At 43.3% G+C, this 57,671-nt stretch carries 50 protein-coding genes and 1 tRNA gene (1 of these 51 running past the window's edge); 34 read left to right on the plus strand and 17 right to left on the minus strand.

The genetic code is table 11. The features are described from left to right. A partial coding sequence (locus ACWQ4X_RS04050; protein ID WP_457902816.1) for a type I secretion C-terminal target domain-containing protein occupies positions 1–3,594 on the plus strand: 3,594 nt, incomplete at its 5' end. A 66-nt stretch (positions 3,595–3,660) separates the two neighbouring features. On the opposite strand, the gene ACWQ4X_RS04055 is transcribed toward ACWQ4X_RS04050, so the two are convergent. The 3 genes from ACWQ4X_RS04055 to ACWQ4X_RS04065 all read right to left on the minus strand — a co-directional run bounded on the left by ACWQ4X_RS04055 (position 3,661) and on the right by ACWQ4X_RS04065 (position 8,180). Then, positions 3,661–4,944, minus strand: a complete 1,284-nt coding sequence (locus tag ACWQ4X_RS04055; protein WP_457902817.1) for a ribonucleotide-diphosphate reductase subunit beta — start codon at positions 4,942–4,944, stop codon at positions 3,661–3,663. A 143-nt stretch (positions 4,945–5,087) separates the two neighbouring features. Continuing rightward, positions 5,088–5,216 (minus strand): preprotein translocase subunit YajC, encoded by a 129-nt coding sequence (locus tag ACWQ4X_RS04060; protein WP_457902818.1) that lies wholly within the window; start codon positions 5,214–5,216, stop codon positions 5,088–5,090. A 129-nt stretch (positions 5,217–5,345) separates the two neighbouring features. Then, a complete protein-coding gene (locus ACWQ4X_RS04065) occupies positions 5,346–8,180 on the minus strand; it encodes a ribonucleoside-diphosphate reductase subunit alpha (protein WP_457902819.1) in 2,835 nt (944 codons plus the stop codon). A gap of 587 nt (positions 8,181–8,767) precedes the next feature. On the opposite strand from ACWQ4X_RS04065, the gene bfmR reads away from it, so the two are divergent. Both bfmR and bfmS read left to right on the plus strand, forming a co-directional pair. Continuing rightward, complete coding sequence (gene bfmR, locus ACWQ4X_RS04070) at positions 8,768–9,484, plus strand: response regulator transcription factor BfmR (protein ID WP_016166031.1); 717 nt, start codon at positions 8,768–8,770, stop codon at positions 9,482–9,484. Positions 9,485–9,517: 33 nt separating this feature from the next. Beyond that, positions 9,518–11,179, plus strand: a complete 1,662-nt coding sequence (gene bfmS / locus ACWQ4X_RS04075) for a sensor histidine kinase BfmS (RefSeq protein ID WP_457902820.1) — start codon at positions 9,518–9,520, stop codon at positions 11,177–11,179. Positions 11,180–11,267: 88 nt separating this feature from the next. Here bfmS and ACWQ4X_RS04080 read toward each other — a convergent pair whose 3' ends face one another. After that, complete coding sequence (locus ACWQ4X_RS04080) at positions 11,268–11,624, minus strand: hypothetical protein (RefSeq protein WP_100242484.1); 357 nt, start codon at positions 11,622–11,624, stop codon at positions 11,268–11,270. A 529-nt stretch (positions 11,625–12,153) separates the two neighbouring features. On the opposite strand from ACWQ4X_RS04080, the gene ndhC reads away from it, so the two are divergent. From ndhC to ACWQ4X_RS04160, 16 genes are all read left to right on the plus strand, one after another. Then, on the plus strand, positions 12,154–12,702 hold the full coding sequence (gene ndhC, locus ACWQ4X_RS04085; RefSeq protein ID WP_142769358.1) for an NADH-quinone oxidoreductase subunit A: 549 nt from the start codon (positions 12,154–12,156) through the stop codon (positions 12,700–12,702). A 6-nt stretch (positions 12,703–12,708) separates the two neighbouring features. After that, positions 12,709–13,386 carry a NuoB/complex I 20 kDa subunit family protein gene (locus ACWQ4X_RS04090; RefSeq protein WP_016166027.1) on the plus strand — a complete coding sequence of 226 codons (678 nt, stop codon included), beginning with the start codon at positions 12,709–12,711 and terminating at the stop codon, positions 13,384–13,386. Positions 13,387–13,473: 87 nt separating this feature from the next. Further along, the gene (gene nuoC / locus ACWQ4X_RS04095) at positions 13,474–15,261 is read left to right on the plus strand and encodes an NADH-quinone oxidoreductase subunit C/D (RefSeq protein ID WP_100242486.1); all 1,788 of its coding nucleotides are present in this window, start codon (positions 13,474–13,476) and stop codon (positions 15,259–15,261) included. 13 nt (positions 15,262–15,274) lie between these two features. Then, positions 15,275–15,784, plus strand: a complete 510-nt coding sequence (nuoE, locus tag ACWQ4X_RS04100) for an NADH-quinone oxidoreductase subunit NuoE (RefSeq protein ID WP_016166025.1) — start codon at positions 15,275–15,277, stop codon at positions 15,782–15,784. Further along, positions 15,781–17,112 (plus strand): NADH-quinone oxidoreductase subunit NuoF, encoded by a 1,332-nt coding sequence (gene nuoF / locus ACWQ4X_RS04105; protein ID WP_016166024.1) that lies wholly within the window; start codon positions 15,781–15,783, stop codon positions 17,110–17,112. Before nuoE ends, nuoF begins: the two co-directional genes overlap by 4 nt. Before the next feature lie 11 nt (positions 17,113–17,123). Next, positions 17,124–19,802, plus strand: coding sequence for an NADH-quinone oxidoreductase subunit NuoG (gene nuoG / locus ACWQ4X_RS04110; RefSeq protein WP_457902821.1), 2,679 nt, complete (start codon positions 17,124–17,126; stop codon positions 19,800–19,802). 3 nt (positions 19,803–19,805) lie between these two features. Beyond that, positions 19,806–20,822: an NADH-quinone oxidoreductase subunit NuoH gene (nuoH, locus tag ACWQ4X_RS04115; protein WP_100242489.1), complete on the plus strand. Its 1,017-nt coding sequence runs from the start codon at positions 19,806–19,808 to the stop codon at positions 20,820–20,822. 18 nt (positions 20,823–20,840) lie between these two features. Continuing rightward, positions 20,841–21,383 carry an NADH-quinone oxidoreductase subunit NuoI gene (gene nuoI / locus ACWQ4X_RS04120; protein ID WP_100242490.1) on the plus strand — a complete coding sequence of 181 codons (543 nt, stop codon included), beginning with the start codon at positions 20,841–20,843 and terminating at the stop codon, positions 21,381–21,383. Then, positions 21,383–21,901, plus strand: coding sequence for an NADH-quinone oxidoreductase subunit J (gene nuoJ, locus ACWQ4X_RS04125; protein ID WP_171334098.1), 519 nt, complete (start codon positions 21,383–21,385; stop codon positions 21,899–21,901). The genes nuoI and nuoJ overlap by 1 nt, the downstream gene beginning before the upstream one ends. Beyond that, on the plus strand, positions 21,901–22,209 hold the full coding sequence (nuoK, locus tag ACWQ4X_RS04130) for an NADH-quinone oxidoreductase subunit NuoK (RefSeq protein WP_044740950.1): 309 nt from the start codon (positions 21,901–21,903) through the stop codon (positions 22,207–22,209). Before nuoJ ends, nuoK begins: the two co-directional genes overlap by 1 nt. Next, entirely contained in the window at positions 22,206–24,095 is a 1,890-nt protein-coding gene (gene nuoL, locus ACWQ4X_RS04135) for an NADH-quinone oxidoreductase subunit L (protein ID WP_161932654.1), read from the plus strand. Before nuoK ends, nuoL begins: the two co-directional genes overlap by 4 nt. A 7-nt stretch (positions 24,096–24,102) precedes the next feature. Further along, positions 24,103–25,710, plus strand: coding sequence for an NADH-quinone oxidoreductase subunit M (gene nuoM, locus ACWQ4X_RS04140; protein WP_171334099.1), 1,608 nt, complete (start codon positions 24,103–24,105; stop codon positions 25,708–25,710). Positions 25,711–25,713: 3 nt separating this feature from the next. Further along, complete coding sequence (nuoN, locus tag ACWQ4X_RS04145; RefSeq protein ID WP_100242494.1) at positions 25,714–27,207, plus strand: NADH-quinone oxidoreductase subunit NuoN; 1,494 nt, start codon at positions 25,714–25,716, stop codon at positions 27,205–27,207. 122 nt (positions 27,208–27,329) lie between these two features. Beyond that, a complete protein-coding gene (gene upp / locus ACWQ4X_RS04150) occupies positions 27,330–27,965 on the plus strand; it encodes a uracil phosphoribosyltransferase (protein WP_100242495.1) in 636 nt (211 codons plus the stop codon). 83 nt (positions 27,966–28,048) lie between these two features. After that, entirely contained in the window at positions 28,049–28,342 is a 294-nt protein-coding gene (locus ACWQ4X_RS04155) for a cold-shock protein (RefSeq protein WP_142769354.1), read from the plus strand. 103 nt (positions 28,343–28,445) lie between these two features. Further along, complete coding sequence (locus ACWQ4X_RS04160) at positions 28,446–29,204, plus strand: cold shock domain-containing protein (RefSeq protein ID WP_457902822.1); 759 nt, start codon at positions 28,446–28,448, stop codon at positions 29,202–29,204. Positions 29,205–29,254: 50 nt separating this feature from the next. Here ACWQ4X_RS04160 and gigC read toward each other — a convergent pair whose 3' ends face one another. Beyond that, positions 29,255–30,133 carry a LysR family transcriptional regulator GigC gene (gigC, locus tag ACWQ4X_RS04165; protein ID WP_100242498.1) on the minus strand — a complete coding sequence of 293 codons (879 nt, stop codon included), beginning with the start codon at positions 30,131–30,133 and terminating at the stop codon, positions 29,255–29,257. Between the two features lie 85 nt (positions 30,134–30,218). Between gigC and ACWQ4X_RS04170 the strand changes: the two genes are divergently transcribed. Next, positions 30,219–30,980 (plus strand): ferredoxin--NADP reductase, encoded by a 762-nt coding sequence (locus ACWQ4X_RS04170; RefSeq protein WP_457902823.1) that lies wholly within the window; start codon positions 30,219–30,221, stop codon positions 30,978–30,980. Between the two features lie 82 nt (positions 30,981–31,062). On the opposite strand, the gene ACWQ4X_RS04175 is transcribed toward ACWQ4X_RS04170, so the two are convergent. Beyond that, positions 31,063–31,485, minus strand: a complete 423-nt coding sequence (locus tag ACWQ4X_RS04175) for a hypothetical protein (protein ID WP_100242500.1) — start codon at positions 31,483–31,485, stop codon at positions 31,063–31,065. A gap of 250 nt (positions 31,486–31,735) precedes the next feature. Between ACWQ4X_RS04175 and eat the strand changes: the two genes are divergently transcribed. From eat to ACWQ4X_RS04205, 6 genes are all read left to right on the plus strand, one after another. Further along, the gene (eat, locus tag ACWQ4X_RS04180) at positions 31,736–33,181 is read left to right on the plus strand and encodes an ethanolamine permease (RefSeq protein ID WP_457902824.1); all 1,446 of its coding nucleotides are present in this window, start codon (positions 31,736–31,738) and stop codon (positions 33,179–33,181) included. A gap of 12 nt (positions 33,182–33,193) precedes the next feature. Further along, positions 33,194–34,579 carry an ethanolamine ammonia-lyase subunit EutB gene (locus tag ACWQ4X_RS04185; protein ID WP_457902825.1) on the plus strand — a complete coding sequence of 462 codons (1,386 nt, stop codon included), beginning with the start codon at positions 33,194–33,196 and terminating at the stop codon, positions 34,577–34,579. A gap of 15 nt (positions 34,580–34,594) precedes the next feature. Continuing rightward, positions 34,595–35,416, plus strand: coding sequence for an ethanolamine ammonia-lyase subunit EutC (gene eutC / locus ACWQ4X_RS04190; protein WP_457902826.1), 822 nt, complete (start codon positions 34,595–34,597; stop codon positions 35,414–35,416). Between the two features lie 615 nt (positions 35,417–36,031). Beyond that, entirely contained in the window at positions 36,032–37,714 is a 1,683-nt protein-coding gene (locus tag ACWQ4X_RS04195; RefSeq protein WP_457902827.1) for a mechanosensitive ion channel, read from the plus strand. Between the two features lie 65 nt (positions 37,715–37,779). Then, entirely contained in the window at positions 37,780–37,935 is a 156-nt protein-coding gene (locus tag ACWQ4X_RS04200; protein WP_457902828.1) for a hypothetical protein, read from the plus strand. Between the two features lie 146 nt (positions 37,936–38,081). Beyond that, positions 38,082–38,231 (plus strand): hypothetical protein, encoded by a 150-nt coding sequence (locus ACWQ4X_RS04205; RefSeq protein WP_171479141.1) that lies wholly within the window; start codon positions 38,082–38,084, stop codon positions 38,229–38,231. An 89-nt stretch (positions 38,232–38,320) separates the two neighbouring features. Here ACWQ4X_RS04205 and ACWQ4X_RS04210 read toward each other — a convergent pair whose 3' ends face one another. The 5 genes from ACWQ4X_RS04210 to ACWQ4X_RS04230 all read right to left on the minus strand — a co-directional run bounded on the left by ACWQ4X_RS04210 (position 38,321) and on the right by ACWQ4X_RS04230 (position 43,893). Beyond that, on the minus strand, positions 38,321–39,520 hold the full coding sequence (locus ACWQ4X_RS04210) for an NAD(P)/FAD-dependent oxidoreductase (RefSeq protein WP_457902829.1): 1,200 nt from the start codon (positions 39,518–39,520) through the stop codon (positions 38,321–38,323). A 64-nt stretch (positions 39,521–39,584) separates the two neighbouring features. Beyond that, positions 39,585–40,454 carry a 1-aminocyclopropane-1-carboxylate deaminase/D-cysteine desulfhydrase gene (locus ACWQ4X_RS04215; protein WP_457902830.1) on the minus strand — a complete coding sequence of 290 codons (870 nt, stop codon included), beginning with the start codon at positions 40,452–40,454 and terminating at the stop codon, positions 39,585–39,587. A gap of 63 nt (positions 40,455–40,517) precedes the next feature. Beyond that, the gene (locus ACWQ4X_RS04220; protein WP_457902831.1) at positions 40,518–41,651 is read right to left on the minus strand and encodes an HlyD family secretion protein; all 1,134 of its coding nucleotides are present in this window, start codon (positions 41,649–41,651) and stop codon (positions 40,518–40,520) included. A gap of 29 nt (positions 41,652–41,680) precedes the next feature. Continuing rightward, positions 41,681–43,330, minus strand: coding sequence for an MFS transporter (locus ACWQ4X_RS04225; RefSeq protein ID WP_142769345.1), 1,650 nt, complete (start codon positions 43,328–43,330; stop codon positions 41,681–41,683). A gap of 14 nt (positions 43,331–43,344) precedes the next feature. Then, positions 43,345–43,893, minus strand: a complete 549-nt coding sequence (locus ACWQ4X_RS04230; RefSeq protein WP_457902832.1) for a TetR/AcrR family transcriptional regulator — start codon at positions 43,891–43,893, stop codon at positions 43,345–43,347. A 279-nt stretch (positions 43,894–44,172) separates the two neighbouring features. Between ACWQ4X_RS04230 and ACWQ4X_RS04235 the strand changes: the two genes are divergently transcribed. Beyond that, complete coding sequence (locus ACWQ4X_RS04235) at positions 44,173–44,364, plus strand: NF038215 family lipoprotein (protein ID WP_374527931.1); 192 nt, start codon at positions 44,173–44,175, stop codon at positions 44,362–44,364. A gap of 109 nt (positions 44,365–44,473) precedes the next feature. Here the strand turns inward: ACWQ4X_RS04235 and ACWQ4X_RS04240 are convergent, their stop codons facing one another. Beyond that, entirely contained in the window at positions 44,474–46,087 is a 1,614-nt protein-coding gene (locus ACWQ4X_RS04240) for an oleate hydratase (protein WP_457902833.1), read from the minus strand. A gap of 466 nt (positions 46,088–46,553) precedes the next feature. Between ACWQ4X_RS04240 and ACWQ4X_RS04245 the strand changes: the two genes are divergently transcribed. From ACWQ4X_RS04245 to ACWQ4X_RS04260, 4 genes are all read left to right on the plus strand, one after another. Continuing rightward, positions 46,554–47,135 (plus strand): LysE family translocator, encoded by a 582-nt coding sequence (locus tag ACWQ4X_RS04245; protein ID WP_171479190.1) that lies wholly within the window; start codon positions 46,554–46,556, stop codon positions 47,133–47,135. A 98-nt stretch (positions 47,136–47,233) separates the two neighbouring features. Beyond that, positions 47,234–47,905: a CsgG/HfaB family protein gene (locus ACWQ4X_RS04250; protein WP_457902834.1), complete on the plus strand. Its 672-nt coding sequence runs from the start codon at positions 47,234–47,236 to the stop codon at positions 47,903–47,905. 13 nt (positions 47,906–47,918) lie between these two features. Continuing rightward, complete coding sequence (locus tag ACWQ4X_RS04255) at positions 47,919–48,296, plus strand: DUF4810 domain-containing protein (RefSeq protein WP_457902835.1); 378 nt, start codon at positions 47,919–47,921, stop codon at positions 48,294–48,296. Beyond that, positions 48,293–48,973, plus strand: coding sequence for a DUF799 domain-containing protein (locus ACWQ4X_RS04260; RefSeq protein WP_457902836.1), 681 nt, complete (start codon positions 48,293–48,295; stop codon positions 48,971–48,973). The genes ACWQ4X_RS04255 and ACWQ4X_RS04260 overlap by 4 nt, the downstream gene beginning before the upstream one ends. 152 nt (positions 48,974–49,125) lie before the next feature. Here ACWQ4X_RS04260 and ACWQ4X_RS04265 read toward each other — a convergent pair whose 3' ends face one another. The 3 genes from ACWQ4X_RS04265 to ACWQ4X_RS04275 form a co-directional block, all read right to left on the minus strand. Then, positions 49,126–50,094: an MBL fold metallo-hydrolase gene (locus ACWQ4X_RS04265; RefSeq protein WP_457902911.1), complete on the minus strand. Its 969-nt coding sequence runs from the start codon at positions 50,092–50,094 to the stop codon at positions 49,126–49,128. Between the two features lie 283 nt (positions 50,095–50,377). Further along, positions 50,378–50,450, minus strand: a tRNA-Arg gene (locus tag ACWQ4X_RS04270). An 84-nt stretch (positions 50,451–50,534) separates the two neighbouring features. Further along, complete coding sequence (locus tag ACWQ4X_RS04275; protein ID WP_457902837.1) at positions 50,535–51,890, minus strand: amino acid permease; 1,356 nt, start codon at positions 51,888–51,890, stop codon at positions 50,535–50,537. 316 nt (positions 51,891–52,206) lie between these two features. On the opposite strand from ACWQ4X_RS04275, the gene prpF reads away from it, so the two are divergent. The 3 genes from prpF (at position 52,207) to ACWQ4X_RS04290 (ending at position 55,720) form a co-directional block, all read left to right on the plus strand. Further along, on the plus strand, positions 52,207–53,397 hold the full coding sequence (gene prpF / locus ACWQ4X_RS04280) for a 2-methylaconitate cis-trans isomerase PrpF (protein WP_457902838.1): 1,191 nt from the start codon (positions 52,207–52,209) through the stop codon (positions 53,395–53,397). Between the two features lie 198 nt (positions 53,398–53,595). Beyond that, positions 53,596–54,567, plus strand: a complete 972-nt coding sequence (locus tag ACWQ4X_RS04285; RefSeq protein ID WP_457902839.1) for a diguanylate cyclase domain-containing protein — start codon at positions 53,596–53,598, stop codon at positions 54,565–54,567. Between the two features lie 244 nt (positions 54,568–54,811). Then, a complete protein-coding gene (locus ACWQ4X_RS04290) occupies positions 54,812–55,720 on the plus strand; it encodes a polyprenyl synthetase family protein (protein ID WP_100242515.1) in 909 nt (302 codons plus the stop codon). A gap of 110 nt (positions 55,721–55,830) precedes the next feature. Here ACWQ4X_RS04290 and putP read toward each other — a convergent pair whose 3' ends face one another. Both putP and ACWQ4X_RS04300 read right to left on the minus strand, forming a co-directional pair. Further along, positions 55,831–57,321 (minus strand): sodium/proline symporter PutP, encoded by a 1,491-nt coding sequence (gene putP, locus ACWQ4X_RS04295; protein WP_457902840.1) that lies wholly within the window; start codon positions 57,319–57,321, stop codon positions 55,831–55,833. 203 nt (positions 57,322–57,524) lie between these two features. Next, positions 57,525–57,671: the 3' end of an SPFH domain-containing protein gene (locus tag ACWQ4X_RS04300; RefSeq protein WP_100242517.1), read on the minus strand. The gene runs 708 nt beyond the window's last position; only the last 147 of its 855 coding nucleotides appear in the window; the start codon falls outside the window, past its right edge; it ends in the stop codon at positions 57,525–57,527.

The following is a 57,671-nucleotide window of genomic DNA, read 5'->3' on the forward strand; positions in this document are numbered from 1 at the left end:
ACGGATACAGCGGGCAATACCCAAAGCACGACCAGCCAAGATGTGGTGATTGACACCATTGCACCAATAGCCAGCATAGATATCAATCCAATTACCAGTGACAGCGTTATTACACTATCAGAGGCAGTTGGTACGATTAACGTCAGTGGTTCAGTGAGTGGTGAGTATCAAATTGGTGATGAGGTGACACTGACAATTAATAATCAAATCTATACCACACAAATCCAAAGTGGAGGAGTTTGGAGTGTCGCTGTGTCAGGGAGTGAACTTGTAGATGATGGTGATTTAACTATAGAGGCTAGTGCTATAGTTCACGATGCTGCAGGTAATCCATCAACAATAGATACAACAGAATCCTATACTTTAGACTTAACAACACTATCTGTAACTTTGGATGAGGCTTTATTAACTAGCCAAGGCTCGGCCGAGGTAACAAGTCAGTTAAGTGGAACATATACAGATTTAGCATTAGTGGTGCCTAATATTTCTTTATCCAGTCAAGGTAATCCAATCACTTGGACATTATCTGCGGATGGAAAAACCTTAACTGGTGCCACTACACAAAATGATGTGTTGAGGGTGACTTTAACTGGCTCATCAAATGCTTGGAGTTATCAGGTCGAGCTACTCGACAGTATTGATCATGCAGGGGATGTCGAAAGCTTAATCTTTACTTTGGAGGATGATGGTAGTCCTATTCTTGAGAAAATTAGCGTAGATATTATCGATGATGTACCAATTCTTGCGGAAAATGTGACTTATGATTTTGGAGATACACCATCCATTTACTTTGGTAACGCAGTAGATTCATTTGGTGCTGATGGTGGACATCTAACTACAGCGACAATTAATGGGGTTACTTATACCTACGATGCTTTGGCAGATTCAATTACTTATACAGGATCAACAACGCAATTTGACCCAGATAATTATAGTTTTGAAGATGGGGTTTTAAGCTTAACCACTAATTTTGGTGATTCAATACGAATCAACTTTCAAACAGGTGAGTATTCTGTAGAAAGTACAGGCGAAGGTATCGGGACAGAACCAGCTCAGGTGGCTCCGACAGCTATGATTGCCGATCAAGGTGGTTTGTTAGGCTCTGTTGGATTGAATGCACTTGATTTAATTGATTTAACTGCAAACCAGAAGTTTACGGTTGCAGATGCCAATAATGATATTACTTCATTGACTTTAAGTTTAACCACAAACTTAGGGGGGGCTGTAGTTAATGCGTTAAATCTAACAATTGGTCCTTTGACACTTCCTATAGGAAGTCTCATTGCTATTTTGGGTTTGAATACAGTACTAAATGCCATTGGTGGAGCACTTGGGGGGGTATTAAGTCAATTAGGTTTGGCATCTTATGGATTAACGGCATCTCAAGATTTAGCAACAGAACTGGGTATAACAATCACTATTGGTGACGAATCATTTATTTCAGATGGTTCTGGTGGTTATGTATATGGTCAAACAATCACGTTTACACTAACAAATTCTGATCCTGTTTCGACTCAGGCTTTTAATGAGTTATTAGCGTCAATTACTGTAGATGATGCATTCTTGGGCGATATTGCTGATCTAAGTTTAGCCCCAACTTATACACTTAATGTGGTGGACTCTTTGGCACAGTCCGATACAGAGGTGAGTATTGATGTTGCGAATGTTTCATTGCTGGGGAATTTATTAGGTTCAGATACCAGTGGATTCCTGACTGAAGGTACTGCTGGAGGCGAATCAATCGATAAATCAGCAGAAACGACTAGCCAGCGCATTTATGGCTATGCTGGAGACGATACGCTCACTGGTGGTTCGGGGAATGATTTAATTCGTGGTGGTAGTGGCGATGATACGATAGTTGCAGGCAATGGTAACGACCTGATTTATGGTGGAACTGGTAATGATGAATTAACAGGTAATGACGGCACAGATGTCTTTGTTTGGGAGCAAGGTGATGGGGGGTCAACAGCGGATCCAACAATAGATACCATTACAGATTTTAATACAGCCAGTGCCGCGATTGGCGGAGATGTTCTAGATTTATCTGGCTTGCTACAAGGCGAAGGCAAAATAGGAAATTTAGTTGGTAATCTCGCTGCATATATTCACTTTGAAACGGTAAACAATCAAACCGAAATTTGGATCAGTACTACAGGTGAGTTCACAGGTGGTTATGATGCATCTGAAAGTAGCAAAGTTGATCAGAAAATTATTTTGTCAGGTGTCGATTATGCTGCTGATACGCGAACGGATGCAGAGATAATTCAAGAGTTATTGTCTAAAGGAAAATTAATTGTTGATGATCTTTATGGCTCAGTAGGTTCGCAAGAGTCTTTGGAAATTGATTTTACAGCCATTGATAATGACTTAGATTTAGCAACTAAATTAAGTGATGGTTCATCTACAACGACTGTGAGTTTAGACAGCACAACGGTAGAGCCAGAAACGGATTTAGTAGATCCTTTAGTGAATGAAGACCCAGTAGCAATGTTGGCAGATCGGACGTTACTGGGGCTTGTTGGTGTGGGGGCATTGGGGCTGATTGATTTGGATCGACAAGTCTACGGTGCCTACGATGTAGATAATAATATTGCAAAAGTCGAAATTCAATTTGGTTCCCTGCTTACAGTTGCGCCGACTAAAATTATTATTGATGCCTCTGAGCGCCTAGCACAAGAACTCGGATTGAAATTGAGTTACGCCTCAACAGAAGGAACCCTCACACTACTTGGATACTCTTATACGCTAACGATTACAGCATTAGATGGCGGTGCTATTGATAATGTGAAATTGAATGAATTATTGGCGACTGTTCAGCTCAGTAATGAGAATGGAACATTGCTCAATAGTAGTACATTGAGTTTAGAAGTACTGCAAGCAATGCAAATCACTGTTACCGATACAAACGGAGCAGTTGATTCAGATATCGTAGCCAGTTTGGCTGATGCAAATCTGATTAATAGCTTGGGTGATTACAATGACTATATTACGGAAGGTACAAATATCAGTGAGTTAATAGATCAATCTACTGCATCTATGGGGCAAAGAATTTATGCCTATGATGGCGATGATGTCATTACTGGTAGTAACTTTAATGATTGGATTCGTGCAGGATCGGGTGACGATACTGTAAATGCAGGCTCAGGTAATGATGTGATTTTCGGCGGTTTGGGGAATGATATTATTGATGGCGGTGCTGGCAATGATCGAATTCTTGGCGAAGCTGGAAATGACACGATTACTGGAGGTTCTGGCTCAGATACTCTTATGTTCCAAGTTCTGGATGGAGAGGAAAGCGATAATGCTGGTGGCAATGGAACAGATACATGGCTAGACTTCCATTTAGGAAATACAACTACGGATGACCAAGCTGACAAAATCGATATCAGTGATTTGTTGGTGAATTATTCAGGTGATGGTAGTGCTGCTTCATTAAGTGACTATTTAAGTGTGAATAGCGATGGAACTGATACAACCATTCGTATTGATCGTGACGGAGCAGGTGGGCAGTATCAGTCTACTGATTTGGTGGTTTTAAAAGGTGTTGATACCACTTTGACTGAGTTAATTACCAATCAACAGATTATTTTATAAGTCATTTTTCATGATTGATTAGATTAAAAAAATCCCGCCATCAAGGCGGGATTTTTTATAAATTAATTACCAGCTTAACGCGCCACCAGTTTGGTAATCTGTTACGCGAGTTTCAAAGAAGTTCTTCTCTTTACGTAAGTCCATCATTTCTGACATCCACTGGAATGGGTTGTTCACACCAGCAAACTGTTCAGGTAAGCCCAACTGGCTTAAACGACGGTTACAGATAAACTTCAAGTATTCTTCCATCATGCCTGCATTCATGCCCAATACACCACGTGGCATCGTGTCACGAGCATATTCGATTTCAAGCATAGTGCCTTCAAGAATCATCTGAATAATTTCTTCTTGGAATTCAGCTGTCCAAAGATGCGGGTTTTCAATCTTGATTTGGTTAATCATGTCGATACCAAAGTTCAAGTGCATCGATTCATCACGCAAGATGTATTGGAATTGCTCTGCAACACCGTTCATCTTGTTACGACGACCCATCGACAAAATTTGGCTGAAACCGCAGTAGAAGAAAATGCCTTCAAGTACGCAGTAGAACGCGATCAAGTTGCGAAGCAAAATTTGGTCGTTTTCAGGTGTACCTGTTTTGAATGAAGGATCGCTTAAAGATTGAGTGTACTTTAAGCCCCAAGCCGCTTTACGCGCTACAGATGGAACTTCACGGTACATGTTGAAGACTTCGCCTTCATCCATCCCTAAAGATTCGATGCAGTATTGATAAGCGTGAGTGTGAATCGCTTCTTCAAAGGCTTGACGTAAAATGTACTGACGGCATTCTGGGTTGGTAATATGACGGTAAATTGCCAAGACCAAGTTGTTTGCAACCAATGAATCCGCAGTCGAGAAGAAACCTAAAGAACGCATAACAATAGTACGCTCATCTTCAGTTAAGCCATTTTCAGACTTCCAAAGTGCGATGTCATGGTTCATGTTGACTTCTTGAGGCATCCAGTGGTTTGCACAACCATCTAGATATTTCTGCCAAGCCCATTCGTATTTGAACGGTACAAGCTGGTTTAAGTCAGCACGACAGTTAATCATGGCTTTGTCGTCAACTTGTACACGCTGAGCACCCATCTCAAGCTCTTCAAGACCAGGCGCAACGTCCAAAGTTTCTAGGGAAGCAGATGCTCTTGCCAACGGATCGGCTGGATCTGTTGCTCGCACTGAATGGGTTCCAGCGGATTGTGGAGCTGCCACATTCTTCTGTGGTTGCTCTGCATCAGATACCAACGGCGCAGCAGGCGCTTTTTGCGGTTCGACGGGCGCAGACTTGTGCTCAGGTGCAGCCGGTTTTTGCGAATCATCTTCTAAATCGTCCCAACTTAGGATAGACATATCAATTCTCTCTTCGTTGCTTTATATCTTTTATGAAGACATCTCAACCAAGAAGATGTCCTACTATACGCTCAATTTGTGTAAGCAAAATTAAGTTTTGTCGATAAATGCTCTAATTTTGTTCGGTAGAGCAAGTGTCCCCACTACTTATTTTGCTTACGCTTCTGATGGTGAATGGCTACAAATGCGTAGACCATTGGCACGTAAAAGAAAACAAAGGAAAAAACCAGAACCGCGAGTCCTAACATGTAGTTATGAGTCATATGGAGCATGGTCTTTTCCTTTTAAATTTCTTTCAAAACTCTTAATCTCCCTAAATCCCTCTTTAAGAAAGAGGGACTTTCACACCTCAATAAGTTTGGTGTAATTCCCCTCCTTTTAGGAGGGGTTAGGGGAGGTTATTATTGACAAGCCTCACAATCAGGGTTGTCAATTGAACATGCCATTGGCACTGGTGCTGCTTGTTCAAAACCTTCATCTTCTGCGACAGGTGCTGCAGCAGGCTTTTCTTCCGCTACTGCTACAACAGGAGCCGCCGCAACCGTAGTTGGTTTAACTGCATTCAATGCGCCTGTGTTAATGGTCGATTTCTCTGCAGAAGTCGCACCTAATGCACGGAGGTAATAAGTTGTTTTTAAACCACGTAACCATGCCATCTTATAGGTGATGTCAAGCTTCTTACCGTTTGCACCAGCAATGTAAAGGTTTAGCGATTGTGCTTGGTCAATCCATTTTTGACGACGTGAAGCAGCATCTACAATCCAGCGTGGCTCAACTTCAAACGCAGTTGCAAAAATTGCTTTTAACTCTTCTGGAATACGTGAAATCTTCTGTACAGAACCTTCGAAGTGTTTCAAGTCATTAACCATGACTGAATCCCAAAGACCACGTTCTTTTAACGCACGTACCAAGTACGGGTTAATCACAGTGAATTCACCAGAAAGGTTAGATTTCACATACAAGTTTTGGAAGGTTGGTTCAATCGATTGAGATACGCCACAAATATTCGAGATAGTTGCAGTTGGTGCAATCGCCATCACGTTTGAGTTACGCATACCATCTTTTTGAACTTTGGCACGTAAAGTGTCCCAGTCCAAACGTTGTGTACGATCAACTTCGAACATACGTTCTGGACGTGATTGCGCAACTTTGTTCAATGAGTCGATTGGCAGAATACCTTGATCCCACAATGAACCCTTGAATGTCGAGTAAGCACCACGTTCCACAGCCAAGTCGCTAGATGTTTGGATTGCGTAGTAGCTAATTACTTCCATTGATTCGTCAGCAAAATCAACCGCTGCATCTGAACCATACGCCATACCCATTTCATATAAAGCATCTTGGAAGCCCATGATACCCATACCGACTGGACGGTGTTTCAAGTTCGAGTTTTTCGCTTGTGGAACAGCGTAGTAGTTAATGTCGATCACGTTATCGAGCATGCGTACTGCTGTTTTAATGGTGCGAGCAAGTTTCTCACGATCCAATACACCGCCTTGAACGTGTTGTACAAGGTTGATTGAACCCAAGTTACATACTGCAATTTCGTCTTTATTGGTATTCAACGTAATTTCAGTACATAAGTTAGATGAGTGTACGACACCAACGTGTTGTTGTGGTGAACGTAAGTTACATACGTCTTTGAATGTGATCCACGGATGACCTGTTTCAAACAACATAGACAGCATTTTGCGCCATAAGTCTTTCGCACGTACTTTCTTGTGTAGCATGTTATTTTCTTTTGCTACAGATTCGTAGTACGCATAACGCTCAGCAAACTCTACGCCCATCAAGTCGTGTAGGTCTGGTGTTTCAGAAGGGGTGAACAGTGTCCATTCAGCATCTTCAAATACACGTTGCATGAACAAGTCTGGAACCCAGTTCGCTGTGTTCATATCGTGGGTACGACGACGGTCATCACCTGTGTTTTTACGAAGTTCTAGGAATTCTTCAATATCCAAGTGCCAAGTTTCAAGGTAGGCACATACTGCACCTTTACGCTTACCACCTTGGTTAACTGCAACAGCGGTATCATTGGCAACTTTTAGGAACGGTACAACACCTTGTGATTTACCGTTTGTGCCTTTGATGTAAGAGTTCAAGGCACGTACTGGTGTCCAGTCATTCCCTAAACCGCCTGCCCATTTAGACAACATGGCGTTATCACGCATTGCGCCATAAATATCAAACAAGTCATCATCAATCGTTGTTAAATAACAGCTTGATAATTGTGGACGTAAAGTACCTGAGTTAAATAACGTCGGAGTAGACGCCATATAATCGAAGCTCGACAATAAGTTGTAGAACTCGATAGCACGTTCTTCACGGTTTTCTTCGTTCAGCGCTAGACCCATCGATACACGCATGAAGAACAATTGTGGAAGTTCGAAGCGAATACCATTTGAATGGATGAAGTAACGGTCAAATAAAGTTTGTAGACCTAAATAGGTGAACTGGTTTGAACGTTCTGGTTGAATTGCTGCTGCTAACTTCGCAAGATCAAAGTCAAGCAAATCTGCTGAAAGAAGTTCTAACTCAACCCCTTTTTTCAAGAATGCTTCAAGCGCATCATTTTCTAAAGTGTCAGTCGAAAGACCTAAAAACTCTAAACCAGTCGCAACAAGGTCATCACGCAATAAACGCGCGGTCACGTACGTGTAGTTTGGTTCTTGTTCAATACGGGTACGGGTCGCCATCATCATCGTAGTTGAGATGTCTGACTCTTTTACACCGTTATAAAGGTTTTTTACAGTTTCATCGATAATCGCTTGTGCATCGATGCCTTCTAAACCTTCAGCTGCTTTAGTTACTTTTGCTTGGAGCGCGCTCAAGTCTAAAGGCTTAAGTTGACCGTCTTGTGCTGTGATTTGTAATGTCGGGTGATGGTGTGCACCTGTTTGCTGACGAGCAGATGCACGCTGTTCACGGTAAATGACATAAGAGCGCGCAACTTTCTGTTCGCCAGTGCGCATGAGAGCCAATTCCACTTGGTCTTGGATTTCTTCAATATGAATCGTACCGCCGGAAGGTAAACGACGGTTAAAAGTATTCATGACCATTTCAGTAAGTTGTGAAATGCGATCATGAATACGGCTAGAGTCGGCACTTTGTTGTCCTTCTACCGCTAAAAAGGCTTTGCCAATTGCGACAGAAATTTTTTCGGCATCAAAAGCTGCAACGTCACCAGTTCGTTTAATCACCTGAAGTTGACCAGGGGTGGATGTGATTACGCTCATGTCAGCATAGCTCCATTGTCATCTATTGTTATGTTTATGGACCATTTGAACTGGGCAAAAAGTGTGCCACAGTGTTTGAGGAATAAACACAAGACTTAGTGGTTTAAGATTGAATTGAACACAAGATACGGGAAAATTGAGGGTAGATCAATATTGACATTTTACTAAAAATTTTTCTGATATTTGTCAAAAAAAGATAGCTCAAATTTCCCTGTTTTTGTCTTTCTAGTTTAAGCCTTATTAGACAAGGGCATAGCATAGCAAAGCTCTATTTATCTGCTTATAGATAAACTTGTGGATAAGTAAAAAAGAATAAAATTGATCAGTCAGTTTCTGACCAATAGCTTGATTTGGTGAATAAATAATCGTTTTGTAACGAGATGTGATGGCAAGTGCTGCAAAAATTACAATCTTAAAAAGCCAATTAATTCAACGATTAAAAAATATTACAAAAAGCTACTTAGATGTATCAGTTTGGTGAATGGCATCTTGTTTACAATGTAAACGTGTGTATATTGCAAAATTATATTACGTCGTATCTGTCGGATTTTTAAAAGATACGCTTCATCCTATTGAAGGGGCAGTTTATGAGCCAAGAAGAAAAGTTACCGAAAATTTTAATTGTTGAAGATGATGAGCGTCTTGCGCGTTTAACCCAAGAATATTTAATCCGTAACGGATTGGAAGTTGGGGTTGAGCCAGATGGTAATCGTGCCATTCGTCGTATTATTGCGGAGCAACCAGATCTTGTGGTGCTCGACGTAATGTTACCAGGTGCAGATGGTTTAACCATTTGTCGTGAAGTGCGCCCTCATTATCATCAACCAATTTTAATGCTCACTGCTCGTACTGAAGATATGGATCAGGTGCTTGGCTTGGAAATGGGTGCAGATGACTATGTGGCTAAACCTGTTCAGCCGCGTGTGTTATTGGCGCGTATCCGTGCCTTGTTACGTCGTACAGACAAAGCGCCAGAAGATGAAGTGGCACAGCGCATTGAGTTTGATGACTTGGTGATTGATAACGGTGGTCGTTCTGTCACTTTAAATGGTGAACTGGTTGATTTCACCAGCGCAGAATATGACTTGCTTTGGTTATTGGCTTCGAATGCGGGTCGCATTCTATCGCGTGAAGACATTTTCGAGCGTCTGCGTGGGATTGAATATGATGGTCAAGACCGTTCAATCGATGTGCGTATTTCGCGTATTCGTCCCAAAATTGGCGATGATCCAGAAAATCCAAAACGAATTAAGACTGTGCGTAGTAAAGGTTATCTTTTCGTGAAAGAAACCAACGGAATGTAATTCACTGCTTTTTTATTAACACAGGACATTTGCGTGTTTAAACACAGTATATTCTTGCGCATCTATGCAGGTCTGGTTGTGCTGGTTGCAATCGTGGCGCTGTTTGGTTACCTCTTGGTGCAAATCATTAACTATCAGCGCGCGCAAGAATATCGTGAGTCTTTAACTGATGGCATTTCCTTTATTATCAGTGAGGGGATTGCACGTCAGCAAACCGTTCAGCAGAAAGTCGACTGGATTTCAGATGCTTCTGACTTGTTGGAATTGCCGATTTATTATGTCGATGCCAATAAGGTAGATTTGTCGAGAGCGGAACAAAAGCGTATAAGCCAGCAAAAAGCAGCAGTACGCTATGATGCGCAAAATTCAATTGCCTACATTATTATCGGGCTGAAAAATGACACCAACCATTATCTCTATGTCAAAGTAGATAAAATTGGTGAGCGTCAAATGAAGGCATTGCCAATCTTTATTCTGGATTATTTGGTGTATTACCCAGGACAGGAAAAAGAGTATTTGGCGAAAATTCAAAAGCATTTCTCTTATCCGATTGAAATTGAAAAGGTACAAAATCTACCTTTAGATTCAGAGCAAATCGGACGTTTAAGATTAGATCACAGCATTATCTTGTATCGTGATAGTGCAACCGTTCGTGGCACAACCATTTCAATTGTTTCTCCAATTCCAAGTTCGCCATCAGAAGTATTGGTGTTGGGACCTGTGCCTTTGTTTAACTGGATGCCATTCCAGTTGGCAGCAGGTATCACCTTGCTGAGTCTGTTTGTGTTGAGTTTAGGAGTCTATGGTCTGATTCTGCCGATGCAGCGTAAAATTCGTGAGGTGAACTACGCGTTAAATCGCATGAAGTCGGGCGATTTAAGTTTGCGTTTACCTGTGGATGGTACGGATGAAATGGCGAGTTTGGCATCCAGCTATAACAGCATGTCGGATCATATTCAGCGCTTGATTGAAGCACAGCGTGAGTTGATGCGAGCGGTTTCGCATGAGCTGCGTACCCCGGTGGCGCGAATCCGTTTTGGTATGGAAATGCTGGCGGAAGAAGACGATTACGAATATCGTATTCAGCAAGTCGACATGATTGATAAAGACATTGAGGCGCTGAATACCTTAATTGATGAAATCATGACATATGCCAAGCTGGAACAGGGGACACCATCACTCGATTTTGAGAAAATTGTATTGGCGGAAGTGCTTGAGCAGGTTGCAACTGAAACGGAAGCACTGAAAACCCAAAAAGAGATTATAGTCAAAGCGCCATTGCCTAGCGTGGTGGCAGATGCCGAGCGTCGTTACTTGCATCGGGTGGTACAAAACTTGGTGGGTAATGCAGTGCGGTATTGCGACCACAAAATTGTGATCAGCGGTGGGGTGAATGAGGCGGGCATGGCCTATGTCTGCGTTGAAGATGATGGTCCGGGTATTCCAGAAGAAGACCGTAAACGCATCTTTGAAGCTTTCGCACGTTTAGATGACAGTCGGACTCGTGCTTCGGGTGGTTATGGACTGGGACTTTCGATTGTGAGTCGCATTGCGTATTGGTTTGGTGGTCGTATTGAAGTCGATGCGAGTCCGAACTTAAAAGGTGCACGATTTACCATGAGTTGGCCTGCAAAACGCTTTGCCAAGAGCAATACCAAGAAAAAAATTGGCACCAAGGAAAGTTCGGATAGTTAAGCGGAATGTTTTGAATGGGTGGTAAAGATAAGCCCAGATTTATTCTTGTAAAGGAATAAGCTGGGCTTTTATCTTGCGGGGCTTGCAATCAATCGATAATACTGGCGTCAGGCTCAATAACTGGTTTGCCGCTTTTTAAGCTTGCAAGGGCTTCCTGATTAAAATCGACCAATAAAGAATTATTTAGTGTATCAATGGAATGACCAACAATCAGTTTTTGATCGCCATTCAGGGTTTCTACTTTGTAATCATCCACAATATCAAAAATGCCATCTAGGTTGGTGGTGGTCGAGGCACGATCTTGGCGAAATAATTCATAGATATCACGGAGATCAAATATTGCATTGTTCGCATCTGGATGTTTGAAAATGTAGTTTTCAATATGACGGATAAGCAGTTGTGCAAACAAGTAATAATTGGGTTTGTGAGTGAATTCTAGATTCATATAATTGCTCCTTATTATTTGTTTTACATGATGATATAGGAATACCATAATCGTGATCATCAGGTAATTTTGTCGTGTAGCAGTGTTGTAAATGAAATTACACTTTTTCTAAGTTAGCCTCATTTGGCTTGCGTACTTTTTATTCCATTTTATGTTTTTTTAACGCTGTTGTATTGAATTGTGCACAAACAATTTGTGGTTAGATCATTTAAGCTCTTATGAGAAAAATAAAGCATTTCAACGGAAATTTTCAGGGCAGAAAACCACATCAAATGGAAGTAATGTTGAAAAAAATGATGAAAAATTATTTTTTAATTCAATAAAGCGATAATAAGGTGTGTTTCAGTGTTTTATCTGTGGAAATACTGAAAAAAGCTCAAAAAATCATCCAAAAGACTAAGACCTATAAACTAGCAAGTGAAATCATAAATCAGGTACAATTGGCGGGATTAATTTTGTGTTTGGTGTATTTGAAGGCCAATACATACATTCTTTGTTAATAAATAGGCCTGCCAGGAGTTATCCCCGCATGAGTGCCATTACTCCATACGAATGGGCAATTATTGCCTTCGTGATCGGCGTTACATTTCTTTGTGCTTTTATGCTCACAGTTCCATTACTCCTTGGGGGTAAGTCATGGGGCCGTGCTAAGCAAGAGCAGTTTGAGTCAGGCGTAGTGGGTGCAGGTGGTGCACGTATTCGCTTGTCTGCAAAATTCTATTTGGTTGCTATTTTCTTCGTAGTTTTTGACTTAGAAGCGCTTTATCTTTACGCATGGTCTACCTCTGTACGTGAAGTAGGCTGGTTAGGTTTTACAACTGTTGTAATTTTTGTGGTCGATTTATTGATTGCATTGGTTTATGCAGTGTCAGTGGGTGCATTAAATTGGGCACCTACAGATCGTCGTAAAGCTGCTGGTAAAGCGATTAAAGTTGGCTCTCCTAATATGAATATTGCTGACATTACACGTTTTAACTCTATTGAAGAATTGGTAACAGACCCAACTGGTCATATTCCAGCTCAATCATCTGGTCGCGTGAAACCAAAATCACCGACTGCCTCATCTGACAAGGAGTAACTCGGGATGAAATATACCTTAACCCGTGCGAATCCGAATGCTGATCAATATCCACTTCAGGAGCGCCAGATCGTTACCGATCCGCTTGAAGAAGAAGTGAATAAGAATGTGTTCATGACTCGTTTAGAGGATGTGTTACACACAGCAGTAAACTGGGGACGTAAGAACTCAGTTTGGCCGTTTAACTTTGGTACATCTTGCTGTTACGTAGAGTATGCAACGACCTTAACAGGTGTGCATGACTTGTCACGTTTCGGTGCTGAGGTAATTCGTGCTTCACCGCGTCAGGCGGACTTGATGATTGTCGCAGGGACATGCTTTGTAAAAATGGCGCCTGTTATTCAGCGTTTGTACGAGCAAATGTTAGAACCTAAATGGGTGATTTCAATGGGTGCTTGTGCGAACTCAGGTGGCATGTATGACATCTACTCAGTTGTACAAGGTGTCGATAAAATCATTCCTGTCGATGTGTACATCCCAGGTTGCCCACCTCGTCCAGAAGCATTAATCCAAGCATTAATGTTGCTACAGGACCAAATTCAATTAGAGCGTCGTCCGCTATCTGCCGTAATTGGTGATGATCTTCAGCCAGTGTATAAGCCAAAGATGATGCCAGAACGCGATCGTAAGAATGCACAGCGTATTGCGGTGAAAAACTTACGCTCTATGGATGAAATTAAATAATTTTAACGATGAATGTTTGATGCACCCGAGATGGGTGTAGTTGTCGTTAAGGTTGACTGAATTTGTATTAAATAGGAAGCCAAGCCAATGGCTGAAACTGACATTGCTATGCCAGAATCAACAGCAGTTGATTCACGCCCAGCATTTGCAATTATAGAAGAGCTCAAAACCAAATTTGGTGAGAACTTCTATGTGCAAACGACTCGTGAAGATTTTCCAACGGTCTGGGTTGAGCGCGCACGCGTACAAGAGGTTTTGATGTTCTTGCGTACAGTGTCACGTCCTTACGTGATGCTGTTTGACTTGTCTGCGGTAGATGAGCGTTTGCGTACTCACCGTGACGGTTTGCCTGCGTCTGACTTTACAGTGTTCTATCACTTATTGTCATTAGAGCGCAATACGGATATTCGTATTAAAGTTGCTTTGAATGAGAGCGATCTCAATATTCCTACAGCAACCAATATCTGGCCAAATGCAAACTGGTACGAGCGTGAAGCTTACGATATGTTCGGTATCAATTTCGAAGGGCATCCAATGCTCCGTCGTATTTTGTTACCGACTTATTGGGAAGGTCACCCGCTACGTAAGGAATACTCTGCACGTGCGACTGAATATACCCCGTACATGCAGAACCAAGCGAAACAAGACTTCGAGCAAGAACACTTGCGTTTTGTCCCAGAAGATTGGGGTCTAAAACGTGGTAATGCTGACGAAGACTTCATGTTCCTGAACTTGGGTCCTAACCACCCATCTGCGCACGGTGCGTTCCGTGTAATCTTGCAGTTGGATGGCGAAGAAGTAAAAGACTGTGTGCCTGATATCGGTTATCACCACCGTGGTGTGGAAAAGATGGCTGAACGTCAAACTTGGCATTCATTCATTCCGTATACAGACCGTGTTGACTACTTAGGTGGTTGTGCGCAAAACATGCCATACGTTATGGGTGTTGAGCAGCTTGCAGGAATTACGGTTCCAGATCGTGCGCAATGTATCCGTGTCATGATGTCTGAATTGTTCCGTATCAATAACCACTTGTTATATATCGGTACTGCAATTCAGGATGCGGGTGGTATGACCCCTGTATTCTATATGTTCGCTGACCGTCAAAAAATCTATGACGCAATTGAAGCGATCACCGGTTACCGTATGCACCCAGCGTGGTTCCGTATCGGTGGTACGGCACATGACCTTCCAAACAACTGGCAGCATCTGATTCGTGAAATTCTTGAATGGATGCCGAAGCGTTTGAAGGAATACCACACTGCAGCGCTGAAAAACTCTGTATTTGAAGGTCGTACCCGTAATGTTGCGCAATACGATGCAAAATCTGCATTGGCTTGGGGTGTAACAGGTACAGGTCTTCGTGCAACAGGTATCGACTTTGACGTTCGTAAATACCGTCCATACAGTGGTTATGAAAACTATGATTTCGAAGTGCCAGTAGAATACGAAGGCGACGCTTATGCGCGTGTTATCGTTCACTACCGTGAAATCGAACAGTCATTGAAAATCATCAAACAGTGCTTGGATAACATGCCATCTGGTCCATATAAAGCGGATCACCCATTGGCTGTTCCACCACCAAAAGACAAGACTTTACAAGATATTGAAACCTTGATTACGCACTTCTTAAGCGTATCTTGGGGTCCTGTAATGCCTGCTGGTGAAGCCTCTGTGATGGCTGAAGTGGTGAAAGGTGCAAGTAACTATTACTTGACTTCTGACAAGTCGACCATGAGTTACCGTACCCGTATTCGTACACCAACTTTCACCCATTTACAGCAAATGCCTTCAGTGATTAACGGCAGTCTGGTATCTGACTTGATCATTTATTTAGCGACAATTGACGTCGTAATGGCTGACGTGGATCGCTAAGGGGTAACGCATTATGATGATTTTGACTGATAAAAAGCCACGTGTGAACGTTGAAGGAATTTTGACTGCGGAAGAAATTCACGATATCGAACATCACATTGATCACTATCCGTACCCACGTGCAGCCTGTCTTGATGCGCTGAAGTGTGTACAACGCCGTAATGGTTGGGTAGATGATGCGCAAATGAATGCGATTGCTCAAATGCTTAGCATGAGCGTTGCAGATCTTGAAGGCGTTGCAACATTCTATAACCGTATTTACCGTCAACCTGTAGGTCGTCACGTAATTTTGCTTTGTGACTCGATTGCGTGTTTCTTGATGGGTGCGGAAACTTTGGCTGAAGCATTCCAACGCGAATTGGGCATTCAATTTGGTCAAACGACTGCAGATGGTCGTTTTACTCTGTTGCCAATTTGCTGCCTAGGTAACTGTGACAAAGGTCCTACCTTGATGATTGATGAAGACACTCACGGTCTGGTTGAAGTGACTTCAGTGAAACAGTTATTGGAGAAGTATGTATGAATACCGAACCAAAACCAATTTATGGCGACGGTAACCCAGAAACTCATCCATTAACTTGGCGTTTGAGTAAACAAGAGTTTGTTCGTAGTGCAGATGACTACGAAGCGCTTGAAGGTTATGCAGGCTTTAAAAAAGCATTAACCATGCCACCGAAAGACGTGCTTGAAGTCATTAAGGCTGCAACCGTTAAAGGTCGTGGTGGTGCAGGTTTCCCAGCAGGGATTAAATGGTCACTGATGGCGCCAAATGACAACTCAGGTCCACGGTACCTGATTTGTAATGCCGATGAAATGGAACCAGGTACCTTCAAAGACCGTTTGTTGATGGAAAAACTTCCTCATCAATTGATCGAAGGGATGTTGATTGCGGGTTATACCCTTGAAGCAACGCATGGTTATATCTTCATCCGTGGTGAATACATCGAAGCTGCTCAATATTTAAATGAAGCATTAGAGCAAATCCGTGCGAAAGGTTACTTGGGTGAAAACATCCTAGGAACTGGCTGGAACTTCGAAATGCATGTGCATACTGGTGCGGGTCGTTATATCTGTGGTGAAGAAACTGCATTGATTAACTCGCTTGAAGGTCGCCGTGCCAACCCACGTACCAAACCACCATTCCCGCAAGTTGCAGGTGCTTGGGGTCGTCCTACGATTGTCAACAACGTAGAGACCTACAACAACTTACCAGCAATTATGTTGCGTGGTCCTGAGTGGTATATCAACTTATCTGCGGGTAAATCGAAAGACCCAGGCACCAAAATTTATGGTGCATCAGGTAAGGTAAAATTCCCGGGTTTATGGGAACTTCCATTTGGTACGACGGCACGTGAAGTGATTGAAGAGCATGCTGGTGGTATGCGCGATGGCCTTAAGTTAAAAGCTTGGTTACCAGGCGGTGCATCGACTGACTTCTTGGCTGCTGAACACATTGACCTTCCGATGGATGCTGAAAGCATCATGAAAGCAGGTTCACGTTTAGGTACTTGTCTTCTAATGGTTGTTGATGAAACTCAATGTATGGTTTCTGCTACACGTAACTTAGAAGAATTCTTTGCGCGTGAGTCATGTGGTTTCTGTACGCCTTGTCGTGATGGTTTACCTTGGGCGGTTAAAGCGCTTAAAGCATTGGAAGATGGCACAGGTAAGAAAGAAGATATCGATCACTTACAAGAGTTAACGCGTAAGTTATGGATTGGTAAAACTTTCTGTGCACATGCTCCAGGTGCAATGGAACCATTAATGGGCGCACTTAAATATTTCCGTAGCGAGTTTGAAGCAAAAGTGGTTGATGCCGCTGCTCGAACTAGCAACGTAGAACAAGCTTAAGGAATTCGACTATGGCTACAATTCATGTCGATGGAAAATCGTATGAAGTCAACGGCTCAGAAAACTTGCTGCAAGCATGTTTAAGCCTTGGCATCGACATCCCATATTTTTGTTGGCATCCATCCTTAGGTTCTGTCGGTTCATGCCGTCAATGTGCTGTGACCCAATACGCGAATCCAGAAGATACGCGTGGTCGTTTGGTCATGTCATGTATGACACCTGCATCTGACAATACCTACATCTCGATTGAAGACAAAGAAGCAACTGATTTCCGTGCTTCGATTGTTGAATTCTTGATGACCAACCACCCACACGACTGTCCAGTCTGTGAAGAAGGTGGTCACTGTCATTTACAAGATATGACTGTAATGACGCAACATGACCGTCGTCGTTACCGTTTCACCAAGCGTACGCACTACAACCAAGAGCTTGGCTCATTCATTTCACACGAAATGAACCGTTGTATCGCATGTTACCGTTGTGTTCGTTACTACAAAGACTACGCGGGCGGTACAGACTTTGGTGTTTATGCCAATGCATCGCGTGTTTACTTCGGTCGTCCAGAATCAGGGACTTTGGAATCTGAATTCTCTGGTAACTTGACTGAAGTATGTCCAACAGGTGTATTCACTGATAAGACTCACTCTGAACGCTACAACCGTAAATGGGACATGCAGTATGCGCCAAGCGTATGCCAAGGCTGTTCTTCTGGCTGTAACATCTCTCCAGGTGAGCGTTATGGCGAATTACGTCGCGTAGAAAACCGTTTCAACGGTGAAGTCAACCAATACTTCTTGTGTGACAAAGGTCGTTTCGGTACAGGTTATGTGAACCGTGCAGATCGTCCGCGTCAACCACAATTCCGTGATGGTGCTGAAGCAACTGCTGTTTCTGTAGATCAAGCATTAGACACCGTGATTGCAAATATCCAAGGTAAAAAAGTTTTGGGTATTGGTTCTCCACGTGCATCACTTGAGTCTAACTACGCACTGCGTGAGTTGGTCGGTCAAGACAACTATTCAACGGGTATGTCTCAAAAAGAGAAAAACTTGGTTGAATTGGCTGCTTCAATTATGCAAACCGAGGGTGTTTACAACCCGAACATGCGTGAAATTGAAAGCTATGATGCTGTGTTGATTTTGGGTGAAGATTTAACTCAAACTGCACCACGTATGGCGTTGTCTGTGCGTCAAGCGGCGAAAAACAAAGCCAAAGAAATGGCGGCAGAACGTCGTACCCAAGATTGGTTGGCTGAGCCTGTGCAACGAATTGCACAAGATGCAAAATCTCCAATTTATATCTTGGCTGCAACGCAAACTCGTCTATCCGACGTCGCGACAGGTGAAGTGGTTGCTTCTCCAAATGACATCGCACGTTTAGGTTTCGCAGTTGCTGCGGCATTGAAAGGTGAAGTGGTTTCTGGTTTGGCTGAAGATGCGAAAGCATTTGCGCAAACCATTGCAGACACGTTAAAAGCAGCGAAAAAACCATTGGTGATTTCAGGTACTAGCTTACAAGATCCTGCGATTATGGAAGCGGCTGCACAAGTGGCGCAAAACCTAGGTAACGCTGGCTTGACCTTGACCGTTCCTGAAGTGAACTCAATGGGCTTGGCAATTTTGGGTGGTCAAAGCTTAGAGCAAGCATTTGCTCAAGACTATGACACCGTGATTGTGGTTGAAAACGATCTTTACCGTCGTTTACCAGCAGCTCAAGTGAATGCTGCACTTTCAGGTAAAGAGGTGATTGTACTTGATCACTCTGAAACTGAAACTGTGAAGAAAGCTTCAATTGTACTTTCTGCGGCAAGCTTCGCTGAAGGTGATGGTACTGTTGTATCGCAAGAAGGCCGTGCACAACGTTTCTACCAAGTGTATGACCCAAGCTACTATAAACCTGAATATGCAATTAAAGAATCTTGGCGCTGGTTACATGCCATTGAAACTGGTGTGAAAGGTAAGGCGATTTCTTGGACTTTACTTGATGATGTGATTGAAACGGTTGCGAAAAACGTTCCAGCATTACAAGCAATTCAAGATGTTGCACCAGATGCAGGATTCCGTGTTCATGGCTTGAAAGTTGCGCGTGAACCACGTCGTTATTCTGGTCGTACTGCAATTCGTGCACCATTGTCGATTCACGAGCCAAAACAGCCAACTGACATTGACTCAGCACTAACATTCTCGATGGAAGGTTATGTGGGTACGCAAACTCCGTCTGCACTTGTGCCATTTGCATGGTCAGCGGGTTGGAACTCTCCACAAGCGTGGAACAAATTCCAAGACAATGTTGGCGGTCACTTAAAAGGCGGTGATTCGGGCGTGCGTTTATTCGACCGTTTACCGAAACGTCCAGCACGTAGCTATGTTGCTCCTTCAGCGGTTGTGGTTAACCCTGAAAGCTTCCGTTTAGTTCCGATGCACCATATCTTTGGTTCAGGTGAATTCACCATTAAAACACCAGCAATGGAATCGCGTATTCCTGAAGCAGTATTTGCGGTTGGTGAACAAGATGCGGCACGTTTGAATGTTCAAGATGGACAGCAAATGACGGTGAAAGCGGGTGAAACAAGCATTAGCTTGCCAGTTCAAGTGATTGAGTATTTACCAGCAGGTTATATCGGTTATCCAATTGGTCTTGCACCGACTGTTTCTTTAGCAGAACCAGTTTCAGTCGCGGTAGGAGTGTAATTCATGAATCAAGAAATTATACGTCAAACACCGCTCTGGGCTGAGAACTGGCCGATTGCGTACTCTGTGATTCAAGCCATTGTCATTTTATTGGTGGTGGTTCTGATTGCAGCACTGATGTCATTTGTAGAGCGTCGTTTGCTCGGCTTATGGCAAGACCGTTACGGTCCAAACCGCGTAGGTCCTGGCGGTATGTTCCAGATCGTTGCCGACATGCTGAAAATCATGTTCAAAGAAGACTGGACACCGAAGTTTGCCGACAAATTAACCTTCCGTTTAGCACCAGCAGTTGCGATGGCAACTGCGGTCCTGTCGTTCATGGTCATTCCTATTAGCCCGTATATGGGTGTAGCAGACATGAGCATTGGCTTATTGTTCTTTATGGCAATGGCAGGGATTGCGGTTTATGCAGTGTTATTTGGTGGTTGGGCTTCAAACAACAAATATGCATTACTCGGTGGTCTACGTTCTGCTGCGCAAACAATTTCATACGAAGTGTTCTTGGGTATTTCACTCATGGGTGTGGTTGCAATTGCAGGCTCATTCAACATGCGTGAAATTGTAGAAGCACAACGTGATGTTTGGTTTGTTATTCCTCAATTCTTAGGCTTCATGATCTTTGTGGTTGCGGGTGTTGCGGTAACTCACCGTCATCCATTTGACCAACCAGAAGCAGAACAAGAATTGGCTGAAGGTTACCACGTTGAATATGGCGGTATGAAATGGGGGATGTTCTTCGTTGCGGAATACGTCAACGTCGTTTTAATCTCTGCACTTATCGTAACTTTATTCTTCGGTGGTTGGTTAGCGCCATTCAACCTTGAGATTTCGTTCATTCCACCAGCATTCTGGTTCATTATCAAAACAGCATTCTTCGTAATGATGTTTGTATTGGCGCGTGGTTCATTAATGCGTCCACGTTATGACCAAGTAATGAACTTTGGTTGGAAAATTTGCTTGCCATTGGCATTGGTCAACTTACTTGTGACTGGTGCTGTGATTCTGATGAATCAGGCCTAAGACAGCAGGGAGAACAAAATGTATAAGTTTCTAGCTGGAGTTGGGTCAATTGTACGTTCATTGTGGATGGTATTCAGCCACGTGACGCGTAAACGTGACACGATTTTATATCCAGAAGTACCAGCTGAAGAAATCGTACCACCGCGTTTCCGTGGTCGTATTGTATTGACGCGCGACCCAGATGGCGAAGAGCGTTGTGTAGCATGTAACTTATGTGCTGTTGCGTGTCCAGTTGGCTGTATTTCACTACAAAAAGCGGAAAAAGAAGATGGTCGTTGGTATCCAGAATTCTTCCGTATTAACTTCTCGCGTTGTATTTTCTGCGGGATGTGTGAAGAAGCGTGTCCAACCACTGCAATTCAGATGACACCTGATTTCGAATTAGGTGAGTACGTTCGTCAAGACCTTGTATATGAGAAAGAAAACTTGCTCATCTCAGGTCCTGGTAAATACCCAGACTACAATTTCTATCGTGTTACAGGTATGGCTGTAACAGGTAAAGAAAAAGGTCAGGCGCAACGTGAAAGCGCACCTGTTGATGTACGGAGTCTATTACCATGATGTGGCCGTTTTATTTGATGGCACTCGTGGCCATCGTTTCTACGGTTCGTGTAGTTACTAACGCGAACCCTGTACATGCGTTACTTAGCTTGATCGTGTCTTTGCTTGCTGTTGCAGGAATGTTCATGATTGTCGGTGCACCATTTGCGGGTGCACTGGAAATTATCGTTTATGCTGGCGCGATCATGGTGTTATTCGTGTTCGTGGTGATGATGCTGAATCTTGGTCAACATACCGTTGATCAAGAGCGCAAATGGTTAACATCATCTGCTTGGGCTTATCCAGCACTTATGAGCTTCCTGATGGGCTTGGTTTTGGTTTGGATGTTAGGTTCAGACTACACCACAGCAGGTCCTGTAATGGGCACTGAAATTGTTGGTCCGAAAGCCGTTGGTCAAGCACTCTTTACTCACTACTTATTATTGGTAGAAGTTGCCGCGATGTTATTGCTTGCAGCACTAGTTGCAGCATTCCACTTAGGTAAACGTGAGCCAAGTGCAGAAGAGGACAAAGAATAATGGGCAACATCCCTTTAGAACATGGTTTGATCGTTGCAACCATTCTTTTTGCACTGGGTTTTTACGGTGTAATGGTGCGACGCAACCTATTATTTATGTTAATGAGCCTTGAAATTATGATGAATGCCGCTGCGTTGGCATTCGTTTTGGCGGGTAGCGCATGGGCACAACCAGATGGACAAGTCATGTTCATTCTGATTTTGACTCTTGCTGCGGCAGAGGCTTGTATCGGTCTTGCGATCGTCCTTCAGTTTTATCATCGCTTCCATCATTTGGATGTGGATGCTGCTAGTGAGATGCGCGGATGAGTTATTTATATTTAACAGTTTTATTCCCGCTAATCGGTTTTGTGTTATTAGCGGCGGGGCGCCAGAATTTACCTGAGAAAGTTGCAGCGATTATTGGCGTTGGGGCTGTAGGTTTATCTGCTTTATTTGCCCTTATTGCGGGGATGGATTTCGTTAATAATGGTTCTGCGCCACAAGTTCAACACTTGTGGACTTGGTTCCAAGTTGGCGATTTCGCACCCGGCATTAGCTTGCACTTAGACGGCTTGTCATTGTTGATGATGGGCATGATCACAGGTGTAGGTTTCCTGATTCATATCTTTGCGTCATGGTACATGCGTGGTGAAGAAGACTTTGCGCGTTTCTTCTCTTACTTCAACCTGTTTGTTGCAAGCATGTTGTTGCTGGTTCTTGGCGATAACTTGGCATTGTTATTCTTAGGTTGGGAAGGCGTAGGTCTGTGCTCGTACTTGCTGATTGGTTACTACTACCAAAACCCAGAAAATGGTTTTGCGGCAATCAAAGCATTTACAGTAACGCGTGTTGGTGATGTGTTCTTACTGATTGCATTGTTCTTAATCTACCAACAGTTCGGTACATTAAACATTGCTGAAGTGGTTGCTGCGGCACCTACAGTATTAACGCAAGGTTCATCGATGGCAATCTGGACAGCATTGATGTTGTTCCTAGGTGCTGCAGGTAAATCTGCACAAATTCCACTGCAAACATGGTTGGCAGATGCGATGGCTGGTCCTACACCAGTATCTGCATTGATCCACGCAGCGACAATGGTAACTGCGGGTGTATATCTCTGCTGCCGTATGTTCACTGTATTTGAAATGGCACCTCAAGTGATGATGTTCATTTCGATTACGGGTGCTGTGACCTTGTTGGTGGCTGGTTTTGCTGCATTGGTTCAAACCGATATCAAACGTATCTTGGCTTACTCAACCATGAGTCAGTTAGGCTATATGTTTATGGCTGTCGGTGCTGAAGCATACCAAGCGGGTCTGTTCCACATGCTGACTCACGCATTCTTTAAGGCATTATTATTCTTGTCTTCTGGTGCAGTGATCTTGGCTTACCATCACGAACAAAACATTTTCAAAATGGGTGGTTTGTTCTACAAGAATAAATTCCTGTTTGCTTGCTTCGCGATTGGTGGCGGTGCGTTGGCTGCAATTCCATTCATCACGGTTGGCTTCTTCTCGAAAGATGCGATCTTGGGTGCAGTATGGATGAAAGGTCAGGCGGTTGCATTATATGACTGCTTGTACTGGACAGGTGTTGCAGGTGCTTTCTTAACTTCAATTTATACATTCCGTTTAATCTGGGTTGTATTCTTTGGAAAAGAAAATACGCCATATCACGAAATCAAAGGCGTGACTTACTGGGGTCCTTTGGCAATTTTAGCAACGCTTTCAACATTCGTTGGTGCAGCACTTAAAGCACCTGTGGAAAGCATTTTGAATGCTGCAAAAATTCCAGCGGTCATTATTCCAGAAGCGATGGAAGCAGGTGTACACGGTGCAGAACATATGGCCGTGGGTATTGCGCTTGCTGGTCTTGTGATTGGTGTGATCTTATTTGCTTTTGCTTACGGTGCAGTGAAAAGTTTTGCGAAAACTTCATTGGGTGCAGGTTTGGCGAATATTTGCCGTAATGCACTCGGTTTCGATACTTTGTATGACCTGATTTTCGTAAAACCATATTTACTGATTGCTAAGATTTGTGGCCGTGACCCAATTGATGGTTTATGGCTGGTATTACCTGCAATTGTGAAAGCTGGTAACGGCTTTACAAGCTCTCGTCAAACAGGTTCATTGCGTGAATACGCTTCGAGCATGTCACTGGGCATTGTGGTTCTACTGATGATCTTAGTTGTGATTCAGGTAGTGGGGAAATAAGATGGAAATCACAAACAACATGGTTTTGCCCGCGCTGATCCTCGTACCGTTCATTGCAGGTTTTTTATGTTGGTTGGTCGACAAGCTCGACCAACAACTACCACGCTATATTGCGCTCGTGGGTATGCTCGTTACTTTGGGTTTAACTATCGCTTTATGGCAAACGGGTACTTACAGCTATGAATTGGGTGCAAAAGTCCCAACATGGTCTGCAGAGTTTTTCTTGCCGTGGATTCAAACCCTCGGCATCAATATTCACTTAGCAATTGATGGCTTATCATTATTGATGGTGGGCTTGACTGCGCTGTTGGGTATTTTGGCAGTTGGTTGTTCTTGGGGCGAGATTCAAAAGAACGTAGGCTTCTTCCATTTGAACCTTTTATGGTCATTGGGCGGCGTTATCGGTGTATTCATTTCGATTGATATGTTCTTGTTCTTCTTCTTCTGGGAGATGATGCTTGTTCCAATCTACTTCTTGATTGCACTATGGGGACATCGTGGTGCAGATGGTAAATCACGTGTTTACGCTGCAACCAAGTTCTTCATCTATACGCAGGTTGCTGGTTTAATCATGCTCATCGGTATTCTAGGCCTTGTGGTTTATGGATACATGATGACAGGTATGATCGGCTTCGATTACAACTACTTGTTAGGTGTAGCGAATACGCTTGATGCTCAGCTTCCAGCGGTTGCATATGCATTCATGTTGTGTTTGTTTGTGGGTTTTGCAGTAAAACTTCCTGTGTTCCCATTACACGGCTGGTTACCAGATGCGCATGCGCAAGCACCTACAGCAGGTTCTGTAGACTTAGCGGGTATCTTGATTAAGACGGCTGCGTACGGTTTACTTCGTTTCGTTATTCCGTTCTTCCCAGCGGCTTCTGCACAGTTTGCAGACATCGCAATCATCATGGGTTTAATTGGTATTTTCTACGGTGCTTGGTGTGCTTTCCAGCAAACCGACATGAAGCGTCTGTTGGCTTATACTTCAATTTCTCACATGGGCTTCATCTTACTTGCATTGTATGCAGGTAACATTTTGACCTTCCAAGGTCTGATGATCATGATGTTGGCGCATGGTTTATCTTCTGCTGCACTGTTCATTATGTGTGGTCAGGTTTATGAGCGCTTACATACACGTGACATGCGTTTGATGGGTGGTATTCGTGGTCAATTCCAATACCTTTCATTCTTCCTCATGTTCTTCGTGGCAGCTTTAGTCGGTATTCCTGGTTTAGGTAACTTCATTGGTGAGTTCCTGATCTTAATGGGTTCTTATGCGAAGTTCCCTGTATTCACGATTTTGGCTGCAATCAGCTTAGTATTCGCTGGTCTTTATGGTCTGATTTTGATTCACAAAGCTTTATTTGGTACGCCAAATGAAGAGCAAAAACAACATTACGCAAATCCACTTAAAGATTTGAATGCGCGTGAAGTTGGTATCTTGCTCATTTGTGCATTTGGTCTGCTTTGGCTTGGTCTCTACCCACAAACCTTCCTTGATATTTCAAATTCAAGCATGGCGTGGTTAGCAAACAGCTATATTCCAGTTCAAGAAGTCGTTGACGTTGTGCATCAAGCATCTGTTCAACTCGAAAATGTGGAGATGCAATAAGCCATGAACTTCACAATGTCTTTTTCTGAGCTTATGCCATTAGCTCCTGTAATGATCGTGGCGTTGACCGCGGTCGTTGTGATGATTCTCACTTCGATTAAACGTAACCATAATTTAATCGCAACAGCATCTGTGGTCGGCTTAAACCTTGCTGCGGCAAATATTTTATTGAACATGTTTGGTGGGCAATTTGCACCATCAAACGTGATGGGCATGTTCATGGTGGATCCGTTCACCATGCTCTATCAATTGGTCATCTTAATTGCTTCGCTTGCATGCTGTACGTTGTCACATGCTTATATCGAAACTTATAAAGATAACCGTGAAGAACTGTATATCTTAATGCTGTGCTCGGTCGCGGGCGCAATGTTAATGGTGGCAAGTTCGCACTATGCGTCGTTCTTCATTAGCTTAGAGTTAATGTCGATTCCTGTTTACGGTATGTTGGCGTATACGCATCAGCGTGCAAACTCATTAGAAGCGGGTATTAAATACCTCGTGCTTTCTGCAACAGCTTCGGCAATGTTGTTAATGGGGATGGCGTATATTTATGCTTATACCGGTTCATTGTCTTTCTATGAATCTTTCCAAGCATTAATGCAAAATATCCGTCAACCAATGGTACTCCTTGGTTTAGCACTGATTATTTTTGCAGTAGGCTTTAAGCTTTCATTGGCTCCATTCCACAAATGGACGCCAGACGTTTATGCAGGTGCACCAGCGCCGATTGCAACCTTCCTTGCAACCGCTGCGAAAGTTGCGACCATTGGTTTGTTTGTCCGTTTCTTACTGACTTCTGGCGCGATGTTAGTTGAGTCTTTAGTTACGATCATCACAATTATTGCAGTGCTTTCAATTCTGGTGGGTAACTTCTTGGCAGTACGTCAAGTGAACTTGAAGCGTATTCTCGGTTATTCATCGATTGCACACTTCGGTTACTTGCTGATTGGTTTAATCAGCATGACCTATGCAAGCTTAGGCAACGTATCAGTTTACGTAATCACTTATGTGTTAACCACGATTGGTGCATTCGGTGCAGTCGCGCTGATGTCTAGCCCATACAACAATGTTGATGAAGCAGAAAGTTTGGCGGATTACCGTGGTTTATTCTGGCGTCGTCCAGTGTTAACTGCAACCTTAACTGTCATGATGTTGTCTTTAGCGGGTATTCCATTAACTGCTGGCTTCATTGGTAAGTTCTTGGTGGTGATGGCTGCAGTTACGACTCAGCACTGGTTCTTAGCTGCCATGATTGTGGTGGGTTCAGGTATTGGTTTGTACTACTACCTTCGTGTGATGGTGGTGATGTACATGACACCACCAGATACGCCACGTATTGACGCGGTTGATCATTGGGGTCAAAAAGTGGGTGGTATTATGGTATTACTCGCAGCACTTGCAGTCTTGGTGATTGGTATCTATCCAGATCCAATTATCAAAATGGCATTGCAAGCTGAGATTTTATCGCCATTACATTTCATGTTAACCCGTCAATAATTGTAAAATTATCGTGTTAATCAAAAAGCCCTCGCCAGTCGGGGGCTTTTTTTTCTTATAAGATTTATAAAAAACATTTATAATAATAGGAATTATGTTTTTATCTTTTTAGGTGTACTCCCGTGGCTATTCATGAAATTCGTCATCCACTGATTCGTCATAAACTTGGCTTATTGCGTCGTGCTGATATTAGCACCAAGAATTTCCGTGAATTGGCTCAGGAAGTGACCATGTTGCTGACCTATGAAGCCACTAAAGATTTACCAGTGGTGGATCATGAAGTTGATGGTTGGGCTGGTAAAGTGACGACCCAGCGCATTGCCGGTAAAAAAATAACGGTTGTGCCAATTTTACGTGCGGGTATTGGGATGTTGGATGGTTTCTTAAACCTGATTCCAAGTGCCAAAGTTTCAGTATTGGGCTTAGAGCGCGATGAAGAGACCTTAGAAGCGCGTACTTACTATAAAAAATTGGTCCCAGATGTCCAAAACCGTATTGCGATGATCATTGACCCAATGCTCGCTACAGGTTCTTCATTGGTTGCAGCGATTGATGTATTGAAAGCCAGCGGTTGTAAAGACATTCGCGTGATGGTTTTGGTTGCGGCACCAGAAGGCATTAAAAAAGTTGAAGATGCGCATCCTGATGTGACGATTTTTACTGCATCAGTAGATGAAGGTTTAAATGCGCAAGGTTATATCGTGCCTGGTTTAGGTGATGCAGGCGATAAAATCTTTGGTTCGGTACAAAAAGATTAAGGGTGGCTATAGCCTAAATGGGAGGCTGTGATAGCCTCTTTTTTATGCGTTAGCTCGCTAGTTTCCAGAAAAGGGGAAAATGAATGAAATCTGAGTTTCAACAAGGAAAAATTAGACAATACAACGCAGATAAAGGTTACGGTTTTATCGCGACGTCTGAAGAGGATATTTTCTTTCATATCTCTGATTTTCCGCTTGCCGATGGTGAGCCGAAACGTAACGAACGCGTAAAATTTTTAGTGGTTGAAAATGGCAATAAGCTGAAAGCCATTAAAATTGAGCGTGTAGAAGATAACTCTGCGAAAGCCAAGAAATCCAAAGTGTCTACGCACAATAAATCGATTACTTCTGCTTTATTGACAAACTTTAGACGTTGATCACGAAGCAAGGGCATTATTTTTTTTCGAATTAAACAAAGAGACTTTAGGGTCTCTTTTTTATTGATTAGAATAGAAAAAAATAAAAAGTTTAGGGCGCATTATGTTTCTTGAGGGGAAGATCAAGCACTACAACTCTGCACGTGGCTTTGGCTTTATTCAGGTTGAGGATGAGCCACAAGATGTCTTTTTCCACATTAAAGATTTCCCGAGCTGGCACATCAAGCCGAATGAGGGAGAGCAGCTCAAGTTCCGCATTGTCGAAGAGCAAGGAAAATTTAAGGCATCCGATATTGTGCGGCTTGATTTAAAACCAGAGGATGATCAGCCACTTTTTGAGAAGCAGAGCTTTAATTACCAATCGGTGCCGCCTGCAGAGAAAATCATTCTGCCCAAGAAACCGAGATCACGCTTAAAATACATTATTTTATTGGTGCTGGTTGTGATTGCTGGATCAGGTTTTGTGACCTATCAAAAAGTTCAGGATTATCGTGTCGCCAAACAGCTAAAAGCGGAACAACTTATTCAAGAACAAAAGCGAATTGTGGAGCAACAGCGTGAGGCTTTGGGTCATTTGCCTGATCGTATTCTGTCAGCGCAGGGGCGTAAGAATTTAGATACGGTGGGCTATGCCGTGAATGCACAGCATGTGAGTACCACTTCATCGGCGCCGTTAGAAGCATCAAAACTTGTAGCTGTTCAAAAGAACGAACAGGTTTCCAAATTCACATGTGATGGACGAACTCATTGTAGCCAAATGCATTCTTATGAAGAAGCTGTATTTTTCTTAAGAAATTGCCCAAGTACTGAAATGGATGGAGATGGGGATGGAATTCCATGTGAACGTCAATTCCATCGTTAAATAGCAAGCATAAGAATACTCCCATCTGGGAGTATTTTTACACTAGCGGATTAACCTTCACAGAATTTCATAAAGGCTTTTAAGCCTGGTCCTTGATACTTTTGACGATGTACTAACATGAATAAAGGACGGGAAAGTTGCCAGAATGGGGTATTGAGCACCACCAATTGACCTTTTTCTTGTAACGGTTCAATGGCAAGTTTCGAGATACAGGACATACCCAAACCACCTGCTACAATTTTTAAAATAGCTTCGTTATGCCCAAGGGTTAAACGAATATTGGCGTCAGGCAAGTCTTGCAAGATGGCATTGTCAAACACCTCACGTGTACCTGAACCTTCTTCACGCAAAATCCATTCGACATGATCAAAATCTGCAGGACTCAATTCGCGATTCAAACGAGCCAGTGGATGATCTGGTGCACAACATACCGCCAGTTCATCATCACGCCAATGGATGCATTGCAATTGGGGTAAATGACAAGAACCTTCAATCAGGGCTAAATCCAACTGGAATTGATTTACCGCTTCAATCATCTGGCGAGTATTGCCGACTTGGAGTTGTAAATGTGCTTGCGGTTGAATTTGTAAAAAGTTGGCCATCAGATCAGGCATTAAATAATCGCTAATGGTTAAGGTTGCCCCTAAACGCAAATCGATACTTTGTAACTCGCCTTTAGCCGCTTGTTCAAAGGCTTCACAGCGACCCAGAATTTCAAGGGCTTGAGGCAAAAGAAAGCGACCTAAATCATTCAATTGCAGACGTTTACCTAAGCGGTCAAACAGTGGAGCCCCTAAGCCATCTTCCAGATCTGCCAGTGCCATACTTGCAGCACTTTGAGTTAACTTCACCGCGTCACTGGCTTTAGTCACGGTGCCTTCCTGAGCGACTGCTACAAAAACAGCCAATTGGCGTAAAGTCATGCGCATGAATGTAGCCTTAACATTTAAAAAATATTAATAAATTATATTGTCATGCTAACATGAGCGCAGTCTTTGATGCCACGTCGAAATCATGTCAATTGAAAAATTTAGCGTAGAAAAGGTTTTATCTGTTCAGCGTTGGACCAATACTTTATTTAGTTTCACCATGACACGTCCTGCACATTTTAAGTTTACCGCAGGTCAATTTGCCCGTATTGGTTTAAAAGTCGGGGATGAATTGGTGGTTCGTGCGTATTCAATTGTGTCCTCACCGTTTGACGAAACCTTGGAATTCTTTTCAATTGTGGTACCCGATGGGGCATTTACCTCCAATTTGCAACACTTGCAAGTGGGCGATGAACTGTATTTAGAGAAAATTCCTTACGGATTCTTGACGCTGACCCGTTATCAGTTGCCATTGCCTCAGGACTTATGGCTGTTGGCGACAGGCACGGGTTTGGCGCCTTTTGTGTCCATGTTGCAAGACTTTGACACATGGAGCAAATATAAACATATTCATTTGGTTTACAGTGTTCGCACTGCTTGCGAATTGGCTTATGTAGAGCGTATTCAAAAGATTGCGCAGACTTTTGGTGAAGGGCATACAGGCTTTAAATTTGTGCCGATTGTGACCCGTGACCCGCAAGCGCCTTTACATGAGCGTTTGCCGATATTGATTGAGAATGGTGCACTTGAACAAGCAGTTGGCTGCCAGTTCAATCCTGCAACCAGTCATGTGATGTTGTGTGGTAATCCGCAAATGGTGGAAGACACCAAAGAGGCATTAAAAGCACGCGGTTTAACCATGAATCGCCGTGGTGAAGGCAATATTGCGGTCGAAAATTACTGGTAAGTGCCAAAGTCATTCAGATGGAATGGCTGAGTCTAAAATGAAAAAATCCTCCCAAATGGAGGATTTTTTTTATTGCTTAAACTTAGTGAACAAACATATCCATAAAATCTCGGATTTCATAGATGGCACTGTCTAAATCGGTGCTGAGCCATGTTGGTTCAAAGAAACCTGCATAATATTCCAAACGGTCGTGCGGAACCACTAAACGGACAGGGCATTCTTCTTCCACTAAACGCCACGGCAGAATCGGAACTTCATTGTCCAGAAATGCGGCGACATTACGAATATCCACAATCATGGCGTTCACACATTCTGGAAATGGCATGACGGAAAATTCTTCGGTACGACGACGGAAATATTCTAAATCACCCCATTTCAGCACATAGCTTGGCTTGGTAAATTCAATAATACCAATCAGATGCTGATCACGTGTGTAGTGTAGTGCACATTGATGTGTGACGTCGGTGTCAAGATCAAGTGTGACACTCTGTTGACTATACGCCATAAGGATTAGGAGCATTCAAAACGAGGTGCGTGATTATACTCCAATTTCACATTCATGCGGCAGATTGGTTACATATTCTTTGTGGTTGCTGGACTGATCTGAGTCATTCACATGTGAGGAAAAAGCGCGAGTTTTTACATCCAGAATAAGACATGGATTTCTCGTATAAATCCAAATCATTTTGACCTTAAAGTCAAAACTGGTACAGCTTATGCATTGGATTTAAGTATCTAGCGAGGTCGAGGTGCTTATGTCAAATGTTAAAAGTGTCGTTGCAGAAGCCAATCCCCATCATCATGCCAATAGTGAGTATTTTGCACAGCGCAAACTCAAACAAGGCGCGGTAGGCTGGTTACTATTAATTGGGCTTGGGGTTGCCTATGTCATTTCGGGTGACTTTGCAGGCTGGAACTTTGGCTTAGCACAAGGTGGCTGGGGTGGCATGTTTATTGCCACCATCATCGTCGCAATTATGTATTTGTGTATGTGCTTGGCCATGTCGGAGATGTCGACTATGTTGCCGACGGCAGGTGGAGGCTATAGCTTTGCACGGACTGCCTTTGGACCTTTGGGTGGCTATTTAACAGGTACTGCGATTCTGATTGAATATGCCATCGCACCCGCGGCCATTGCCGTGTTTATCGGTGCCTATTGCGAATCTTTATTTGGGATTAGCGGCTGGTTCGTCTATTTACTTTGTTATCTATTCTTCATGGGGATTCACCTAAAAGGTGCAGGGGAAGCCTTAAAAATTATCTTCATCATAACTGCGTTGGCAGCCGTGGCATTGCTGGTCTTTATTGCAGCAATGTTCCCTCATTTTGACAGTCAGAAATTATTGGATATTCCTGTTAAAGCAGATGCGGCTGGGGCAAGTACTTTTTTACCTTTGGGTTATTTGGGTATTTGGGCGGCTGTGCCTTATGCCATCTGGTTCTTCTTGGCAGTGGAAGGTGTGCCTTTGGCGGCAGAAGAAGCCAAGGAGCCACATAAATCCTTACCGCGTGGTTTGATCGGTTCAATGCTGATTTTAGCAGTATTTGCCTTGGCAATTTTGTTCTTGGGCGCAGGCGCAGCTGGCGCAGATAGCCTCAAAGAATCAGGGGCCCCTTTGGTCGATGCGCTAAAAGTGGTGTATGGGGAAAATACGTGGTTGGCTGGTTTTGTTAACTTTGTGGGTCTGGCAGGTTTGATCGCCAGTTTCTTCTCGATTATTTATGCTTATTCCCGTCAGATTTTTGCCTTGTCACGTGCAGGTTATTTACCGAAGAAACTTTCATTAACAAATAAAAACCATGCACCTCATTTAGCCATCATTATTCCTGGGGTGATTGGGTTTATGCTGTCTTTATCGGGAGAGGGGGATTTACTGATTTTGATGGCAGTTTTTGGTGCCACCATTTCCTATGTATTGATGATGATGGCGTATATTAAATTGAAAATTGCCAAACCGAATCTGCCTCGTCCCTACAAAGCACCCGGAGGGATTGTGACTGCTTCAATTGCTTTGGTCTTGGCGGCAATTGCGACGGTTGCAGGCTTTGTGGTGGATCCGAAAGTCTGGTTTATGGCAGCAGCCATTTATGCGGTGTTTATCCTGTATTTCTTGATCTATAGCCGTCATCATTTGGTCGCAGGCACCCCAGAAGAAGAATTTGCCAATATCCAAGCCGCAGAACAAGAATTAAATAGCTAAGGAGTGTGGGGAGTGAGCTATCGGATTAATGTCGCGCATCAGCATTATGTGTTTGTAGATTTGAAAACACTCATGGCGAAAGCCACACCTGAACGCTCTGGAGATCAGTTGGCAGGCATTGCCGCGCAGGATGCAACGGAACGTGTCGCAGCGCAAATGTGCTTGGCAGATGTCCCCTTAAAACAGTTTTTGAACGAAGCCTTGATTCCGTATGAGCAGGATGAAGTGACCCGACTGATTTTAGATGAACATGATGCCGAGGCATTTTATCCTATCTCCCACTTCACGGTGGGAGATCTGCGGAATTGGTTATTGAGTGCGGATGCTACGACTGAAAAATTGACTGCACTTCAGGCGGGTTTAACGCCAGAAATGGTGGCAGCCGTCAGCAAGATTATGCGTAATCAGGATTTGATTCTGGTGGCTAAAAAATGCCGTGTGATTACCCAATTCCGCAATACCATCGGCTTGGAAGGACATCTATCGACCCGCTTACAGCCCAATCATCCGACCGATGATGTATTGGGCATTTCTGCCAGCATTTTGGATGGTTTGATGTATGGCAATGGCGATGCCGTGATTGGCATTAACCCTGCGACAGACAATTTGCAGAACCTGTCAGAACTGCTCAAGCTGCTGGATTACATTATTCATGAATATGACATTCCCACCCAGTCTTGTGTGCTGACCCATGTGAGTTCAGGTATTCAACTGGCGAATAAAAATGTGCCGATTGATTTAATGTTTCAGTCCATTGCAGGCACGGAACAAGCCAATAGCGCTTTTGGGATTAATCTGGCGTTATTGAAAGAAGGATATGAGGCTGCCCTGAGCTTAAAACGGGGTACGGTGGGTCAGAATGTCATGTATTTTGAAACGGGTCAGGGCAGTGCATTGTCCAGCCAAACCCATCATGGGGTGGATCAGCAAACCCTCGAAGCCCGAACTTATGCAGTGGCACGTAAATATCATCCTTTTCTGGTCAATACTGTGGTCGGCTTTATTGGTCCTGAATATCTCTATAACGGTAAACAGATTATTCGGGCAGGCTTGGAAGATCATTTCTGTGGCAAGTTGTTGGGTGTGCCAATGGGCTGTGATATTTGTTATACCAACCATGCCGATGCCGATCAGGATGATATGGATGTATTGCTGACCCTTTTAGCCAATGCGGGGATTAACTTTATTATGGGCATTCCGGGTTCAGATGATGTGATGCTGAATTATCAAACCACCTCTTTCCATGATGCCCTCTATATTCGCCAGTTATTAGGGCTATCGCCCGCACCTGAATTTGCATACTGGTTAGAACAGCAAGGCATTTTGAAACAGCAATCTTCACTGCTGGAATGGCCGCAGCAGATGCCCGAAAAATTCTCGCGCTTGCTGCTATCATAGTTTGGGGAGAGCTTGATGAAACTACATTATGATGTGCAATATACCCCACGGTTTGAGAAAAACAGTTGGGAACAACTGAAACAGTTTACCGATGCCAGAATTGCTTTGGGACGTACAGGGGGCAGCCTGCCGACGCGTCCACTGTTAGAGTTTCAATTGGCACATGCCCAAGCCAAAGATGCCGTATTAAAACCGCTAGATCTGGACATGTTGAGTCAGCAGTTGCAACAACAGCAGATCGAATTCGTACAGGTCAGCAGTTGTGCGCTAGATAAAGATACTTATTTGAAACGTCCCGATTTAGGACGAGAGCTATCCGAAGCTTCAAGGCAAATGCTTAAAACGATGCAATCCGAAACAGGTCAACAGCCCTATGATGTCTTGATTGTGGCGGGTGATGGCTTGTCTGCACGGGCAATTGAAGATAATGCCGTTAGTTTGATTGCCAAACTGCAAGCCGCTTGTGTACAGCAAGGCTGGACAGTCGCACCTGTGGTCATTGCGACGGGAAGTCGTGTTGCCTTGGGCGATGAAATTGCACAAATTTTGCAGGCGAAAATGCTGGTGATGCTGATTGGGGAACGCCCTGGATTGAGTTCGCCTGATAGCATGGGCATCTACTATACCTGGAAAGCCAAAAAAGGGTGTCATGATGCCATGCGCAATTGTATTTCCAATGTCCGCTCTGCAGGATTGGATGAAGTGACCGCCGTGCAACGCTTAATGGCATTGATGCGCAAGTCTGAACAACTCCAGCTTTCTGGGGTCGATTTAAAGGATGAGCATGAAATGGTGATTGAGCAGGAGCAAGTGCAATTACCGCATGGTATTTTTTGAAAGAAGTGACTAAAGTCAGCAGCAATAATCCATGAAGCTGCTTGATCTACAAATGATTTACAAGCGCTCACGATCTCATAATGCTTCTTCACACAACTTTATATTTTTTGTTGATAGTATAAAAATTCAACAAGGGATGAACATAGTGAGGGGACCATGGTACATGATTTCAATAAACCGCCTCATGTCACGAGTGCTGAAGAAATAAGACAAAAAAAACGCTTACCAGTGTACATGCTTATCTTAGTCGGTATCTTTTTCTTAGCACTTGTGGTGTACATGCTCTCAAGCGGAACGCCAAATTAGGAATGTGCAACGGGGATTGTCCTTGAAAAAACGAGGATGGGGTTCGATGCAAGTATTCACGGTGAATTTTCTTGAGTTAAACGCATATTTTTAAGTTTCTGAATTTGATGATACAAAAGCTCTGACTGAACCAGTTGGGGCTTTTTGCTATTGGGGTGTTCCCTTTTGTTGTAATTCTGCATATGTGTGTTGATTAAAAAAAGTACAAATCCTAAGGTGGATAAGTACCTCGTGACTTTTAAATCAAGATAACAATTTAGCCTTAAATGAGCTGAAAAATTTGCAGAAATAAAAAAGAGGGAAAATCACATGAATGATTTTTTTGACGGTGGGATGCGAAATCCTGAAATGCATGGCTGGTATTTCTGGGACCAGTTCTATCCTATTTTGGCGGCAGTTGCGATTTTGCTGATCGGCTGGGTGATTGCCTTGGTCATTGCCGCTGCGGTGAAGAAGGTTTTGTCCAAATTGGGCACCAATCAAAAACTCTCAGGTGCGACAGGGCACCGTTCCAATATCGAAAATATCGTTTCTAGAATTGTGTTTTGGATTGTACTGTTGATTGCCGTGATTGGTGCGTTAAATGCCTTGAACCTGACCAGTGTCAGTGGTCCATTCAGTAACATGATTCAACAGTTCTTATTGTTTATTCCTCAACTTTTGGCTGCGGCTGCGGTCGCGTTTATTGGCTGGATTTTTGCCAATTTGGTGAAAGTCGGGCTGAAAAAACTGCTGGATCGGACGCAACTGGATGAAAAGCTGAGTGAAGATGTCGGTGTCAGCCCCATCAGCCAGAACATTAGCGAGATTGTCTATTGGTTGATTTTGTTATTATTTCTTCCAATTGTGCTGTCGATTTTAGGTCTGACGGGCTTACTGTTCCCAATTCAAAATATGTTGAATGAAGTCATTTCCTATCTACCTAATCTGTTTATTGCCATTGTGATTGTCTTTGTTGGCTATATTTTGGCGAAGATTGTCCGCGGCATTTTAGAAGGATTGGTACGTAGTCTAGATCTGCAAAGCCAAGCACAAAAAATCGGGCTGTTTAAAAACTCGAACTTGGCGCAAGTGCTGGGTTCATTTGTATTTGCCATCGTGATTATTACGGCACTGATCATCGCTTTTGAAGCACTCGGAATTGATTCCATTTCACAACCTGCAACGGCAATGTTGTACGAAATTATGAATGCGATTCCGCAGATTATTGCAGCGGGTTTGATTCTGATTATTGCTTATGTGGTGTCACGTTTTGTCGCCAATTTGGTGGTAGATGTGGTGGCAGGAACAGGTGTTGACGACATTCCAGCAAAACTCGATATTCAGCGCTTTCTGGGTTCGACCAAAATTTCATGTGTCGTGGGTTATCTGATTGTATTTTTCACCATGCTGTTTGCGGTATCCGAAGCTGCGAACCGTTTGGGGCTAGAGCAAGTCAGTCTTTTAATCTCCATGTTTATTCAGTTTGGTGCCAATATTCTATTGGGTGCAGTCATCTTGGTGATTGGTTTCTGGCTGGCAAATCTGGTGGCCAATATTGTGCAACGTGGTGAATATCAAAGCTCGCTATGGTTAGCCAGTCTGGTTCGTGTGCTGATTATGGGACTGGTGATTGCCATGGGTTTAAAAGCCATGGGTATTGCCGACTCCATTGTTAATCTTGCTTTTGGTTTAACGCTGGGAGCCGTGGCTGTCGCCTTTGCTTTAGCCTTCGGTTTAGGTGGACGTCAACCTGCGGAACGAATTCTTAGCGATTTGATAGACTGTGCAAAAAAACAGGCGAAACAACCGAATACAGATCAGAAGATCAAAACAGAACCGATGATGACCAGTTCGACAACGTCGCAATCTCAATCGCAGTCTCAAGGTGAGCAGGTGGTTCCTGATGAGTTGCTGGTCGACCCTGAGCAAAAACCATTGAATAATCCATATGGATCTACGGGTGAAGCCGAGCAGGATGTGGATGTTCAGCCAAAAGATGACCCGAAATAACGTGTTCAATTTTATTCAGATCGATCATGCTTAGGCAGATCGATCTTTTGGAATGAGGATAGACAATGAAAAATAAAACACCGAATAAAATCATTGCCCCAATCATTATTGCGGGTATTACCTTTGGATTTTTAGCCAGCGCTTACAAATTTATTTTTGCAGCACAGGTGAAGCCGCAGCAAGCAGCGGAAGTAGAAGATTCAGAGGAACAATGGTTCTAATACTTTATGCTGAGAGCATCGCATTTTAAATTTTAGTGTGCTATTTATAGAAAATAGTCAGCATAAACGTGTATTTAGTTTAATACCGCTGACATATTTTGCAAGCATACTTGGACGTAGAAACAACAACAATGAAGGGGATCATCATGTTAAAAATATTTTTGTCACGCTTAAATTTAGTGACCGAAGTTGCGACTAACACACAACAACAGTGTTTAAACCAAATGCAAAAAGCGATTGAGCGTGTAGATGCTAATTCACGCGTGAATTTATTGCGTACCGACTATTTAGAATAAGTGTTGAATTCGTGCATAGATAGAATGCTATGCGCTAGAAAACGAAAATAGGCAGGGTAAATGACCCTGCCTATTTTTATTTTAAGTGATTAAACATATTGCGATGCCGCATGCGCCGATGACCATGCCCACTGGAAGTTGAAACCACCTAAATGCCCAGTCACATCGAGCACTTCACCGACAAAGTACAGCCCTTTTTGCTTTTTACTTTCCATGGTTTTGGATGAAACCTCAGTGGTATCTACACCACCTAAAGTCACTTCCGCAGTACGATAACCTTCGGTTCCAGAAGGTTTAACTTCAAAGGCTTGTAAGCGGCTAGCAATCTGTTGCAGCTTTTCATTGCTGAGATTGCCAATCGCGGTTTCGGCTTGTTCTAACCAGATCAGATTTTGTAGTTCAGCCACCACACTCTTCGGCAAATGTTCAGCAAAAAGGGTGCGGAGTAGCACTTTCGGTTGGCTCTTTTTCTTCTGCATTAAGAATTCAAGCACGTCGAGATAAGGCAGAAAGTTGATTTTAAAACTTTGTCCGACGTCCCAATAGTTAGAGAGTTGCAGCGAGCTTGGTCCACTGAGCCCACGGTGAGTAAACAGCAGTGCTTCGGTAAAACTATTGAGCTCGTTCGATAAAGTTGCATCGACCGCATTACCACTAAGTTTGGTGGTGACTTCTTTAAACTGGTCAGAGAAAGCAAACGGCACTAAACCTGCGCGGGTTGGATAGACATGATGTCCAAACTGTTTGGCAATGTCATAGCCAATTCCCGAACCGCCTAGGGTTGGAATGGATAAACCGCCTGAGGCAATCACTACAGATTCGGTTTCAAAATATCCCAGCGTGGTCGTGGTTTGAAAACCGTGATCATCCAGTGCGGTGATGGCTTTGACTTCGCAATTGGTTTTAATCTCGACCAGTCCTGTTTTTTCACATTCCGCCAATAGCATGGCTAAAATTTCTTTGGCGCCATTCAGGGTGAATAACTGGCCGTGCTTACGTTCTTCATATTCAATGCCATATGCACACACCAAGCCGATGAAATCCCAGTTGGTATAGCGGGTCAGGGCAGAAATCACAAAGTGCGGGTTATGTGAAATAAAGTTGCTCGGCTCGACATACAGGTTGGTAAAGTTACATTTACCGCCCCCCGACATTAGAATTTTTTTGCCGACTTTATTGGCTTTTTCAACCACCAGCACCTTACGTCCACGTTGAGCTGCCATATAGGCTGTCATTAAGCCAGATGCACCTGCACCTAAAACTAAGACATCATATTGATTTGCAGACATGGCATACTCACGGGAGAACAAAGCAGGGCATTATAGACCATCTTTTTTGCTTTTTCAGGACTATCTAAAGTTGCGCTAAGCGACCTTGTAGTCCGCCTGAATGAATTACCAAAATCCGACTATGTGCAGAAAACTGCCCTTGTTGAATCAGCTCAAACACTCCCATTAGCATCTTGCCTGTATAGACTTGTTCAAGCGGAATCTGGTAGCGCTGCTCAAAGGCTTGAATAAATTGCAGTAGTTCAGGTGTGGTTTTGGCATAGCCGCCACAACAAAATTGGTCGGTGATTTGCCAGTTGGTTTTATGGGTGAGTTGCTGTACTTCTGTGGTGAGAAAATCCCCTTTTAAAGCCGAAAAGCCGAGTACATGCTGATGTGTGCTACTCGCTTCAATTAAGCCTGTCATGGTGCCGCCAGTCCCAACCGCACAGCAGATCAGATCATAATTTTCACGATCCTGCGTATTCAGAATTTCTTGGCAGCCCTGTATCGCGAAGGGATTGGTACCGCCCTCAGGAATTACATAATAATCAGGGTAGTCCTGCTGTAGTTGAGCCAAGTAATCGGAGCTTTGTTTGAGGCGATAGTTTTCACGTGAAACAAACTGCAATTGCATGCCAAATTGTTGTGCTGTGCTTAAGGTCTGATTCAGTGGCTTGGATGCCAGTTCTTCCCCGCGAATAATTCCTAAGCTTTCAAAACCAAAGCACTGTGCTGCATACGCCGTAGCAGCAATATGATTGGAATAGGCGCCGCCAAAGGTCAGCAATTTTTTATAGCCCTGCTGCTGAGCAGCCAACAGATTGTATTTCAGTTTAAAAAACTTGTTGCCCGAAATCTGCGGATGCACCAAATCCAAACGCTTGATGGTGATCTCAAACCCATCCACATGAATGTGCTGATAAGGAATGCTTTGGGCAATTTGGTCAAACATCAGGTTTTCGTCGGTCAGATTTGTTGCATAGTTTAAGTGAAGGCTTGGATTTCTGCACAGGAATTAGTGCTGTGCAGAGCGGGTATCCACAGAACTGATCACGGACATGCCTGGACGTAGGTTTTCAATGCCTGTTTGATTTGGATCAATGGCGATGCGTACCGCAATGCGTTGCACCACTTTGGTAAAGTTACCTGTGGCATTGTCAGCTTTCAGCACGCTGAATTCAGAACCCGCGGCAGGGGAAATCTGTTCCACATGACCCGTAAATTTTTGATGATTCAGCGCATCGACGCTAAACCATGCTTTCTGCCCAATTTTCATATGGGCAATTTGGGTTTCTTTAAAATTCGCCGTGACCCAAGTTTGTTGTGGAATGAGATACAGCAATTGTGTACCTGCAGCTACATATTGCCCCACGCGCGGATTGACTTCACCGAGTTGTCCATCCATTGGTGCAGTAATGGTGCTGTAGTCTTTGGTGGTTTTGGCCTGATCCAATTGTGCTGCGGCATTGGTGACTTGAGCCTTTAAACCGGTTTCTGCGACTTGTGCAGTTTTCAATGCTTCTTGAGCAACCAGTACATTGGCTTGTGCCTGTTGCAGCAAAGCCAAATTATTTTGGGTATCGGCAACCGCTTGGTCTTGTTCCGATTTGGATGCAGCGCCTGAGTTGCCCAATTGCTGATATCGCTGCTGTTGTGCTAAAGACAGTTGATAGGCTGCGCGTGCCTGTTCCACTTTGGCTTCCGCCGCCACAATATCGGCTTTACGTTGGGCGATGCTTTGGGTTTGATTCGACAGGTTATTTTGTGCCTGATCGACCCCAGCTTCTGCCTGTGTGACTTTTTGATCATAGGTGGTGGCATCAATATGCATCAGCACTTGCCCTTGTTTGACATGATCAAAATCACTGACCAGCACATCTTTGACATAACCATTGATTTGCGATGACAGCACCGTGGTTTTGCCTTTGACATAACTGTTGTCTGTCGACTCAATGGCACTGTCAAAAGGACCAATTTTCCATGCCCATAAAATAATACCAATACCGATGAGCAACACCAAAAGCATCAGAATTAAGGTTCGCTTTGCCGTAGGAATCAGCTTGCTTGGTGGTGCAGCGATCGTCATCGGCTGAGGCGCTGCCCGCTGAGCTTCTTCGGAGGATGTTGCAGGTTTTTGATCTTCAGACATAACAGTTTCTCGATAAATAGGGCAATAGGTTAGGAATTTGGCAGCTTGGCTTGTTGCCGCAATTGATACTGATTACGTGCAATGAGGAATGCACCCCACAGTAACAGCAGCAGGGCAATCACGCCGTTTAAACTAATCACATCGTTATAGGCACGCACTTGCGCTTCACGGGTCACCACTTGATTCAGTGTCTTTAAGGCTTGCTGCTGTTCTAGGCTTTGATCGAGGGTGTAGCTGTGCGAGCTTTGTTGATAGCTTTGCAGGCGCTGTGCAATCAGCGGGTTCGTTTCAGGCAACTGCCGAATAATTTCGGCACGATACTCTTGGGTGCGCATTTGCTGATAGGTGGAATAGAACGAGGAGCCAACCAAGCCTCCAAAGGTTTGCGTGGCAGAAAACAGCACAATAAAGGTCACAATATGGGTTGGCCCTTTTTGCATGGCACTCATAATTCCCGTCACCAGCAAGGGACCAATAAATACGCCACTGGCAAAGCCGACCAGAAACTGACTGCCATAAAAATTGGCAGGGCGAATATCACTGGTGAGATGAAAGTCGAGACCGCAGGCAATCAGCACCAAGGCTTCGGCTAACAGCAAATGCCAAATAATCCGTTCACGCGAAAAGGTGATGGCACTGAATAAGGTGCCCGCAACAATCCCAAAAAAGATAATGCTATACAGCGGTACAAACTGGTCAGGCCCCATGCCCATAGTTTTTAAGAAATTCACCGCGGCATAGCTTTGCTCGGACATCAGAAAGCGAATCGCAAATGCTCCAATAATGAAGCGAATGGTCGATGCTGCCCCAAGCCAACGGGTCATAATCAGGGGATTAACCCGATAGTGTTCATACACCAAACCGATTACAATCAGGCTGAAACCTGCAATCAGCAGATATGCTAGCCATTTCACTTCCAGCCACCATAAAATCGGACCTTGGGTCAGTACAATACACAGCAAGGCAAACCCAGGGGCGAGTAGGGCAAAGGTCAAGAAATCCTGCTTTTCAAACACGGCAATTCTTAAGCTGCGCGGCAATTTTAATGACACCACCATGGCAAAACAGCACAAGGCTAAGCCAATTTCAAAGGTGTACAGCACATTCCAGTTATTCACGTCAATCAGGTAAGGCGAAATGATCCACGCCAAAGGAATGCCCAGTTGTTGAAAGCCCAATGCCAAATAAATACTGCGTCCAAAATCTGCCCGTTTAAAGGCTTGCATGATGTAATACATGCCCAAAGAACTGAGCGGAGCCGCGACCATCCCGCTGATAAAACGTACCAAGACCGCCATTTCAAAGGTGTGCACAAAGAGATGCAGCACCAGTACGGCAATGAACATCACCAAGCCAATTTCTGAAAATAAGCGTAAGCCGTATTGCTGGCGGGCTTTGAATAAAATCAGGTTGGAACTGACATTCGCCATGACATAAGCTGCAGGAATCCATGCTGCTTCCGAAGGGGTGAGTCCATATTCACCCTGAATTAAGGGCAAATTGGCGGTAATAAACCCATTACTTAAACTTGCGGACAAGGCAATAAACAAGCCAATACAAAAATACAGAATACGTTTGGTCTTGGAATGCGCAATCACCGCGGGCGAACCAGGCAGTGTGGGTTTTTCTTCGGGTGTCCAGTCGGGTGCGGGTTCAAGCAGGCGCGGAGTTTGTGACATGATCAGCCCGCCTTCTATGCCCGAATACCATTCAGCAACAGTTCAATGGCACGCTGTGCCAATTGCTGTTGTTCCGTATCGGTTAAGCCTTGAAAGGAGGTGCGTAGAATCGCCGTGATCATGGCATAGTCTTGGGTAGTTAAATCGGGACGACAAACTTGATGGCGAATGGCTTGGTCTATCAAGGGCTGCAAAATCGCATCACGCCGCGCATAGATGTCCACCATAATTGGGTCATCACGTTCAATCACCCGCCAATATTCCATCAAGGCAGTCAAATAAGGTAAGTTATAGACATGGTTCTGAATGAGGCGGATAAAGCCATCGTCATATTGAGAAAACTCGGCAGCTCTTTGCGCGAGTCGTTCCAAGGCTTGTTCCATCAAGGCAATCACCAGCGCGCGACGGTCAGCAAAATTACGATAAAAGGTTGCGCGTCCGACTTTGGCTTCATCAATCACCAGTTGTAAAGGCGCATTAATGCCGTGAGTACGGAATATTTGGATCGCGGCTTCCAGTAATTCCTCTCGGTTTTGAGCGGCACGTTGTTGGCGTATGGTCATGATGCGCAGATTTTGTAGCAGACAGTCCTAATATTTAACGGACAATTTTGTCCGTTGTAAATCATCTTGCCTGTAAGATTTTGTAAGCAGAATTCAAATGCATCATTTGATTAAACATTTTTCAGCTTATTTCTTTATACAAGTGAAGCGGTTTTTATTTTGATCAGGTGTTTTTCGGAAGATCGATTCAGCCATAAAAAGTAGTCACAAAGCCGATAGGATTTGAAAATGAATAGTGCTATGCTGAAATTAAAATAAGAAAAGAAGCGAGGGTATGCGATGAAAAAAGTATCCTTCATCCTGATGTGCCTTGTGGCAGGATTGCTTAGCGGGTGTGATGCAAAGGATGATCTGAATAAACCGAAAACTATGGTGCGCAGTATGGTCATTGGGGGTATGCCTGTGGCAGATCAAGATTATAAATTGATGGCACAAGAACAAACGGCGCATGCGAAGGTAGCCCGTCCTTAGTTTTAACCGTCTATGCCAGTTGAATGTCATACAAGTATTTCTTCAGCCCGTCTAAATTGAAGTCATAAAAAAAGAGCATCAATTGAAGATGCTCTTTTTTATGAATGAATTAGTGGAACACTGCTTCTAAGGCTTTTAAGCCCACTTTCGGGTCGAGCAGCCCATTGTAGATTTCGGGGATGTCGCGGGTGACTCCAAAAAATTCATAAATGGCCAGCATTGCGCCGCGTACCGAGTATTCGACGGTAAACACCACATCATCTTCGATTTCGACAAATTGTCCCAAGAAAGCAAAATTTTGCGAGCCTTTTGGAATCACCAAAGGTCGATCCCCTGATTTACGGCAGGCAAACAGGGCAGAGGCATAAGGCATCATGACAGTTGTCACTTCGGTGTTTGCTAAAACATGCTCCAAAATATCGTCAAAACCGAGCTGTTTGATGAGTTCAGTTAAGATTTCTTGTCCTGTAGCTTGTGACATTGGTTTTTTGATGTAATCACCGATATGGTCAATTTCGAAACCATAGCCCCACAGGGTAAAGGTATTGTCGGGTAAATTGGCAAAGTGCGGTTGTGCAGGTACCACAATGGATAAATGCCAGCCTGACTCAAACCATGTCATGAGCGCACCAGTACCCGGCTCATTGCCTGTATAGCCAACAATACGCTTCAGCAAGACGTCATCTTGCATGGTCAGAGTGAACGACTCCCATTTGTGCTCATCCACATTGCCATAAAAACTCATGGGACGTCCGAAATCGGCTGCCTTTTTCGATAAAGTCTCCCATAAACGCCAACCATGGTCTTGTCGATCTCGAATTAATTCAGGCACATCATGATTACCGCCGTAACGTGAATCTGCGGTAATCGAACCCAAGGTAAAGATGGCAAGATCATGTTGTTTCAGATCAATTTCTTCTTTACCTTCAGGAAGTTTGACATACAGTTTTGTTGCACGACGTTCTTGCGTACTTTCATCGCTACTAAAATCGGCATCAGTCACATAGTGACCAAAACGCACATCGACTCCTTGTTCGACCAGCCAGCGCTGTAGAGGATAAATCATGGAATCGTACTGGTTGTATTTGGTTCTTTTCACGCCAGCCAAAGTATGAATGCGAGGGAGTTCCTGAATAAAACGCAAGAAGTAGCGTCTTAATTCGGCTGCACTGTGCCATTTTTGAAATGCAAAAGTGGTGCGCCACATACGCCAAAAATTACTTTGGAAAAAGCTGTCATCAAAAAACTCATCGATGCGTCGGCTGCCAATCCGCTCTTCTTTTGATGCCAGTAAACGCAGCATTTGTGCACGATGTAAGTTGCTTAACCCTAATTTTGACGCATCTAAGATGTGGTGTTCAGCATCGATTAAACGTGCGCGAGCATGGGTTTTGATCTCAGCATTAAATGCACGACATTCTTCACGAACAGAAATGTCTGGATTTTCTAAAGAGGGAATTGAGGAAAATAAATCCCATAAACATAAATAGGTTTCATCGGTGAGCATGCGACCACCACGTGTGACCCACGCATGTGCCGCTTGAGGTGTTTCACCTCCATCCATGGAACCACCTGCAATATTGAGTTCTTCTAGAATATGAATATTTTGCGCAGGCACTTTTGCATCACGGATAGCAAAGGCTGCGGCAGCCATACCTGCAATACCACCACCAATGATCCAGAGATGTGCTTGTTTGGCGTCGAATGTTGTCTTATTCGGCATGGATAAAACCTCGTTTGTCATTTTTTATCAGAAAGTAAAATAAACCCATATTTTGAGTATGTGATTATGTATAGAAAAAAGCTATGAAAGAAATGTGAAGATTTGATGCTAAATTTTGATCAAAAAAATTGTTTTATGGGAAATTTAGAGATGAAAAAGAAATGAAACAATCCTGTGGTATTATTTCAAACATATGAAAGTAAATAATATATTGAGTTTTTGCTCTAACTGGTTGGAATTTATTCAGATAAAGAAAATACTTTACAAGTGTATTGAATTAAGAGTTTTTAGCAATATGAGAATAAACTTCGACTTAAATTTTTGAATCTTTTTATCGCATATAGTGCATTTTTTTGATAGGTTTTGGTGCAGATTTTGTCTAAAATAGTGCACCATTTTTTCTCCCAATGCATCGAGGTGCTCTTTGGAATCGCTGATCATATTAGGTTCAATTACCTTGGCTTTAATGTTAGGTGCCATTAGCCCAGGACCGACTTTTATTTATGTAGCGAAAAACTCGATTGCGATTTCACGTAAACATGGCTTGTTTACGGCACTGGGGACGGGGACAGGTGCTGCATTATTTGGCTTGTTGGCCGTCATGGGGCTACAAGCGATTTTACTGGCTGTGCCTTCTGCCTATTTGGTTTTAAAAGTTTGTGGTGGTTTATATTTACTTTGGATTGCCTATAAAATTATCAAGCATGCCAAAGAGCCAATGGATAGTCCGAATGGTTCGGCTGAACCTATGAGCTACAAGCAAGCCTATCGTTTAGGTTTGATCACACAAATGAGTAATCCGAAAATTGCGGTAATCTTAGCCAGTATTTTCACGGCCTTATTGCCGAAAGACATTCCAACTTATTTCTATGTGGTTTTGCCAATGCTGTGCTTCTTTATTGATGCAGGCTGGTATTCGCTGGTTGCCGTTGCCTTATCGGCAGAAGGTCCACGCAAAGTTTATCTAAAATCGAAAGCCCTGTTTGACCGTGTCGCAGGTGGGGTAATGACCGTACTGGGTCTTAAACTGATTTTTGGGATGAAGTAATAGATTCGGAATCTTAATTCGTCATTCTCTATATGTTACTAGAGTGTAACTTGCTATAATCCCGCCGATTTTTTTAATAAATATCAGCGGGATAAATCTTGAAAAAAATTATTTTTACAGCAGTTTTTAGCAGCTTAACCTTATCTGCATGTTCAACCACAGAAACCTCCAAAACGATTCAAGCGCCTCAAGTCACAGCGGCAGTTGCAACTGTAAAATATACTGGCGTTAAAACACCTGTTTCAGTGGGTAAATTTGACAACCGTTCAAGCTATATGCGCGGAATTTTCTCGGATAATGTTGACCGTTTAGGTGGTCAGGCAAAAACCATTTTAGAGACTCATTTACAACAATCAGGTTATTTCTCGGTATTAAACCGCGACAATTTGGCTGAGTTACAACAAGAAGCAGGCTTTACCAAATCTTCACAAGCGATTAAAGGCGCACGTTATGTCTTAACCGGTGATGTTTCTGAATTTGGCCGTAAAGAAGTGGGTGACCATCAACTGTTTGGTATTTTGGGGCGTGGTAAAACGCAAATTGCGTATGCCAAAGTGAACTTAAATATTGTCGATGTTAAGACTGCGGAAATTGTTCATTCCGTTCAAGGCGCGGGCGAGTATGCATTAAGCGAGCGCGAAGTACTCGGTTTTGGCTCTACCGCTTCTTATGATTCAACTCTAAACGGTAAAGTTTTAGATTTGGCAGTGCGTGAAGCGGTGAATAACTTGGTCTTAGATATTCAAACCAATACATGGTCTGCGCAGTGATTGGTTGGAAGCAATGAAAAAAATAGGATTAATTTTAGCTACGCTTTGCAGCATGACATTGGTTGGCTGTGTTTCGGCGCCGAAGTCTCTCTATAGCTGGGGGCAATACCCGCAGCAAACTTATCTGATGCTGAGTGTGCCAGAGAAGACCTCTCCGCAAGAACAGATTGCTCAACTTGAAAAAGATATTGAAAAAGCGAAAGCCAAAAATGCAGCCGTGCCACCAGGTTTATATGCGCATCTTGGCTTATTAAACTTGAATATCAATAATGGACCGCGCGCGATTCAATATTTTGAGCTTGAGCGTCAAACTTACCCAGAATCGACAGTCCTGATGGATCGACTATTGAATAAGATGACAGCTCAATCTGTTGCGGGGAGTGTGAAATGAAGATTCTTAAGCAACTTTTCATATTGGGTCTTGCTGCAACATTGTTGACGGGCTGTGTAACCACGCCAAAAAATAACCGTGATTTATCAGCATATACAGCCAACATGCCGAAATCAATTTTAGTGTTGCCACCGGTGAATGAGTCTCCTGATACACGGGCAACTTATGGATATTGGTCTACCGTAACTTTGCCTGTGGCAGAAGCGGGTTATTACGTGTTTCCAATTTCTGTGGTGGATACGCTATTTAAAGAAAATGGCGTAACCAATGGTTATGATGCCCAGCAAATTCCAATTCAGAAGCTGAATGAAATTTTTGGCGCTGATGCAGCACTGTATGTCAAAGTCAAAGAATATGGTTCTAAGTATCAAGTCATTCAATCGACGTCTACCGTTGCGGTTGAGGCTAAATTGGTCGATTTAAAAACGGGTGCTTTATTATGGGAAGGTCAGGAGAAAATCCAACAAGCCAATAATAATAGTAATGCTGGTTTGGTTGGAATGCTGGTTGGTGCTTTGGTGGATCAGATTGCCAATCATTTGTCCGATAAGGCATACGTACTTTCGAATAGTGTGAGTGTGCAGCTTTGTGCACCACAGTTAGCTCAACAAAAAGGGCTATTGTATGGGCCTCGTTCTCCGAATTTTGCACAAAATGCCTTAAGTCCTCAGCAATAATCAAAATCCCCTCAAGTGAGGGGATTTTTTTGATGAAGCGCTCAAATTAATTTACTTCAAGAGATCAATGATCTTCAGTTAGTTCACCAAGACGATTAAATCCATGCTATTGCTCACGCTTATTTCTGAGTAAGAGTCATCATCGCTCACAATTAATCTTTAAAGTGCACGGGAATCCATTGATAGCTTTTTCCATCCGCAGAGTAGATGTGTCCAATCCCCGGGAAAGGTAAATGCGGTGCTGCAATGGTTTCGCCATTTTTCGCATATTCAGCAAACTGTTTTAAACGCGTTGCTACTGCCTGTTTAGGGTCTACATCAAAATCTATCGCAGTTTCTGGTTTGTCGAATTGCACCGTATGCGAATGCACAATATCGCCAATAAATACCACGGTTTCGTCTGTAGTTTTTAGTTCATAGCTAAAATGTCCCGGTGTATGTCCCGGGGTGCTAATCACTTTAAAGTTTTTAATGTTATCTCCCAATTGATAGGTTTTGAAACGTTGCTGAGCTTGATAGGGAGCAATGGCTGCTTTAATTTTTTCCACCGTGGCGAGAAAGCCAGCCTGTTTCTCTTTCGGAAGTTGCTTGACCTGTTTCGGGTTTAGCCAAAAATTAGCTTCAGAATCGGAAACATAGACCGTTGCATTCGGGAAATTAGCGACGCCATTCTTGCTAATCCCACAGACGTGATCTGGATGAAGATGTGTCAGCAAAATGGTATCCACCTGTTCTGGTTGATAACCTGAGGCTTTGAGATTGCTTAACACGGAACCTAAATGTGAGCCAAAACAACTCGCAGCACCACTGTCGATCAATACTAGAGAATGCCCTGTATTCACTAAAAATGCATTAATTGAGGTCTGTACCCCTTTTTCTTGGTCTGCATAGTATTTCTTTAAAATTTCATGTACATCTTTTTCAGGCAGATTTTTAAATAGCGTAGGCGAGAGGAAATTTGTCCCATCTAAAAGCGCTGTGATTTGCGCATGACCTGCTTGATATTGATAGTAGCCTGCAACTTGCTGCTGTTGCTGGATTGGCGCAGGTGGGGACGTGGCAAATGTATGAAGACTTATTAAGCTGGTGCTGAAAAGGAGGGATGCGAGTATTTTATTCATATCAATCTTGGCAATCTTTTGTTGGCGTTGCTTAATTTTTAGCATGTAAATTTTTTTTCATCAATTTGAAGATTGATTTTTAAAAGAAATCTGAATGAAGGTGTGTGGATTAAGTTTTAAAGATCCGCCAAGTCTGCGTGGTATTGAGAAGTATATATAAATTGTTGGTGCGAATTTAGAAGTTGAGTCGAATTCCAATCACTGGGGAAGGGAAAGAGATATCCAGTAACTTTCAATTTTTGTATGTATATAGGTATTTTAAAATACTACTTTTAAAAATATGTGCGCCCTGCGGGACTCGAACCCACGTCGGTCGCTTAGGAGGCAACTGCTCTATCCAGTTAAGCTAAGGGCGCAAAACGGGAATAATGTAACTGATTTTAAAGTAAAAAAAAAGTTATTGTCGAAACAATAACTTTTTAATTCCGTACATAAGCTACTTAGCTTTTGCTTGGTTTAATGATCTTAAAGAAGATGAGCATGAGCACAATCCACGCTGGCAACATCAATACAGATTCTTTAAAGCCTTGAGTCCACATAATGTAAAGAACAAGTGCAATAAAGATCAGGACCAAATAGTTGCTGATTGGAGACCAAAGTGAAGGGAATTTGGTTTGAGTCGCTGTTGCTTTCATCGCTTGACGGAATTTCAAGTGTGTCAAGCTAATCATTGCCCAGTTCAGAACTAGAGCACCAACCACGATATACATCAAATGACCCAGTGCATCTTCAGGTACGAAGTAGTTCAACAATACGCAACCGAAAATCAGCAATGCAGAGAACAGTACTGCAGGAACTGGCACGCCTTGTTTGTTCACTTTCAAGAAAACTTTTGGCGCATTTCCTTGTTCCGCTAAACCAAACAACATACGGCTGTTCGCGTACATACCACTGTTATAAACCGACAATGCAGCAGTCAAGATAATGAAGTTCAGTAAATGTGCAGCCCATTGAATGCCCATTTGGCTAAAAATCATCACGAATGGACTTTTATCCAAACCACCTAAATCTAGCGCATTCCAAGGCACTAAAGACAACAGAATTGTCAATGAGCCAACATAGAAAATCAGCACACGGAAAACGACTTGGTTAATGGCTTTAGGAATAGTTGTTTCTGGGTCTTTCGCTTCTGCGGCTGCCATCCCGATCAGTTCAATCCCCCCAAAGGCGAACATCAAGAAAGCCAACATGTAGAATAAGCCTTCAAAACCATTCGGGAAGAATCCACCATGAGTCCAAAGGTTACTAAATGAAGCTGTAGAAGTGGCATCTGCAGTTAATAATAAATATAAACCGAAGACGATCATGGAAATAACCGCAGCAACTTTAATGATTGCTAACCAGAATTCCGATTCGCCGTAGAACTTCACATTACTTAAGTTAATGAGGGTAATGACAATAAAGAAGAACAGTACGGAAGCCCAAGCAGGAATATGAGGCCACCAGTAATTAATATATTTAGCAACCGCAGTCAGCTCGGTCATGGCCACTAAAATATACAGAATCCAGTAATTCCAACCAGCAAGGAAGCCAGGGAATTTTCCCCAGTATTGATAAGCAAAATGACTAAATGAACCTGCTACTGGTTCATGGACAATCATTTCCCCTAATTGACGCATAATCAAAAATGCAATTAAACCACCAATGGCATAACCTAGAATGATGGATGGACCTGCAGATTGAATAACCTGTGCGGAACCTAAGAATAAGCCTGTACCAATTGCGCCACCCATGGCGATAAGTTGGATGTGACGGTTCTTTAAGCCACGCTGAAGTTGTGAAGAGTTATTGTTCAAAGTTCTCAGCCCGACGATGAATGTGTATGGATTGTAAAGGATTGATTACACTTAGCCTAGTAGATGAACGATCGGTCAAATCATTTCACTAGGATTATTTCTTTTTTTGCATATAAAATTGAATGATGAATCAATTGTTTAGATTTATTTAAAAAATGACTCTATCGTTCTGAGTGATGTCAAAAAAATGATCAAGCGTTGCTTTTTTATACTTAAGTCCTGCAAGAACATTTTTTTCCATAAAAAGCAGTATGATGGATACGGTTTAAATTGATCAAATATTGCAAAACAGCCAATCAGGAAGGATTGAACGACAATGAGTTTCGCTCCACAGATTAAAATCCCCGCAACCTATATGCGTGGTGGTACAAGCAAGGGTATATTTTTTAAGTGTGATGATTTGCCAGAAGCGGCTCAAGTCGCAGGTAAAATTCGAGATCAAATTTTATTACGAGTGATTGGTAGTCCAGATCCTTATGCCAAGCAAATTGATGGCATGGGCGGCGCAACCTCAAGTACCAGCAAAACCGTAATTTTGGCGAAAAGCACGCAAGCTGAGCATGATGTGGATTATCTGTTTGGACAGGTTTCGATTGATCAACCTTTTGTGGATTGGAGCGGCAACTGTGGCAACTTAACCGCTGCGGTTGGTTCATTTGCGATTTCCAACGGGCTGGTCGATGCAGCACGTATTCCTGAAAATGGCATTTGTACGGTACGTATCTGGCAGGTGAATATTCAAAAAACCATCATTGCCCATGTCCCAATCACCCATGGACAAGTACAAGAAACAGGGGATTTTGAACTTGATGGCGTGACTTTCCCTGCGGCGGAAGTACAAATTGAATTTTTAGATCCTGCGGATGATGGCGAAGATGGCGGTGCTATGTTCCCAACAGGCAATCTGGTCGATACGTTGGACGTTCCAAACATTGGCTCATTCCCTGCAACATTTATTAATGCAGGGATTCCAACCATATTCTTAAATGCCGAAGACATTGGTTACATCGGTACAGAATTGCAAGAAGCCATCAATGGGGATGCGGAAGCGTTGAAGCGTTTTGAAACCATTCGTGCTTATGGTGCAAAACAGATGGGCTTGATTCAAGACATCGCAGAAGCAGCAACACGCCAACATACCCCAAAAATCGCGTTTGTGTCTAAACCGAAAGCCTATGTCTCTTCCAGCGGTAAAGCCATTACTGAACTGGATACCGATTTATTGGTACGCGCACTGTCTATGGGGAAACTGCATCATGCCATGATGGGGACAGCAGCAGTTGCGATTGGTACAGCGGCAGCAATTCCAGGCACTTTGGTGAACTTGGCTGCGGGTGGGGGTGAACGCGAAGCGGTACGTTTCGGGCATCCATCAGGCACATTACGTGTTGGAGCGCAGGCTATTTTAGAAAATGGTCAGTGGCAAGTGAAAAAAGCCATTATGAGCCGTAGTGCACGTGTCTTGATGGAAGGTTGGGTGCGTGTACCTGAGGATTGCTTGAAATAAGCTTTCTACGCATTCTATTCAAAAGCCCTTATCCAGTTGATAGGGGCTTTTTTTATAACTTATGCAAAATAAAGAATAAGCAAATCTTAAATTTATATATATTTTATATTCATAAACTATGCGTAATTTATTAGAAATTTTATATCTCTAATTTTGATAGCATTTTGCATAGCTTTAACCTGAAAAAATGTATTGATTATGGTTGCTCATTCTATTCAAAACAAAGTTGAAATTGATGCTCATGAAGTATTGAACGCTCTGCCGATGGCAACAGCTTTACTCTCACCGACGGGAGAAATTTTGTTTGCCAATCATTTTTTTGCAGATAGCTTTGCGGTTTCAGTCGAGCAGATTCAGTTCCAGCATTTATCTCAGTTTTCGGAGGATTGCGCTCAGGTCTTTGCGCAAAACATGCTGCGTTTTAAGCAGGGATTGTCTGTAGAGCCGTTTGAATATCAATTCTATGGTCGTTATTACTGGGTAATGCTGAAACCGAATTATGCCGAGAGTGGTGAAGTGCAATCGGTGCTTCTCTGTAGTTCCGATATTTCAGATTTAAAGCACAATCAAATTCAACTCGAAGCTAAAAATCTTGAGCTGAGACGCATCAGTGAAAAAGATCATTTAACAGGCTTGGCCAATCGTCGTGCCTTTGATTTGAAATTAAAGCATTATTTGCATGGCATCACCCAGAATGAAACTACAGAACTGACGCTCTTGCTGCTAGATGTCGACAATTTTAAGCAACTGAATGATCGTTATGGGCATAGTTTGGGGGATGATGTACTTAAAGCCTTGGCACGGACGTTACTCAATGTCAGTTCAATTGAAGTCACCCGTAATATTTACCGTGTCGGTGGAGAAGAGTTCGCTATTTTGTTGCCGAATCAGTCTTTACAACAAGGTTGTGAGCAAGCCGAGTTGTATCGCACCGCAATTGAAGTCTTAGGGCAACATTTCCGCGGACAAACACTGCATGATTTCTCTATTTCAGTGGGGGTGGTGCATAGCTCAGAGTTTATGTTTGCCCGTCGTATGTATGAGCTGGCCGATGAAGCCTTATATTGTGCCAAAAGCAGTCGTAAAAACTGTGTCTATTATACCGACCATAGTACCTGCTATTCCTATCCCGACCATAAGCCGTGCTGTAAGGGGCAATCCTGTACTTAAAGACTTTATCTGATGCGTCTATGGTTTACTATTTTAACATTTTAAAAAGACTGTTCAGACGAGGGGCTTTCGGATAAGAGCAAAGCGATGTTTTGCATACAGAAAGATCAAATTAACTTTTCATTAAATTGAGTGCAAGGTGTATGGCGACAATCGCATTTAGCGTACAATCACGGACAATCCGAACTTTGATGGTCGTACAGCAGCAGACTAGGGCTGTATAGCAAAAATACTCGAGGCAAATGTGTCATCTCTAACCGACGTACAAAATAATACCTTGCAACAAGCGCAACAACAGATTCAGCAAGACTTACTTGCTGCATTACAGGCTTTTTCTTTACCAGAGCCGTTAAAAAGTGCAGTGCATCATGCGGTGATGTTGGGTGGCAAAAGAGTACGTCCAGCGTTGTGTTATGCCACGGCTGCCATTCGCCCGAACCAGAATCAGGCGGCAGTACGTCGTGCGGCAGTTGCAGTCGAACTAATTCATTGTTATTCCTTGGCGCATGATGACTTGCCCTGTATGGACAATGATCAATTGCGTCGTGGGCAGCCGACTTGTCATGTGGCGTATGGGGAAGACACCGCGCTTTTAGCGGGGGATATTCTGCAGTCTATGGCATTTGAAGTGCTGGGGAGTCGTTTGTTTGATCAGGGTGAAGCTGTTGATCAGTCTGTGATTCTGAAACAAATGCAAATTCTGGCGACCGCTTCTTCAAAAATGGTCTGTGGGCAGGTGTTGGATTTACAGGCTGAAGGCAAGCAAATTGATCAGCAGGCTTTGGAAAATATTCACCGCAATAAAACCGGTGCCTTAATTACCGCAGCAATTATGATGGCGGCTGTGACCATTTTTGCGGGTACAGACCCTGCAATTCCACAATTACGCCAATATGGGCAAAACATAGGATTGGCTTTCCAAGTGCAAGACGACATCTTGGATATTATTGCCAACACCGAACAGCTCGGTAAGACAGCTGGGAAAGATGAGCAAGTAGAAAAATCGACTTATCCTGCATTAATGGGCTTAGAGCAAGCCAAAGCATATGCGCAAACCTTGCATGATCAAGCTTTTGCAGCGTTGCAGTTTTTTGAAGGGCAGGCACAAGAATTAGAACAAATTTCTCAGTTCTTATTGGCTAGACAGTTTTAACAGTCAAAGTTCGAACGGAACTGAAAGTGCATTCGGAATCGATTCAATTTAAATGCACTTTAAGGAAAACTCTATATCACCCCTAGGTCATATAGAGTTTTTTTTGACACTTATTTTGATGCTTTGTACAGCTCATCCGCTTGTTCAAAACGCTCAGTAATGTCTGTTTCAGGTGCTTTGCTGAATAGACTGAACACGACAATGGCGATAGTTGCACAGATGAAACCCGGAATAATTTCATAAATACCCGTTGCACCGAAAGCATTCTTCCAGATAATTACTGTGAGTGCACCTGTCACCATACCTGCAAGTGCACCTGTTAAAGTCATGCGCTTCCAGAATAAAGACAAGATGATTAAAGGACCAAACGCCGCACCGAAACCTGCCCAAGCGTATGCCACCAGACCAAGCACTTTGGCATCAGGATTACCTGCCATCCAGATGGCTAATAAGGCAATCAGCAATACCATGAGACGACCTACCCAAACCAATTCTTTTTGTGACGCATTTTTGCGTAAGAATGATTTGTAGAAGTCTTCCGTTAAGGTACTTGAACACACCAAAAGCTGACAGCTTAAGGTACTCATGACTGCTGCTAAAATCGCAGCCAGCACGATACCTGCAACCCAAGGGTTAAACAGCACTTTGGTCAGTTCCATAAATACCGTTTCAGGGTTGGCATTCACCGCAGCAGCATATTCAGGGTGTTGGTGGAAGTAGGCAATACCAAAGAAGCCCGCAGCAACCGCACCTGCAAGGCAGAAGATCATCCAAGCCATACCAATACGACGCGCATTCGGAATAGATTTGACAGAATCGGCTGCCATAAAACGCACGAGAATATGTGGCTGACCAAAGTAACCTAAGCCCCAAGCCATCAATGAGATAATCGCAACGACACTTAAATCACCAAAGAGGTTCATGGCTTGAGGACGAGCTGCTTCAAGTGCCATGGTCAATTCTTGCGTATCGCTAAAGCTGAGCAGGGCAACGATTGGGGTCAAAATCAAGGCAAAAATCATTAAAGTAGCTTGAATGGTGTCAGTCCAGCTCACAGCAAGGAAGCCGCCAATAAATACATAACTGATGGTTGCAATGGCACTAACCCAAAGTGCAGTTGTATAAGACATGCCAAACATGCTTTCGAACAAGCGTGCACCTGCCACCATGCCTGAAGCACAGTAAATGGCGAAGAAAATTAAAATCACAAACGCCGAGACAATACGCAGGACTTTCTTGTGGTCGTTAAAACGATTAGAAAAATAGTCCGGTAAGGTGAGGGCATTATGCTGTACTTCAGTGTGAACGCGTAATCGTCCAGCCACCAATAGCCAGTTTAACCAAGCACCGATGACTAACCCGATCCCGATCCACATTTCTGAAAGACCAGACAAGAAGATTGCGCCAGGTAAGCCCATGAGTAACCAACCACTCATGTCTGATGCACCCGCCGAAAGTGCAGTCACGAAACTTCCTAAACTACGACCACCGAGGATGTAATCGTCAAAGTTGTTGGTTGCGCGGTAAGCCATCAAGCCAATAAAAACCATGGCAATGATATAAAAGAAAAAAGTGATTAAGGTCGGATTCAGTGAACTCATACGCTTATCCTTGGGAGTTAAATCACAAACTGAAATTCTGCTTTTTGTTAATATTGTTACAAAAAGCAAACAATATCCTGAAAATAAGCGCGGGATTTAAACATAAATTCACAAAGTTTTCTGTTTTTTTTATTCTAAAAAAAAGAATAGGCAGTCACAAACTGCCTATTCTACTGAAATGCAAAGGGATATCTTTCGTCGGATTAATTGTGACGACCCATGACACCACGAATGGTATTTAAAACATCCGCAGGCAAGACCACGGTCTTGGCATTATTGGATTTCGCCATGTCTTGCATGGCTTTGACATACTGTTCACCCAATAGATAAGCAACTGGAATTTCTTTATC

The organism is Acinetobacter sp. NigerLNRRAM0016, from assembly GCF_054112845.1.

Bases quoted from the DNA above. Each gene is read 5' to 3' on its own strand.
- ACWQ4X_RS04055 (WP_457902817.1), bottom strand. From the start codon at position 4,944: ATGTCTATCCTAAGTTGGGACGATTTAGAAGATGATTCGCAAAAACCG.
- ACWQ4X_RS04080 (WP_100242484.1), bottom strand. From the start codon at position 11,624: ATGAATCTAGAATTCACTCACAAACCCAATTATTACTTGTTTGCACAA.
- ACWQ4X_RS04265 (WP_457902911.1), bottom strand. From the start codon at position 50,094: ATGAATAAAATACTCGCATCCCTCCTTTTCAGCACCAGCTTAATAAGT.
- nuoK (WP_044740950.1), top strand. From the start codon at position 21,901: ATGGGCAACATCCCTTTAGAACATGGTTTGATCGTTGCAACCATTCTT.
- ACWQ4X_RS04200 (WP_457902828.1), top strand. From the start codon at position 37,780: ATGAAAAATAAAACACCGAATAAAATCATTGCCCCAATCATTATTGCG.
- ACWQ4X_RS04090 (WP_016166027.1), top strand. From the start codon at position 12,709: ATGAAATATACCTTAACCCGTGCGAATCCGAATGCTGATCAATATCCA.
- ACWQ4X_RS04235 (WP_374527931.1), top strand. From the start codon at position 44,173: ATGAAAAAAGTATCCTTCATCCTGATGTGCCTTGTGGCAGGATTGCTT.
- ACWQ4X_RS04255 (WP_457902835.1), top strand. From the start codon at position 47,919: ATGAAAAAAATAGGATTAATTTTAGCTACGCTTTGCAGCATGACATTG.
- ACWQ4X_RS04225 (WP_142769345.1), bottom strand. From the start codon at position 43,330: ATGTCACAAACTCCGCGCCTGCTTGAACCCGCACCCGACTGGACACCC.
- ACWQ4X_RS04220 (WP_457902831.1), bottom strand. From the start codon at position 41,651: ATGTCTGAAGATCAAAAACCTGCAACATCCTCCGAAGAAGCTCAGCGG.
- ACWQ4X_RS04170 (WP_457902823.1), top strand. From the start codon at position 30,219: ATGTCAATTGAAAAATTTAGCGTAGAAAAGGTTTTATCTGTTCAGCGT.
- nuoE (WP_016166025.1), top strand. From the start codon at position 15,275: ATGATGATTTTGACTGATAAAAAGCCACGTGTGAACGTTGAAGGAATT.
- nuoN (WP_100242494.1), top strand. From the start codon at position 25,714: ATGAACTTCACAATGTCTTTTTCTGAGCTTATGCCATTAGCTCCTGTA.
- nuoC (WP_100242486.1), top strand. From the start codon at position 13,474: ATGGCTGAAACTGACATTGCTATGCCAGAATCAACAGCAGTTGATTCA.
- nuoF (WP_016166024.1), top strand. From the start codon at position 15,781: ATGAATACCGAACCAAAACCAATTTATGGCGACGGTAACCCAGAAACT.
- ACWQ4X_RS04060 (WP_457902818.1), bottom strand. From the start codon at position 5,216: ATGCTCCATATGACTCATAACTACATGTTAGGACTCGCGGTTCTGGTT.
- ACWQ4X_RS04205 (WP_171479141.1), top strand. From the start codon at position 38,082: ATGTTAAAAATATTTTTGTCACGCTTAAATTTAGTGACCGAAGTTGCG.
- ACWQ4X_RS04215 (WP_457902830.1), bottom strand. From the start codon at position 40,454: ATGTTTGACCAAATTGCCCAAAGCATTCCTTATCAGCACATTCATGTG.
- bfmR (WP_016166031.1), top strand. From the start codon at position 8,768: ATGAGCCAAGAAGAAAAGTTACCGAAAATTTTAATTGTTGAAGATGAT.
- ACWQ4X_RS04175 (WP_100242500.1), bottom strand. From the start codon at position 31,485: ATGGCGTATAGTCAACAGAGTGTCACACTTGATCTTGACACCGACGTC.
- ACWQ4X_RS04260 (WP_457902836.1), top strand. From the start codon at position 48,293: ATGAAGATTCTTAAGCAACTTTTCATATTGGGTCTTGCTGCAACATTG.
- eat (WP_457902824.1), top strand. From the start codon at position 31,736: ATGTCAAATGTTAAAAGTGTCGTTGCAGAAGCCAATCCCCATCATCAT.
- ACWQ4X_RS04210 (WP_457902829.1), bottom strand. From the start codon at position 39,520: ATGTCTGCAAATCAATATGATGTCTTAGTTTTAGGTGCAGGTGCATCT.
- ACWQ4X_RS04285 (WP_457902839.1), top strand. From the start codon at position 53,596: ATGGTTGCTCATTCTATTCAAAACAAAGTTGAAATTGATGCTCATGAA.
- ACWQ4X_RS04155 (WP_142769354.1), top strand. From the start codon at position 28,049: ATGAAATCTGAGTTTCAACAAGGAAAAATTAGACAATACAACGCAGAT.
- nuoG (WP_457902821.1), top strand. From the start codon at position 17,124: ATGGCTACAATTCATGTCGATGGAAAATCGTATGAAGTCAACGGCTCA.
- ACWQ4X_RS04065 (WP_457902819.1), bottom strand. From the start codon at position 8,180: ATGAGCGTAATCACATCCACCCCTGGTCAACTTCAGGTGATTAAACGA.
- nuoL (WP_161932654.1), top strand. From the start codon at position 22,206: ATGAGTTATTTATATTTAACAGTTTTATTCCCGCTAATCGGTTTTGTG.
- gigC (WP_100242498.1), bottom strand. From the start codon at position 30,133: ATGCGCATGACTTTACGCCAATTGGCTGTTTTTGTAGCAGTCGCTCAG.
- nuoJ (WP_171334098.1), top strand. From the start codon at position 21,383: ATGTGGCCGTTTTATTTGATGGCACTCGTGGCCATCGTTTCTACGGTT.
- ACWQ4X_RS04195 (WP_457902827.1), top strand. From the start codon at position 36,032: ATGAATGATTTTTTTGACGGTGGGATGCGAAATCCTGAAATGCATGGC.
- nuoH (WP_100242489.1), top strand. From the start codon at position 19,806: ATGAATCAAGAAATTATACGTCAAACACCGCTCTGGGCTGAGAACTGG.
- ACWQ4X_RS04240 (WP_457902833.1), bottom strand. From the start codon at position 46,087: ATGCCGAATAAGACAACATTCGACGCCAAACAAGCACATCTCTGGATC.
- ACWQ4X_RS04245 (WP_171479190.1), top strand. From the start codon at position 46,554: ATGTTAGGTGCCATTAGCCCAGGACCGACTTTTATTTATGTAGCGAAA.
- ACWQ4X_RS04160 (WP_457902822.1), top strand. From the start codon at position 28,446: ATGTTTCTTGAGGGGAAGATCAAGCACTACAACTCTGCACGTGGCTTT.
- prpF (WP_457902838.1), top strand. From the start codon at position 52,207: ATGAGTTTCGCTCCACAGATTAAAATCCCCGCAACCTATATGCGTGGT.
- ACWQ4X_RS04230 (WP_457902832.1), bottom strand. From the start codon at position 43,893: ATGACCATACGCCAACAACGTGCCGCTCAAAACCGAGAGGAATTACTG.
- ndhC (WP_142769358.1), top strand. From the start codon at position 12,154: ATGAGTGCCATTACTCCATACGAATGGGCAATTATTGCCTTCGTGATC.
- eutC (WP_457902826.1), top strand. From the start codon at position 34,595: ATGAAACTACATTATGATGTGCAATATACCCCACGGTTTGAGAAAAAC.
- putP (WP_457902840.1), bottom strand. From the start codon at position 57,321: ATGAGTTCACTGAATCCGACCTTAATCACTTTTTTCTTTTATATCATT.
- nuoI (WP_100242490.1), top strand. From the start codon at position 20,841: ATGTATAAGTTTCTAGCTGGAGTTGGGTCAATTGTACGTTCATTGTGG.